Source organism: Segatella copri, assembly GCF_024330485.1.
Classification (GTDB): Bacteria; Bacteroidota; Bacteroidia; order Bacteroidales; family Bacteroidaceae; genus Prevotella; species Prevotella copri_L.
Map to the genome: position 1 here is coordinate 1 of NZ_JANDWX010000021.1, position 57,671 is coordinate 57,671.

46 protein-coding genes (1 of these 46 running past the window's edge) are annotated in these 57,671 nt (G+C 47.8%); 18 read left to right on the forward strand and 28 right to left on the reverse strand.

Going from position 1 to position 57,671, the window contains the following annotated elements:
- Positions 1-667: 667 nt before the first annotated feature.
- On the reverse strand, positions 668-940 hold the full coding sequence (locus NNC77_RS11335) for a hypothetical protein (protein WP_119229437.1): 273 nt from the start codon (positions 938-940) through the stop codon (positions 668-670).
- Positions 941-1,075: 135 nt separating this feature from the next.
- Here NNC77_RS11335 and NNC77_RS11340 point away from each other — a divergent pair, with 135 nt between their 5' ends.
- The 4 genes from NNC77_RS11340 to NNC77_RS11355 all read left to right on the forward strand — a co-directional run bounded on the left by NNC77_RS11340 (position 1,076) and on the right by NNC77_RS11355 (position 10,349).
- Positions 1,076-2,428: a DUF6055 domain-containing protein gene (locus NNC77_RS11340; protein WP_254970858.1), complete on the forward strand. Its 1,353-nt coding sequence runs from the start codon at positions 1,076-1,078 to the stop codon at positions 2,426-2,428.
- Positions 2,429-2,559: 131 nt separating this feature from the next.
- Positions 2,560-3,849, forward strand: coding sequence for a M64 family metallopeptidase (locus NNC77_RS11345; RefSeq protein ID WP_254970895.1), 1,290 nt, complete (start codon positions 2,560-2,562; stop codon positions 3,847-3,849).
- Positions 3,850-3,906: 57 nt separating this feature from the next.
- Positions 3,907-6,054: a DPP IV N-terminal domain-containing protein gene (locus NNC77_RS11350; RefSeq protein WP_437183286.1), complete on the forward strand. Its 2,148-nt coding sequence runs from the start codon at positions 3,907-3,909 to the stop codon at positions 6,052-6,054.
- 206 nt (positions 6,055-6,260) lie between these two features.
- Entirely contained in the window at positions 6,261-10,349 is a 4,089-nt protein-coding gene (locus NNC77_RS11355) for a hybrid sensor histidine kinase/response regulator transcription factor (protein ID WP_254970860.1), read from the forward strand.
- Positions 10,350-10,437: 88 nt separating this feature from the next.
- On the opposite strand, the gene NNC77_RS11360 is transcribed toward NNC77_RS11355, so the two are convergent.
- On the reverse strand, positions 10,438-12,417 hold the full coding sequence (locus NNC77_RS11360) for an OPT family oligopeptide transporter (protein WP_254970862.1): 1,980 nt from the start codon (positions 12,415-12,417) through the stop codon (positions 10,438-10,440).
- Positions 12,417-13,289, reverse strand: a complete 873-nt coding sequence (locus NNC77_RS11365; protein ID WP_254970866.1) for an aldose 1-epimerase family protein — start codon at positions 13,287-13,289, stop codon at positions 12,417-12,419. The genes NNC77_RS11360 and NNC77_RS11365 overlap by 1 nt, the downstream gene beginning before the upstream one ends.
- Positions 13,290-13,518: 229 nt before the next feature.
- On the opposite strand from NNC77_RS11365, the gene NNC77_RS11370 reads away from it, so the two are divergent.
- Complete coding sequence (locus tag NNC77_RS11370; RefSeq protein ID WP_022121585.1) at positions 13,519-14,400, forward strand: DMT family transporter; 882 nt, start codon at positions 13,519-13,521, stop codon at positions 14,398-14,400.
- 110 nt (positions 14,401-14,510) lie between these two features.
- On the opposite strand, the gene NNC77_RS11375 is transcribed toward NNC77_RS11370, so the two are convergent.
- The 3 genes from NNC77_RS11375 to NNC77_RS11385 all read right to left on the reverse strand — a co-directional run bounded on the left by NNC77_RS11375 (position 14,511) and on the right by NNC77_RS11385 (position 18,791).
- On the reverse strand, positions 14,511-15,422 hold the full coding sequence (locus tag NNC77_RS11375; RefSeq protein ID WP_153112520.1) for a LysR substrate-binding domain-containing protein: 912 nt from the start codon (positions 15,420-15,422) through the stop codon (positions 14,511-14,513).
- A gap of 222 nt (positions 15,423-15,644) precedes the next feature.
- A complete protein-coding gene (locus NNC77_RS11380) occupies positions 15,645-17,096 on the reverse strand; it encodes a threonine/serine ThrE exporter family protein (protein WP_254970867.1) in 1,452 nt (483 codons plus the stop codon).
- A 6-nt stretch (positions 17,097-17,102) separates the two neighbouring features.
- A complete protein-coding gene (locus NNC77_RS11385) occupies positions 17,103-18,791 on the reverse strand; it encodes a putative transporter (protein ID WP_117691671.1) in 1,689 nt (562 codons plus the stop codon).
- A gap of 275 nt (positions 18,792-19,066) precedes the next feature.
- On the opposite strand from NNC77_RS11385, the gene mnmA reads away from it, so the two are divergent.
- Entirely contained in the window at positions 19,067-20,146 is a 1,080-nt protein-coding gene (gene mnmA / locus NNC77_RS11390) for a tRNA 2-thiouridine(34) synthase MnmA (RefSeq protein WP_254970897.1), read from the forward strand.
- 76 nt (positions 20,147-20,222) lie between these two features.
- On the opposite strand, the gene NNC77_RS11395 is transcribed toward mnmA, so the two are convergent.
- The gene (locus tag NNC77_RS11395) at positions 20,223-20,711 is read right to left on the reverse strand and encodes a low molecular weight protein-tyrosine-phosphatase (RefSeq protein ID WP_228114929.1); all 489 of its coding nucleotides are present in this window, start codon (positions 20,709-20,711) and stop codon (positions 20,223-20,225) included.
- 130 nt (positions 20,712-20,841) lie between these two features.
- On the opposite strand from NNC77_RS11395, the gene NNC77_RS11400 reads away from it, so the two are divergent.
- Positions 20,842-22,704, forward strand: a complete 1,863-nt coding sequence (locus NNC77_RS11400; protein WP_254970868.1) for an SLC13 family permease — start codon at positions 20,842-20,844, stop codon at positions 22,702-22,704.
- Between the two features lie 146 nt (positions 22,705-22,850).
- Here the strand turns inward: NNC77_RS11400 and NNC77_RS11405 are convergent, their stop codons facing one another.
- Complete coding sequence (locus NNC77_RS11405; protein ID WP_254970869.1) at positions 22,851-23,036, reverse strand: hypothetical protein; 186 nt, start codon at positions 23,034-23,036, stop codon at positions 22,851-22,853.
- 747 nt (positions 23,037-23,783) lie between these two features.
- Here NNC77_RS11405 and NNC77_RS11410 point away from each other — a divergent pair.
- Positions 23,784-24,608 (forward strand): MBL fold metallo-hydrolase, encoded by an 825-nt coding sequence (locus NNC77_RS11410; RefSeq protein WP_254970870.1) that lies wholly within the window; start codon positions 23,784-23,786, stop codon positions 24,606-24,608.
- A gap of 183 nt (positions 24,609-24,791) precedes the next feature.
- On the opposite strand, the gene cydB is transcribed toward NNC77_RS11410, so the two are convergent.
- From cydB to NNC77_RS11425, 3 genes are all read right to left on the reverse strand, one after another.
- Positions 24,792-25,928 carry a cytochrome d ubiquinol oxidase subunit II gene (gene cydB / locus NNC77_RS11415; protein ID WP_254970871.1) on the reverse strand — a complete coding sequence of 379 codons (1,137 nt, stop codon included), beginning with the start codon at positions 25,926-25,928 and terminating at the stop codon, positions 24,792-24,794.
- A 53-nt stretch (positions 25,929-25,981) separates the two neighbouring features.
- Positions 25,982-27,517 (reverse strand): cytochrome ubiquinol oxidase subunit I, encoded by a 1,536-nt coding sequence (locus NNC77_RS11420; RefSeq protein ID WP_254970898.1) that lies wholly within the window; start codon positions 27,515-27,517, stop codon positions 25,982-25,984.
- A gap of 81 nt (positions 27,518-27,598) precedes the next feature.
- Positions 27,599-27,826 carry a DUF4492 domain-containing protein gene (locus NNC77_RS11425; protein WP_022121687.1) on the reverse strand — a complete coding sequence of 76 codons (228 nt, stop codon included), beginning with the start codon at positions 27,824-27,826 and terminating at the stop codon, positions 27,599-27,601.
- 297 nt (positions 27,827-28,123) lie between these two features.
- Between NNC77_RS11425 and NNC77_RS11430 the strand changes: the two genes are divergently transcribed.
- Complete coding sequence (locus tag NNC77_RS11430; RefSeq protein WP_118140220.1) at positions 28,124-28,495, forward strand: MmcQ/YjbR family DNA-binding protein; 372 nt, start codon at positions 28,124-28,126, stop codon at positions 28,493-28,495.
- Positions 28,496-28,794: 299 nt separating this feature from the next.
- Here NNC77_RS11430 and NNC77_RS11435 read toward each other — a convergent pair whose 3' ends face one another.
- The 5 genes from NNC77_RS11435 to NNC77_RS11455 form a co-directional block, all read right to left on the reverse strand.
- Complete coding sequence (locus tag NNC77_RS11435; RefSeq protein ID WP_118140218.1) at positions 28,795-29,676, reverse strand: radical SAM mobile pair protein B; 882 nt, start codon at positions 29,674-29,676, stop codon at positions 28,795-28,797.
- A complete protein-coding gene (locus tag NNC77_RS11440; RefSeq protein WP_262924897.1) occupies positions 29,661-30,038 on the reverse strand; it encodes a DUF5131 family protein in 378 nt (125 codons plus the stop codon). The genes NNC77_RS11435 and NNC77_RS11440 overlap by 16 nt, the downstream gene beginning before the upstream one ends.
- Positions 30,039-30,042: 4 nt before the next feature.
- Complete coding sequence (locus NNC77_RS11445; RefSeq protein WP_254970873.1) at positions 30,043-30,822, reverse strand: MBL fold metallo-hydrolase; 780 nt, start codon at positions 30,820-30,822, stop codon at positions 30,043-30,045.
- Between the two features lie 194 nt (positions 30,823-31,016).
- Positions 31,017-31,337: a hypothetical protein gene (locus NNC77_RS11450; RefSeq protein WP_254970875.1), complete on the reverse strand. Its 321-nt coding sequence runs from the start codon at positions 31,335-31,337 to the stop codon at positions 31,017-31,019.
- Entirely contained in the window at positions 31,331-31,780 is a 450-nt protein-coding gene (locus tag NNC77_RS11455; RefSeq protein WP_254970877.1) for a cupin domain-containing protein, read from the reverse strand. Before NNC77_RS11455 ends, NNC77_RS11450 begins: the two co-directional genes overlap by 7 nt.
- Before the next feature lie 299 nt (positions 31,781-32,079).
- On the opposite strand from NNC77_RS11455, the gene NNC77_RS11460 reads away from it, so the two are divergent.
- On the forward strand, positions 32,080-32,448 hold the full coding sequence (locus tag NNC77_RS11460; protein WP_118140214.1) for a winged helix-turn-helix transcriptional regulator: 369 nt from the start codon (positions 32,080-32,082) through the stop codon (positions 32,446-32,448).
- A gap of 167 nt (positions 32,449-32,615) precedes the next feature.
- Entirely contained in the window at positions 32,616-34,406 is a 1,791-nt protein-coding gene (locus NNC77_RS11465; RefSeq protein WP_254970879.1) for a 1-deoxy-D-xylulose-5-phosphate synthase, read from the forward strand.
- Positions 34,407-34,531: 125 nt separating this feature from the next.
- Here the strand turns inward: NNC77_RS11465 and NNC77_RS11470 are convergent, their stop codons facing one another.
- Entirely contained in the window at positions 34,532-35,095 is a 564-nt protein-coding gene (locus NNC77_RS11470) for a hypothetical protein (RefSeq protein ID WP_254970881.1), read from the reverse strand.
- Positions 35,096-35,382: 287 nt separating this feature from the next.
- Here NNC77_RS11470 and NNC77_RS11475 point away from each other — a divergent pair, with 287 nt between their 5' ends.
- From NNC77_RS11475 to NNC77_RS11485, 3 genes are all read left to right on the forward strand, one after another.
- Positions 35,383-36,456: a metallophosphoesterase gene (locus tag NNC77_RS11475; protein ID WP_254970882.1), complete on the forward strand. Its 1,074-nt coding sequence runs from the start codon at positions 35,383-35,385 to the stop codon at positions 36,454-36,456.
- A 67-nt stretch (positions 36,457-36,523) separates the two neighbouring features.
- The gene (locus tag NNC77_RS11480; protein WP_254970883.1) at positions 36,524-39,325 is read left to right on the forward strand and encodes a TonB-dependent receptor; all 2,802 of its coding nucleotides are present in this window, start codon (positions 36,524-36,526) and stop codon (positions 39,323-39,325) included.
- A gap of 77 nt (positions 39,326-39,402) precedes the next feature.
- The gene (locus NNC77_RS11485) at positions 39,403-40,797 is read left to right on the forward strand and encodes a hypothetical protein (protein ID WP_118078697.1); all 1,395 of its coding nucleotides are present in this window, start codon (positions 39,403-39,405) and stop codon (positions 40,795-40,797) included.
- A 480-nt stretch (positions 40,798-41,277) separates the two neighbouring features.
- Here the strand turns inward: NNC77_RS11485 and NNC77_RS11490 are convergent, their stop codons facing one another.
- The 8 genes from NNC77_RS11490 to lysS form a co-directional block, all read right to left on the reverse strand.
- Positions 41,278-42,480, reverse strand: coding sequence for a uracil-xanthine permease family protein (locus tag NNC77_RS11490; protein ID WP_117691623.1), 1,203 nt, complete (start codon positions 42,478-42,480; stop codon positions 41,278-41,280).
- A 15-nt stretch (positions 42,481-42,495) separates the two neighbouring features.
- Positions 42,496-43,704: a GDP-L-fucose synthase family protein gene (locus NNC77_RS11495; protein WP_254970884.1), complete on the reverse strand. Its 1,209-nt coding sequence runs from the start codon at positions 43,702-43,704 to the stop codon at positions 42,496-42,498.
- Between the two features lie 44 nt (positions 43,705-43,748).
- Positions 43,749-44,858, reverse strand: a complete 1,110-nt coding sequence (gene gmd / locus NNC77_RS11500) for a GDP-mannose 4,6-dehydratase (RefSeq protein WP_022121697.1) — start codon at positions 44,856-44,858, stop codon at positions 43,749-43,751.
- 65 nt (positions 44,859-44,923) lie between these two features.
- Complete coding sequence (locus tag NNC77_RS11505; RefSeq protein ID WP_254970885.1) at positions 44,924-45,649, reverse strand: HAD family hydrolase; 726 nt, start codon at positions 45,647-45,649, stop codon at positions 44,924-44,926.
- A 3-nt stretch (positions 45,650-45,652) separates the two neighbouring features.
- Complete coding sequence (locus NNC77_RS11510; protein ID WP_118140204.1) at positions 45,653-47,008, reverse strand: glucose-6-phosphate isomerase; 1,356 nt, start codon at positions 47,006-47,008, stop codon at positions 45,653-45,655.
- A gap of 84 nt (positions 47,009-47,092) precedes the next feature.
- Positions 47,093-48,091, reverse strand: a complete 999-nt coding sequence (locus tag NNC77_RS11515; protein ID WP_022121699.1) for an NAD(P)H-dependent glycerol-3-phosphate dehydrogenase — start codon at positions 48,089-48,091, stop codon at positions 47,093-47,095.
- Between the two features lie 68 nt (positions 48,092-48,159).
- Positions 48,160-48,522: a four helix bundle protein gene (locus NNC77_RS11520; protein WP_144151990.1), complete on the reverse strand. Its 363-nt coding sequence runs from the start codon at positions 48,520-48,522 to the stop codon at positions 48,160-48,162.
- 17 nt (positions 48,523-48,539) lie between these two features.
- On the reverse strand, positions 48,540-50,276 hold the full coding sequence (lysS, locus tag NNC77_RS11525) for a lysine--tRNA ligase (RefSeq protein WP_117727407.1): 1,737 nt from the start codon (positions 50,274-50,276) through the stop codon (positions 48,540-48,542).
- Positions 50,277-50,548: 272 nt separating this feature from the next.
- Between lysS and NNC77_RS11530 the strand changes: the two genes are divergently transcribed.
- The 4 genes from NNC77_RS11530 to menB all read left to right on the forward strand — a co-directional run bounded on the left by NNC77_RS11530 (position 50,549) and on the right by menB (position 54,987).
- Positions 50,549-50,995 carry a PaaI family thioesterase gene (locus NNC77_RS11530; RefSeq protein WP_006847215.1) on the forward strand — a complete coding sequence of 149 codons (447 nt, stop codon included), beginning with the start codon at positions 50,549-50,551 and terminating at the stop codon, positions 50,993-50,995.
- Positions 50,992-52,170, forward strand: a complete 1,179-nt coding sequence (locus NNC77_RS11535) for a chorismate-binding protein (RefSeq protein ID WP_254970887.1) — start codon at positions 50,992-50,994, stop codon at positions 52,168-52,170. The genes NNC77_RS11530 and NNC77_RS11535 overlap by 4 nt, the downstream gene beginning before the upstream one ends.
- Positions 52,171-52,277: 107 nt before the next feature.
- On the forward strand, positions 52,278-54,086 hold the full coding sequence (gene menD, locus NNC77_RS11540; protein WP_254970889.1) for a 2-succinyl-5-enolpyruvyl-6-hydroxy-3-cyclohexene-1-carboxylic-acid synthase: 1,809 nt from the start codon (positions 52,278-52,280) through the stop codon (positions 54,084-54,086).
- Positions 54,087-54,165: 79 nt separating this feature from the next.
- Positions 54,166-54,987, forward strand: a complete 822-nt coding sequence (menB, locus tag NNC77_RS11545) for a 1,4-dihydroxy-2-naphthoyl-CoA synthase (protein ID WP_022121706.1) — start codon at positions 54,166-54,168, stop codon at positions 54,985-54,987.
- 71 nt (positions 54,988-55,058) lie between these two features.
- On the opposite strand, the gene queF is transcribed toward menB, so the two are convergent.
- The 3 genes from queF to NNC77_RS11560 form a co-directional block, all read right to left on the reverse strand.
- Positions 55,059-55,514, reverse strand: a complete 456-nt coding sequence (gene queF / locus NNC77_RS11550) for a preQ(1) synthase (protein ID WP_006847219.1) — start codon at positions 55,512-55,514, stop codon at positions 55,059-55,061.
- A 40-nt stretch (positions 55,515-55,554) separates the two neighbouring features.
- Positions 55,555-56,247, reverse strand: coding sequence for a queuosine precursor transporter (locus tag NNC77_RS11555; RefSeq protein ID WP_118065346.1), 693 nt, complete (start codon positions 56,245-56,247; stop codon positions 55,555-55,557).
- 338 nt (positions 56,248-56,585) lie between these two features.
- On the reverse strand, positions 56,586-57,671 hold the end of the coding sequence (locus NNC77_RS11560; protein ID WP_254970890.1) for an inorganic phosphate transporter. It continues 1,161 nt past the right edge of the window; 1,086 of the gene's 2,247 nt are visible here — the last part of the coding sequence; its start codon lies off the right edge, out of view; it ends in the stop codon at positions 56,586-56,588.

Below are 57,671 nucleotides of genomic sequence, written 5' to 3' on the forward strand. Positions count from 1 at the left end.
GAATCCCAAGCCTTCTCATAACGTTCGTTTGCTGTCATAATTCATGTAATTTTAAAATTATGGTGCAAAGGTACGAACAAATGAGAAGACTACAATGGTATAAATGCGGAGCCGCTTACGAGCCGCTTACAAATCGTGATGGATAGCGTGATGGATATTTCCGTTTTCGAAGTATCTATCACGCTATTCAAGTGTCTGTATATTAGTATATTAAGATGTGTAATACATATAAATCGTGATGGATGATAGATTATTACATAAAATTTGTTCATATGAAGACTGCGCTGGGTTACTGATATGACTGCATCGGGTTACTGATATGACTGCATCGGGTTACAGATATTACTGCGTAAGCTAACGGAGCCGTATCCGTAGGCTTATCGAGACGTCTGCATCAGCTAACTGAGACGTCTGAACTCGCTTACTGAACTACTTGAGGTGCTTAGCTGAACAGCTTGAATTGCTTGACAGAAGTGTGATACAGCTACTTATTATGGACGCAAACTTGTCGCCCTGTAAGGGCAAAAGCTTTAAAAACCAAGGATTTATAAAGCTTTTGCCCTTACAGGGCGCCTTGCTGATTGCTATTATACCCAGGGCGCTGCCCTGAGCTAGGAGCTTTTGGGCCTTCAGCCCGTTCTTGAACCACATGCGAAAGTTCTGTTGTTTAAACAAGTCTCTCTATATCTTCTATTGAAAGGTCTGTACCTTTGGCAACTTGCTCTTGTGTGAGCCCCATGCCGAGAAGACGTTTTGCGGTGGCCAACTTTTCTTTGGCAATGCCTTCTACTCTGCCTTCTTCTCTGCCTTCTTCCTTCGCAGTATCGATCGAATTTTTTATATCTCGGTAAGCCTTGAGGCTGTCTTCATATTCTCGTAGCTCTTGTTTGAAACCAAAGTCGGTAAGTAAGCTGATATATCGTTCTTCTGATAATCTCATAATCTGTTCTTTTTATAGAATTCTTTTGGCAAAGATACGATATTTGTATCATTTTAGACGATATTGCGAGCGTTTTTGCAAGATTATCAGTACTTTTGTGGCGAAATAATAAATAACGCAAAAATCATAACCGAAATGAAACGAATCTTCTTATCGCTGATACTTACAGCAGCTACCTTGCCTTGGGCTACTGCAGTCCTGGCACAGCAGGACCCATCTGAGGCTCCTGCCACCAGACCCGTAAATCCCGTATCTGCACCACAGAAACTCATCTTTGTACCGGACTCTCTGAAATCCTATGATTTCAACAAGGATGATGAGAGATGGTGCTGGCGACATAGTGCACAGACCCAGAATATCGTGTATTTCTGGGAAAAGCCGTTTGGAGATAATCCGCAGAATCCTCCTTCGCTCGAAGGTAAGCCGATGAAATTCGATCTTGGTAATCTGCAGACTCAGGTTGAACGATTCTACCGTTTCTTCCGCGATACCCTGAAGTTCTCGCTGCCAGGCAGCATCTGCGACAAGTACAAGATGATGGTGATGGTGAACTATTCGCTGGAAGGAACAGCTTACGGCGGAACTTACGATGATTTTATCGGAGCGCTCTGGGTAACGCCTAACCGTATTCAGGATCAAAAACTCAATTGTCTGGCTCACGAGTTGGGACACAGTTTCCAACTTCAGATCATGGCAGACAAAACGGGCGAAGCCTGGGGAGGAAGCGGTTTCTTCGAGATGACATCCCAATGGATGCTCTGGAGAGTGAATCCAGAGTGGATAACAGATGAGAAGTATCATTTCGATGCCTTCAGACAGCTTACCCATAAGGGTTATCTGCATCTGGACAACATCTATCATTCGCCATACGTGATAGAGTGGTGGGCTGAGAAGCATGGCTTGGAAAGCATCGCCCAGCTCTATCGTGAGGGAAAAGTAGGAGAGGACCCGGTTGTTACCTACAAGCGGAAGTATAAGATGAGTCAGAAGCAGTTTAATGATGAAATGTTCGACTGCTACCGTCATCTCGTGAACTTCGATTTCGGTTATGCCCGCAAGGAGACCCGTCCTTATGCCTGCACCTTCGATACCAGGATGCTGAAGCAAAAGAATGGTTATCTCCGTCCGGATACAGCTTCGGTTCCAGAGAACTATGGTTTCAATGCCATCAAGTTGGAAATCCCGAAGGCAGGCAAGAAGGTTACAGTAGATTTCAGAGCCCTCGATGCCGAGGGCAAGGTGTTCAAGGCATCCAAGGACAAGATGGCACACACCATCGGTTACCGTTATGGATTGGTGGGAGTAACTGCCGATACCGATGAATGTATCTACAGTCCGATGAGTGAAGCGAAGAGCGGAAAGGTTTCGCTTGTGGCTCCAAAGTCCCAGCCTCTCAAGGCACTCTATCTGGTGGTGATGGGTGCTCCTTCGAATCATTCGCTCAATCCATCTTCCCGCCGTTTCCCTTATGAGGTAAGAGTGAAGTAAGAGTGAAGTACGAATCGAATAAGAATCAAGTACGAATCGAATAAAAATCATCTACATAAAAAATATCATAGCTTATGAAGAATAAGACTTTTATAAAGAATAAGACTTTATTGACTGCATCCCTCGCCTTGATGATGGTGTTGCCGATGCAGGCACAGCGCTTTGAAGATAACTTCGAAGATAAGACGCTGCGACTGGATTACATCGTGGCGGGCGATAGCGTGAACCAGGCTATCTATTTTGAACAGGCTTACAGCAACCCTACATGGGCGGGAAGAAAGACAAAACTGGATGAGAAATTCCTGAACGGCAACGGACAGGTGACCGTGTATGAGCATGGTACCAACAAGGTGCTCTATGTAAATACTTTCTCAACACTCTTCCAGGAATGGCAGCTTACACAGGAGGCAAAGCATCTGCAGAAATCATTCGAGAGCAGTTTCCTCGTGCCGTTCCCAAAGAGACCGGTGGATGTAAGCATCACCCTGAGCGATACGCATCAGAAGGTGACCGCAGAACTGCGCCATACCATCAATCCACAGGATATACTCATCCGACCATTGGGCGAGAATGGCATCCCTTACCGCTACATCGTGAAGAGCGGAGAGGCTGCCGACTGTGTTGACCTCGCCATCATTGCCGAGGGCTATCGCCAGGAACAGATGGATAAGTTCTATCAGGATGCGCAGCGGGCAGCCGATGCCATCTTCGAGCGCGAGCCTTTCGCTTCACTCAAGTCGAGATTCAACGTGGTGGCTGTTGCGGCTCCATCGCTCGATGAGGGACCAAGTATTCCGCACGAAGGGAAATGGAAGAACACGATGGCTTGCTCTCATTATGATACTTTCTATTCGAACCGTTATCTCACCACGAGCAAGATTCATCGCATCTATGATGCCTTGAGTAATGTGCCTTTCGAGCAGATCATCGTATTGGTGAATTCTCCTACGTATGGTGGCGGCGGCATCTATAACCAGGTAACGCTTTCCACCTCTGATCATCCTACGTTCAAGAAGGTGCTGGTACATGAGTTCGGTCATGGCTATGCGGGCTTGGGTGATGAGTACAGTACCGATGAGTACGACCCGATGTATCCTGGTGATACCGAGCCTTGGGAGCCGAACCTCACCACGCTGAAGGATTTCCGGAGCAAGTGGGCGGATATGATGCCGAAGGGCGTGAAGATTCCTACGCCGCTTGCCAAACTACCGGATCATAAGAATATCAAGAACGCGAAGGAGCAGAAGAAGCTCAACGAAGCCGTCTTCAAGATTGGTGTGTTCGAGGGGGCGGGCAACCAGAGCAGGGGATGTTACCGTCCGGCACAGGTCTGCCGTATGCGAATCAACGAAGTGGATGATTTCTGTCCGGTTTGCCAGCGTGCTATCCGACGCATCACAGATTTCTATACTGGGAAATAATATTTTCCTAACTGGAGAAAAAAACTTAAGAAGTTAACAAGTAAAATATCAAGCATAATGAAGAATCAGATTTTAGCTCTTTCGCTGTTGAGCGCAGCTTTGGCGATGCCGGCAGCTACAGCTTCAGCACAGGGCACATTAGAAGATTACAACAGAGCCTATGCGCTGCGTCATCAGTTTTCAGCCGATTCCGTGTTCCATTGGACACGCTCATCGGCTTGGTGCGACTCCACCCACGTACTGCATTACCAGATTTCTACTCCTCAGGGCAGGAAGTTTGTTTCCTATGATGCCGACAAGGATGAGATGAAGACTTATGATTCGCAGGATGCGATGGAAAAGGCGCTGGGCATCAAGCCTCGTCTTGCCAACAAACCTCAGTTTGGCAGACGCCATGAGCGCCATTGGATGGAGGTAGATGAGGAGAAGGAGGCTTATCCGGTACTTTCGCCCGACGGCAAGATGGAAGCCTACATCGAAGGTTACAACGTGGTGGTTCATGAGGCAGGAAAACCTTATACAGAAGCCAAGCGAATCCTCACTCAGGATGGTACCATCGGATGCTATTACAGCAACCGCATCCAATGGAGCCCAGACGGCAAGCACATCTTCGTATGCAAGCGTGTTCCGGTAGAGAAGCGCTATGCCTACTACGTAGAATCTTCGCCTGCCGACCAGCTGCAGCCTATCCTCCACAAGCAGGAGTATGCCAAGCCGGGCGATGCCCTGCCACAGCACTATCCGGTCATCATCGATGTGGCTACCGGAAAGAAGGTGGAGGCTGACAAGCATCAGATAGAAAACCAGTATGAACTGGAGTGGATGCAATGGACACCAGACAGCAAGGAGGTGACGATGGAGTACAACCAGCGTGGGCATCATCTTTATCAGATGCTGGCGATGAATGCCGAAACCGGCAAGCTTCGTACCGTGGTAGTGGAGCGTGCCAATACTTTCGTGAACTATGGTCGTCTGTGGCGTCAGTTTATCAAGGATGGCAAGCAACTGCTCTGGATGAGCGAGCGCGACAACTGGAATCATCTCTATCTCTACGATGTGCAGAAGTCGAAGGTTATCCGACAGATTACAAAGGGCGACTGGTTTGTTCGCGGCATCCAGCGTGTGGATGAAGAGAAGGGAGAAATCTATTTCTCGGCTAGTGGCGTGAACAAGAATGAGGACCCATATCTGGTGCATTATTATAAAATAGGTATCGACGGCAAGAATATGGTGGCGCTCACTCCTGAAGAGGGAAATCATAGTGCCCAATATACCTATGATTACCGTTATCTTCTGGATACCTATTCTAAGGTGGATGCTGCTCCTGTTACCGTGCTCAGAGATGCGCAGACCGGTAAGCTCGTCAAGACTCTGGAGACGGCTGATATTGCAACGCTGAAGAAGCACGGATGGGTTGCTCCTGAGGTATTTGTGGCTAAGGGACGTGATGGTAAGACTGATATGTGGGGCATCATCCAGCGCCCTACCAATTTCGATCCGAACAAGAAATATCCGGTTATCGAGTATATCTATTCGGGTCCGGGCGATGCCTATACTCCGAAGAGTTTCATGCCATACAACTGGTACACCACTTCGCTTGCCGAACTCGGTTTCATCGTAGTTCAGCTCGATGCGATGGGAACTTCCTATCGCGGCAAGAAGTTTGAGGAGGTTTGCTACAAGAATCTGAAGGATGCCGGATTCCCAGACCGTGAACTCTGGATCAAGGCTGCAGCCAAGAGGTATCCTTATATGGATGCTGATAATGTGGCAATCTATGGCTGTTCGGCAGGTGGACAGGAGAGTACCACAGCCGTATTGCTGCATGGCGATTTTTACAAGGCAGCCTATAGTGCCTGCGGCTGTCATGACAACCGGATGGATAAAATCTGGTGGAACGAGCAATGGATGAGCTGGCCTATCGATTCCAGTTACGTGGAGTGCAGCAACGTGGAGAATGCCCACAAGCTGGAGCGCCCATTGATGCTGGTGGTAGGCGAGATAGATGACAACGTAGATCCTTCGAGCACCTATCAGGTGGTGAATGCGCTGGAAAAGGCGAACAAGGATTTCGAACTCGTGGTGATTCCTGGAGCCCATCATACCATGGGCGAACTCTATGGCGAGCACAAGCGTTACGATTTCTTCGTGAAGAATCTGCTGGGTGTGAAACCGCCTAAATGGAGTGATGTAAAGAGCAAGTAATTCAGGTTTCAATCTGTTGATAGTGAAACTTCTCACTTGAATCATTATTTAAGTTTTGCCCTGAAGCAAACGGATAGTCTTACTATTAAAAAGTAGCTATTTGCTTGTTTCGGGGCTTTTTTTGTTCTTTTTGTTGTATTTCTCGTTATATTTTTGTAATTTTGCGGCATTAAATTATCTAACAACAGAAAATAAAGACCCATATAATGAGAAAGATATCTACTCTAATGGTTTCTGTGCTCTGCATGATGATGCCTGTAGGGGCTGAGGCGCAGGTGCCGACCGCTTTTGTCTCGAAAGGGGCTACGGATATTCAGGCGCAGCCACATACGGTAACGCAAACCAACTCGGGTGCACAATGGGCTCCTATCGACCCTATGGTGCGCTCTATCACGATGGATGATGGTTTGCCGAGTAATGCTGTGCGTAGCGTGGTTCAGGGCTCCAAGGGATACATGTGGTTTGGTACAGACAACGGATTGTGCCGTTTTGACGGATACGATGTCAAAACCTATTATAATCCCTTTACGACTGTAGACCAGTTTGTGAGCGCCCTTACTGCTTGCGAAGAAGGCCTGCTGGTAGGTTGCAATAATGGAGCCTATCTGTTCTGTAATGCAACCGACCGATTCCAGAAACTGAGTGATAAGATTACGGCGCCTGTCTTTAATTTTTCGCTTGACGGCGATCAGAATATTTGGATTTCTACCAACGGACAGGGTGTGTTCAGATACAATCGGACAACTCACGAACTGCACCAGTATCCAATGAAGAATATTCAGGGTAAAGTGCAAAGTACGCTGGTTGATGCCAACAACCAGGTATGGATGCTTTGTAACCATGGTGAAGCCAGCATCTATCATCTCAACAAGTCGACAGACCAGTTTGAAGCATTCCCTCTGAAGGGCGATGCAACCATGTTTCACGGCATGGCGATGCTGGCTGCTCCCGATGGCAATCTTTATGTCGGAACCTGGGAAAACGGACTTTACAAGCTCAACGCAGATGGTAGTGCCGAACAGCTCATCAGCGGAACCTTGAGTAATGCTGTTCATCATATCCACCAGCTTTACAACAACGGCAACAAGTATATTCTCATAGCCAGCGATGATGGATTGGTGCAGTATGACATCCAGAACCGCTCTTGGAGTATGCTGTCGGAAGTAAACAATCCGAGCCGGAGCACGAGCGAGCGTTTTGTTTATGGTATTGCGGGCGATAATGAAGGCGGCATCTGGGTTACTACTTTCTATGGAGGTGTGAGTTATCTTCCTTCTACGAGTATTGAACAACGTTTCCGTGCTTACTCAGCCCGCCAGGGGGGATTGCGCGGTAATGTGGTAGGAAGATTCTTCGAAGACCAGCAGCATCGCATCTGGATAGCTACCGATGATGCCGGACTTGACTGCTTCAATCCCCAGACCAACAGTTTTGTTTCTTATCCGGACAAGGCGGCTATGGGCAAGTATAATGTTCATGCGCTCTTTGCTGATGAAAACGATCTGTGGGTGGGAACCTATGGTAATGGTGTCATCAGAATGAATATGGCTACCGGAGCGCAGCAGATTTTCCAAACCGATGGAATGGTTTCGGGAAGTAATGCCTATTGTATTTATCGCGACAGGAAGAACCGGCTGTGGGCGGCTTCGATGGATGGAGCCAGTCTTTTCGACGAAGGTCAGCAGAAGTTCAGAAGAATCAAGTCGTTCAAGTCGCTTACCATCGATATCAAGGAAGATCCTCAGGGCAACGTATGGTTTGCTACCCAGGGAGGTGGCTTGTGGCGCTTGGGTAAGAATAATGCCTGGAAACAATATAAACATGTAGAGAATGATTCTACTTCGCTGGTGAGTGATCAGGTGAACTGTCTGACTATTGGCGAAAAGGGGCAGCTCTATGCTGCAACCGGCGACGGACTCTGCGAATTCCTGCCTTCTAAAGGTATCTTCCGCCGTATCTCCATCGATGCGCCTAGTCAGGATTTCACGAGCCTTGTAATTTCGCAGGGAGTAATGTGGATTTCTACAAGCAAGGGAATTGTGAAATATACGCCGGGTGAACCTGTCCAGCTATTCAATAAATATGACGGACTCACCTGCGACCAGTTTATGCCAAACGCCGGACTCCTGGCCTCTGATGGCAGAATCTATTTCGGTTCTACAAGAGGTTTCAACTGCTTTTATCCATATCTCGTCAAGATTAACCAGGTAGCTCCTCCTGTGGCAATCACCTCGGTAGAACTCTTCGGACAGCCGATAGAGGCGGGGAGCGACCAGCTGGAGAAATCTCTGAGTCATGCAGCAGAACTCAATCTGTCTCATAACGAGAATACCATCAATATCTCGTTTGCCGCCCTGAGTTATGTATCGCCTGAGAAGAACCAGTATGCTTACAAACTTGAGGGAGTAGACAAGGATTGGATTTATACCCACGAGCATCGTGCCAACTATACCAATCTTCCTGCCGGAACCTATACCTTCTTGGTTAAGGCAACCAATAATGATGGTGTATGGTCGAAGAATGAGGCAAGACTCCAGATTGTGGTTCATCCGCCGTTCTGGTGGTCTCTGCCAGCCAAGATTCTGTATCTTCTGCTCATCGGTTACGCAATCTACTGGTTCATGCAGAGCCGGTTGAAACGTGAGAAACTCCGTCATCAGGAAGAACTCGACCAGTTGGAACTCAAGCAGGATCAGGAGATGAGAGATGCCCGCCTGCAGTTCTTCACGATGATAGCCCATGAAATCCGTACGCCGGTAACGCTTATCATCGGACCTTTGGAGAGTCTGAAAGAGCATTGGAAACAGGTTTCCGAAAAACTTACCGATGGTGAGACTATCACGCAGACGCTTTCTGTTATCGACCGTAACGCCCAGCGTTTGCTCTTGCTCGTCAATCAGCTGCTCGATTTCAACAAAGTGCAGCAGAAGGGCATGCAGGTTCATTTCCGTTTGAATAACATTTCGAAGCTGATGCATGCTGTGGCAGAGCGCTTCGCTCCTACCTTCGAGCAGAAAAGCATCCGTTTTGATGTTGATTATCCTGCTGATGATCTCGTGGCGATGATAGATCAGGAGGCCATTACCAAGGTTATCAGCAATCTGATGACCAACGCCTTGAAATATACCGAGGATTATGTACGCTTGTCCTGCCGCCTGCTGGAGAATGGAACCCATTTCCGCATAGAGGTGGAAGACAACGGATTGGGAATCAGTCCTGACGAAAAGGAGAAAATCTTCGGAGCCTTCTATCAGGCACGTGACAACAAACCGGGAACCGGAATCGGTCTCAACATCGTGAAGAATCTCGTTGAGGCTCATCATGGTATGGTTGAAGTAGAATCTGCAGTAGGTAAGGGATCTACCTTTATCGTAACCTTGCCGCTCAACCAGTTGGATGCTGTGGTTGAGAAGGCGGATGAAATGGTGAAGGAAGAAGAAACTGTTGCTGAGGAAAATCTGCTGACAGATGAAACTCCAGTTGAGCAAGGTTCTCAAAAGGCAGGCGATGCTGTTGCCAGTCCACTTCGTGAACCGGCAAAACCGGTGATGCTGATTGTGGATGATGATGAAGACATGCGCCAGTTTGTGAAGGCTCATTTCGAAAAGATGTATACGGTTTATACTGCCGACAACGGAAAGAATGCGCTACGTAGACTGGAGAAGCATCCGGTTTCACTCATCATAAGCGACTGGATGATGCCGGAGATGGACGGTCCGGAGTTCTGCCGTAGGGTGCGTGAGAATTCAGAATATTCTCATCTCCCGTTCGTGATGCTCACGGCAAAGACCGATGATGCGGCGAAGACGGAGAGTATGAACTGTGGAGCCGATGTCTACATAGAAAAGCCGTTCTCGATGAAGTATCTTGAGGCAAGCGTAAGACAGCTTCTTGAGATGCGCCGTCTGTTGAGGAGTAAGTTCTCTCATACTCCGCTTGAGCCGATAGCAGAGATAGCTCAAACTCAGGTTGATAATGCGTTCCTGGAACGAATGTCTCGCATCATCGAAGAGAATGTGGCGAATCCGGAACTCAACGTGGCGTTCCTTGCCGAAAAGATGGGCATAAGCCGCTCTTCGCTCTTTAATAAGATTCGCGGTCTTGCCGATGTTACGCCAAACGAGATGATCCAGCTCGTGAAACTGAAGAAGGGCGCAAAGCTCCTGAAAGAAGGAAACTACCGCATCAGCGAAATCAGCTATATGGTAGGTTTCAGCAGTCCTAGCTATTTTGCCAAGTGCTTCCAGAAGCAGTTTGGCGTCAAGCCGATGGATTTCGTAGCTGCGGAATCGTAGGATAGAAAAACTATTCGGATAGAATAAAAAATCGCCTGGGTGCTCAGATGCATCCAGGCGATTGTCTTATTTGTAAAAAGCCTATTCTTTATTTCTTTGTGGCTCTGATAAAGAAACCGATGAGGCAGATGTAAGCCAGGAGCGAACAAACCTCAGACATCGGATTAACCCACCAGCTGTCGGCGATACTTACCTCGATGCCGCCAAACTTCAGAAGGGCGCTAACCACACCCATCAGGGCTCCACCAGCGATGAAGCCGCTGGCGATGAGCGTTCCCTTCTCACCACGTTCGCTGTTCACCTTGGCATCCTTGCTGCGCGAAGTAACATACCAGTTGATGGCTCCACCCACGAGCAGAGGAACGTTCAGTTCCAGCGGAATAAACATACCCAGAGCGAAAGCCAGGGCAGGAATCTTGAAATAAGTCAGCACGATGGCTATCACGGCTCCGATGCCATAGAGCACCCAAGGAGCTCCCACGCCATTCATCAAAGGGTCGATAACCGCAGCCATCGCATTAGCCTGAGGAGCTGCAAGCGAACCCGATGCGAACCCGTAAGTCTCGTTGAGCAGCATCATCACGCCGCCCACGGTAGCCGCACTCACCAAGGTACCGAGGAATTTCCATCCCTCCTGTTTCTTAGGAGTTGTTCCCAGCCAGTAACCAATCTTCAGGTCGGTAATAAACGAACCTGCTACCGAGAGGGCTGTACAAACCACACCACCCATAATCAGGGCAGCCAGCATGCCGCCAGGACCTTTCAGGCCGACAGTCACCATCACTACAGAGGCGAAGATGAGCGTCATCAGGGTCATTCCCGAAACAGGGTTTGAACCCACGATAGCGATGGCATTAGCCGCTACGGTAGTAAAGAGGAAGGCGATGGCAGCCACGAGCAGAATGGCGATAATGGCGAAGAGAAGGTTGCCCTCCATCACGCCAAACCAGAAGAAGAGGAAGGTTACGAGGATGGTAACAAGCGAACCGATAGCGATAATCTTGAAAGAGATGTCGCGCTGGGTGCGCTTCACGTTCTCATCCACATCGCTCTTGCCCTTCAGCTCCTTGGCAGCCAGACCTACGGCACTCTTGATGATGCCCCAGCTCTTGATGATGCCGATGATACCTGCCATGGCGATACCGCCGATACCGATGCTGCGGGCATAGGCACGGAAGATTTCCTCCGGACTCATGGCCCCCACGGTCTTCACGATGCTAGGATCCCAGGCGCTCAGCACGCTATCATGGAAGATAACGCTCATGCCCGGAACAATCAGCCACCATACTACGAGCGAACCCAGACAGGTGAAGAAGGCATACTTCAGACCGATGATGTAACCCAGACCCAATACGGCTGCACCTGTGTTTACCTTAAATACGAGTTTAGCCTTGTCAGCCAGGTCGCATCCCAGACTTACCACACGCGATGTGAAATTCTCGTTCCACCATCCCAGGCTGGCTACGATAAAGTCGTAAAGACCACCCACCAGTCCGGCTATGAGCAGCGGCTTAGCCTGGTCGCCTCCCTTGGCTCCGCTCACCAATACCTGCGTGGTAGCCGTAGCCTCAGGGAACGGATACTTGCCGTGCATATCGCTTACGAAGTACTTGCGGAAAGGAATGAGGAAAAGAATTCCCAAGACTCCTCCCAAGGCCGAAGCCATGAAAATCTTCATAAACGAAGTAGTCATCTCCGGATATTTAGCCTGCAGGATGTAGATGGCTGGCAGGGTAAAGATGGCTCCTGCCACCACAGCACCCGAACAGGCTCCGATGCTCTGGATGATGACATTCTCGCCCAGCGCCTTGCTACGCTTGGTAGCGGTACTTACGCCCACGGCGATGATGGCGATAGGGATGGCTGCTTCGAACACCTGACCCACCTTCAAACCCAGATAGGCTGCGGCGGCAGAGAAGATGACTGCCATCAAGATTCCCCATGTAACCGACCAGCCGTTCACCTCAGGATAAACCTTGTCAGGCGACATCAGCGGCTTATATTCCTCCCCGTCTTTCAGTTCGCGGAATGCGTTCTCGGGGAGTTGCAAATTGTCTTTTTCTTCCATTATTTCTCTATTCTGATGATATACTCACTCATGAAACTTGCACCTGGCTGCAGACGGTTCATCAGATACTTGTCCTTGAACTCGCCATCATATTCAGCCCAGTCGTTCAAACCATACCATGGCTCAATGCAGAGGAATGGAGCGTGCTTGCCTGTTGGGTTCCAGATACCTACGGCTGGAGTCTTGAACTCGAGGGTTACATGAGGTTCGCCCTGCTCGTTGAGAATGCTCACCTGCTTAACCTGACTCTTGTCGAAGATAACAGCATCTTCTGCGAAAGTCTCCTCGTTTACTTCCCAGATACCCTTGTCGGTTTCTACGGTTTCCTTAGCCTGACGGTCGATGCATCCGCCTACGTTACCATAGAGACGAACAGGAGCCTCGTTGTCGAGTTTCAGGGTAGCCTTCATTTCTTCGCCCTTCTTGCAGCCAGGAACCATGAATGCTGGGTGACCGCCAATCTGGAAGAAGATTTCCTTGTCGTCGGTATTCTCTACGTGCCAGATGACATGAATCTCGTTGCCCTGCAGGCGGTAAGAGATGGCAAGGTTGAAGTGGTAAGGATAGTTCTTCTGAGTCTCTTCGTTGTCGATGAGCGCGAAGGTGAGGCGGTCGGCAGTCTTGCCAACGAGTTTGAACTCTGTATCGCGTGCGAAACCATGGCGAGGAAGGTGATACTCCTTGCCCTCTGTGCGATAAGTGTCTTTCCACAATCCGCATACGATAGGGAAGAGGATAGGAGAGTGGCGGTTCCAGTATTTCTCGTCGCCATCCCAGAGATATTCATTACCATTAGCATCCTTGATGCTCTGAAGTTCTGCTCCGAGAGATGAAATCTCAAGTGTGAGCTGATCATTCTTAATCTGTTCCATTGTTATTAATTCTTTTGTTTAGTTTTTAATGTTTCATCTGATTATCTTTTTTCAAAGATATTGCAAAGGTACAATTTATTTTCGTAAAGCACAAGAAAAGAGCGTTTTTTCTCAGATATTACTATATATTTATACGATTTTGTTAGCTTATCTCGAATATTTGCTGTAACTTTGCAGCCCGAAATAGATAGATAACAAGAAGTATAAGAAAAAAATAGTATTTAATCTAATGACAAGCAGTAATAAAGTTAAAGGCTTTGCGGCGGGCATTGTTGCCGCAGTATGTTATGGTACCAATCCTTTGGGCACGCTCGAACTCTATGGCGACGGATTCAATTCCAGTTCTGTACTCATCTATCGTTATCTCTTGGCGGTACTGATGTTTGCCGTGGTGATGCTGTTCCGCAAGGAGAGTTTCAAGGTGAAGTGGGGACATCTGATTCGTCTTGGCGTGCTGGGCTGCATGTTTTCGCTCTCATCAGCTACGCTTTATGTCAGTTTCCATTATATGGCGGCAGGTATTGCCAGCACCATCCTCTTCGTTTATCCTATTATGACGGCCATCCTGATGACGGTCTTCTTCCACGAGAAGGTAACGTGGTCTACCTCGCTTGCCATTCTTCTGGCGGTATCGGGAGTAGGATTGCTCTATCAGGGCGATGGAAACGATAAGTTGAGCACGGCGGGTTTTGCCCTCGTCATGTGTTCATCCCTGCTCTATGCCCTTTACATCATCTCCATCAACCAATGGAAGAATCCGGGCATGTCGAACATCAAGTTTACCTTTTATATATTAGTCTTCGGACTGCTTACGATGTTTGTCTATTCGTTTATTGCAGGCGAGCCGATACAGATGCTTCAAACGCCTAAACAATGGCTCTGTGCTGCCCAGCTGGCTTTGTTGCCAACGGTATTGTCGCTTTTCTTCATGACCATCTCCATCAATCTCATCGGCAGCACGCCAGCCGCCATCATGGGAGCCTTGGAGCCGGTAACGGCCGTCATCATCGGCGTATGCGTCTTCGGCGAGAGTTTCTCTCTGCAGCTGGCGATAGGCATCCTCGCTATCCTGGCTGGCGTAACGATTATCATCGCAAGAAAGAAAGGGTAAAAGGGTAAAAAGAAGAAAAAATCCTCGCTCGAAAAAGAACTCGAACGAGGATTTTTTTCTGTTCTAGCCGCAAGCAAATAGGCTCGCAAGCCCGCATGACGTTAAGATGATTATCTCAGGATATCCTTTAGGGCAAAATTGGCGAGGATGCTGGTGCTCTGGCTCAGCATGCGGATGAACTCCTGGGCTGAGTTTTTCATGTAGGCATCTTTCAGAATGTGGATGCAGCCATCCATTTCGTTGTCGGCAGCATCGATAGGAATCGCCTTCAGGCCGTTCTGCAGAATGGTGGTCGATTCGGAGAGAATGGTCACCAGATTACTGCGGCTCAGAAGATCAAAGATGATGTTTACATTATTCACCTCTACCATAATCTTGTAGTTCAAATCCTTGCCCTCTACCATGTGATCAAAGGCGTTGCGTGCCTGCAGACCCTTGCAAGGAAGGATGAGGTCGTAACGCTCCAGATCGGAAAGCTTGACCGATGAAAGGCGCGCCAGCGGATGATTCACGTTCACGATGGCGGCAAGACGGTTGCTGAAAATAGCTCGGCTGTCTACCGCCTTATCGTTCTTCAGAGGCTTGAAAGCCAGAACGAGGTCGAGTTCGCGCTTCTTCAGTCCGTCCATCAGTTCCTGCATGGTGCGGTATTGGATGTTGAGCTTTACATGAGGATAGGCGTGGAGAAAGGCGATGAGCGTCTCGGACATGATGTTGCTGAAGGAGAACGTTACGCCGATGTTCAGTTCGCCTGTAAGCATTTCCTTCAGATCGTTCATGTGGTCTACACAGGCTTCGGCAGAATTGACAGCATTTTGGGCATAAGGTCTCAATTCCTTGCCCGCCTCTGTGAGGTAAACCTCATGGGAATTGCGCTCGAAGAGAGGCAGACCTATCTCCTGTTCCAGATGCGAAATCTGCTGTGAGAGGGTGCTCTGGGTGATGTATAACTTGCGCGAAGCTTCTGAGAAGTTGAGCGTCTCGGCTACCTTCAAGAAATATTTCAGTTGTCGTATTTCCATATTGTTCCTTTATTGAAGCTATCGGCTATAGAAATAACCGATAGCTAAATTTGGGTGCAAAGATAAAACATTTATTTTAATATCCTCCTTTTTTGAAGAATAAAATGATGTTTTATCGCATCTCTACTTCTTTTTATCCGGTTATCATCCGATGAAAAACCGGTTAACATCGGATGAATTTCTGATTATCATCCGATGAAAATCAGATTTCCAACCAGATGATTATTTGATTTCTACTTCGTGCAAATCTACGAATTCGCCATTCTTCTTCTTTCTTTCTACCAGCATGGCAAGCAGCTTGCGCTTGCGGTTGTCGGCGATGAAGCGGCGGAAGAATACGTTTGGAATTGCCACACCCAGGGCGATGCAGATGATGGCGAGCGAAGCCTTGATGAGGTTGTTCATACCTACGGTTACTTCGCCTACCACGCCATGCATGTCGATGAAGGCGAACAGGGCGCGATACATCAGAACTCCCGGTACCATTGGGATAACGCTAGGAATGGTGATGCATTGGTGAGGGGTATGGAACCAATGGCGCGCCTTGATCACGATGATGCTGATGAGCGCAGAACCGGCAAGCGAACCGATGCTCAGACCCATGTCAAGACCGATGTTGCCGTTAGATGGACCCAGATTGACGAAATTGCGGAAGCATACGGCGATGATACCGCCCACAGCTACAACCGGCAACAGACGGCGAGGTATGCTGAAGATGGTAGAGAAGCCCATGGCCGATACGGCAGCTGCGATGGCAAACTCCCAGTATTCGTGATGAGGAGTCATCGTAAGATCCTTCACAAAGTTGTCGATGTGGCAAACCTGGATGGCGAAGGCGATACCGAACGCCATCGCAAAGAGCATCAGCAGGGTGTTCAGGGCACGAACCATTCCCACCTCAATATATCCGTCGAGCATATCGCTTACAAAGTTGATGAGTGGAACTCCCGGCACGATGAAGAGGGCACACGCCATCAGCGGATGCCAAGGGGTATCTGAATGCATGAAGGCTGGAAGCGCTTCGGCAATAGATGGGTTGAGCGAAAGGAATGAGGTCAACCAGGCTATCAGAGTGGCTACGAAGGCCGAAATGCCGATGGCTACATAGTTGTTGCAGCCCTTGGTTGGCAAGAACATTCTCAGGCGGAAACCCAGAATGGCTGCAAGCGAACAGAAGAAGAAGGCTGGCCAGTCGCAACCGAACTGGATGCAGAATCCGCCGCAGGCAAAACCGCCGCCGATGGCTACCTGCCAAGGGGTGAAGCTGCGTGGGGTGGCCTTGATGTCGTTCAGAGCCTGCTCATACTGTTCGAGCGAATAGTTATCCTTGATGGCCTTCCAGGTGAGCTTACTTACCTGGGAAATAGAGGTGAGGTTGATACCGTGCTTCTCGCATCTCTGGAACTTGGAGAAGGAATGCTCCTCGTCGCTATAGTTTACCATCAGCACGTTCCAGTTGATGTAAAGATGCATGTATCGCTCGTCGAGACCGAGGAAAGCTGCTGCACGCTTCATGGTTCGCATGATGCGGGATGTGTCGGCAGCACTCTCCATGAGAATGCTACCGGTACGTAATAATAAGTCGAGTTTTCTTCTGAGTTCTGATTCTGCTATTTCCTTGCAGTTGCAGTTATCCTCTCCGCAAGCGCAGGTTTTCAATTCTTTTTCTGTCATATATGTTTATCCGAATACAAAAATAATAATCTGAATGGTTACAATTCTGAGGAACATGGCGAATGGATATACATTCGCATAGCCTACTGTTGGCGCATCAGCCGAAGTCTGCTCACGTACGTAAGCCAGGGCAGATGGGTTGGTGTTGGCACCTGCCAATACGCCGAGTAATGTATAATAATTGATGTGGAACACGAGCTTGCCGATGATGCCGCCCAGAATGATTGGTATCATGGTGATGGCGATGCCGTAGAGTATCCAGGTCAGTCCGCTTTCTGATGCTACGGTCTGGATAAACTGTTCGCCTGTGCCGAGACCCACGCAAGCCAGGAAGATGCAGATGCCGATTTCGCGCAGCATCAGGTTGGCTGAAATGGTATTGTAGGTAACGAGGTTGTATTTCGGTCCGAAATAACCTATCAGGATGGCTACTACCAATGGGCCGCCGGTAAGTCCGAGACGCAGATTCTCGTTGATGCCTGGGATGAAGAACGGAATGTTGGCTACGATACAACCCAGCATGATGCCCAGGAAGATTGGGATGAGGTTAGGGTAGTTCAGACGCTTCATCTGGTTACCCAGCACCTTCTCGGTATGAGCGATGGCGAGTTCCTTGCCCACTACGGTTACGCGGTCGCCCAACTGGAGTTTCAGGTCTGGGGTTGCGATGAGGTCTACACCATTTCTGTTCACGCGGGTAATGTTGGCGCCAAGGTTGCTTCTAATCTGCAACTGGCTGATGCTCTTGCCGTTGATGCCCGGCTTGGTAATCAGAATTCGGCGGTTGATGAGCTCGCTGCTGAATTCCTCGTCCTTTACGTCAACCTTCTCGCCGAGCAGGGCGATGATAGGTTCTTCTACGGTAGGATGAGCCACAATCTGCAGAATGTCGCCCTCTTCTATCACGGTCTGTCCGTTAACCACCTCGTCCTGGCGTTCGCCGTTGTTACGGATAATCTTGGAAACCATGAAGTCGCGCTTCAGCAGATAGCGGATCTGCTTGACGGTATCTTTGAAAACCATCTGGTTAGAAACCTTTACGGCGAAGGTGTTCAGGGTCATCGCTTCAAGATGTCCCTTTCCTCGCTTAGCTTCATCCTCTTCCTTCTGCTTGTCTACGCGTAGCGCGAACCTTAATATAATGAAGCTGAGGATAACGCCGAGCACACCCATAGGATAGGCGATGGCATAGCCGGCTGCGATGGATGGGGCATCGATGTGGCGCAGATCGCTGAATGCCTGCTGGGCTGCACCCAGACCCGGAGTGTTGGTTACGGCACCCGAAAGGATACCTGCCATAGAGGTGATGGATGTTCCCGAAAATGAGAAGATGACTAAGGTAGTAATGATACTCAGGGCCACAACAATCATGCTGAGCAGGTTGAGACTCTTGCCGCCGTTCTTGAACGAAGCGAAGAAGCCCGGACCTACCTCCAGACCGATAGAGTAGACAAAGAGAATCAAGCCAAATTCCTTGAGAAAGTGGAGCAGATGCTCGTCAAGGTTGAGAGAGAAATGTCCAAAGATAAGACCGATGAACAGAATCCAAGCCAAGCCCAGGGAAACACCTTTTACTCTGAGCTTACCTAAACACAAACCCAAGGCGATGACCAGCGAAAGAATCATCACAGAGTGGGCTACTCCGCCTCCCCAAAGGTCTGGGAAGCCATAAAATAGATTTTTTAAAATCTCCATTTTTCTTTATCTATTAATGTAAATACTGAATTTTCAAAAACATTCTTTCTTATCGATTTCTGAAATCGATTGCAAAGGTATAGATAAAAACGAAAGCAAAACTCGTTTTATATTTAAAAGCTACGAATGCTGCTATAAGTGTTTTCTATAGCAAAAATAGGCTTTGCGGGCTTTTCTTTTCTCTTTCTCATGCATTTCTAGCCCTTTCTATGCTCATTATATCAGTTTTTTTTCGTAATTTTGCAACCGGATTATTATAAACAGGAAAGAATATGCTGAATATTGACGAAATAAAGGATAAGAGAATTGCCGTGCTCCTTTCGGGAGGCGTCGACAGTTCGGTTGTGGTTTGGGAGTTTGCCCAGCTGGGCCTGCATCCTGATTGCTTCTACATCAAGATTGGTCCTGAGGAGAAAGAGGAGTGGGACTGCTCTTCGGAGGAGGACCTGGAGATGGCTACGGCTGTGGCTAGAAAGTATGGGTGCAAGCTGCAAGTGGTTGACTGCCATCATGAATATTGGAACGAGGTAACCCGTTATACGATGGAGAAGGTGATGGCTGGTTTTACGCCTAATCCGGACGTGATGTGCAACCGCCTGATTAAGTTTGGCGCCTTCGATGAGAAGATGGGTCACAACTACGACCTCATCGCCACGGGGCATTATGCGCAGACCGAAACGGATGAAAATGGCGACAAATGGCTTGTCACGAGTCCTGATCCTGTGAAAGACCAGACCGATTTCCTGGCTCAGATAGAGAGCTGGCAATTGAAAAAAGCGATTTTCCCTATCGGCCATCATATCAAGAATGAGGTTCGCGAGATAGCCGAAGAGGAGCATCTGATAAATGCCAAACGCAAGGACAGCCAGGGAATCTGTTTCCTGGGACAGATAAATTATAATGATTATATTCGCCGTTATCTGGGCGAAAAACCGGGCGATGTCATAGAGATGGAAACGGGCAAGCGCATAGGCGAGCACAAGGGTTTGTGGTTTCATACCATCGGCCAGCGCAAGGGCTTGGGCTTTGGCGGCGGTCCCTGGTTCGTGATTAAGAAGGATGTAGAGAACAATATCCTGTATGTGAGTCATGGTTACGATCCGCAGTCGGCATACAAGAAGGATTTTCCTCTCCATGATTTCCATTTCCTCACACGCGAGGTTGCTATGCAGAAGGTAACTTTCAAGATTCGTCATACGCCGGAGTATCATCCTGCTACGATAGAAAAGCTGGAAGACGGCCGCTGGATGATTCATTCAGAAGAGGCGATTCATGGTGTGGCTCCCGGCCAGTTCTGTGTAGTTTATGATGAGCATCATCATCGTTGCTATGGCTCGGGCGAGATTACGGTATAAATATTTTAAATTGAAAAAAGGGATGAGTCATCAATCTGATATTTTGATGATTCATCCCTTTTTGTTTTATCTGTTTTTACCCTTCCCCGATAATGCTGTCCAGCAATTCCTGGCAGGCATCTTCGAGAAGCGTGATAACGAGCTCGAAGTCGCTATAGTCGCCATAATACGGATCGGGAACGGTGGTGTATTCACGATGGTGGGTCAGGAAATCGGCCATGCGCACTACTTTCTTCCTATCAGACTCTGAAGAAGCCATGGAGGTAATGGCACGGTAGTTTTCGTTGTCCATTACCACGATGGTTTCGAAACGGGCGAAGTCTGACTTCTGAAACTGGCGGGCATGGCTGTTGAAATTGTAGCCATGCTCGGCGCCACATTTGCGCATGCGGCTGTCGGGCAACTGACCTATGTGCCAGCCCCCGATGCCCGCAGAATCGATTTCAAACTCATCCTGAAGCCCTGCTTTTTCTACAAGACTCTTCATGATTCCCTCGGCTGCCGGAGAGCGGCAGATGTTGCCCAGGCAGATGAATAATACGGTATGTTTACCTTTCTTTGTCATGTTGCTAACTTTTTTTTTGTTTGCAAAGTTAGCATAAATCTCTGTATTATGCAAGATTTTTCTTCATTTTTCTTCCCACAAATTCTTAATTCTCACTTTATTTCCGTATATTTGCAGCCAAAAAAAGCACATGACAACAACACTTATCATATTGGTTATTACGGTAGCCCTGTTCATCTGGGGCAGGGTGAGGGCCGACATCGTGGCGCTTACCGCCCTGGCAGCACTCCTGGTTCTGGGTATCCTGACGCCTGCCGAGGCGCTGGCGGGCTTTTCTTCGCCCATCGTCATCATGATGATAGGACTCTTCGTGGTGGGTGGAGCTATCATGCAGACCGGACTTGCCAAGCTTACGGGCAATAAGCTCATGGCGCTCTCGCGCGGCAACGAAACCATTACCTTCCTGCTCGTAATGCTCGTAACCTCCTTTATCGGCGCCTTCGTGAGCAATACCGGAACGGTGGCCCTCATGATGCCTATCATCATGAGCATAGCTGCGGGCTCGGGCATGCAGTCGTCGCGTTTCCTCATGCCGCTCGCCTTTGCCGGAAGTCTGGGCGGAATGCTCACCCTCATCGGTACGCCACCCAACCTGGTTATCGATGAAGTATTGACCGAGGGCGGTTATCAGCCGCTTGCCTTCTTTAGCTTCTTCCCTGTGGGCATCATCGTCATCGCCATCGGCATCATCGTGCTCATGCCGCTCAGCAAAATCTTCCTCAGCAAAAAGCAGAACGGTAAGAAAAAGAAGCAGGGCAAATCGCTTGATGACCTGGTAGACGAATATCAGCTGCTCGATAATCTGCATCGCTACATCGTGCCTAGCCGCCGCCCTTCTGCTGCCCTCGACGAGAATGGCGAGCAGATGGATATCGTGGGCAAAACCCTGAAGGATCTGAGTATCCAGAAGAAATATGGCGTGAGTATCATCGAGATAAGAAACGAGAAGAAATCACGACTGGGACTGGTGAAGGATGTGAGCCAGAACATGGCGAAGAGCAGCAGCACCATTCAGGTTCACGATACCTTATATATAATAGGTGAGGAGGAGAAGATGAAACGCTTTGCCAGCGATTACGGCCTCAGGAAGATGAAGGATGTGAAGATTGATTTCTACGATCTGGGACTGACCGAAATCGTGGTGATGCCTACGTCTAATTTTGCCGGTCTGCGCATAGGCGATGCCAACCTGCGCAAGCGTTTCGGCATCAACGTGCTGGGCGTAAAGCGTGGCGATGAATATATTACCGACAATCTGATAGCCGCCAAACTGCATGTGGGCGATATGCTCCTGGTGCAGGGCGAATGGACCAATCTGGCTCATCTGGCTACCGATACGAGCAACTGGGTGGTTATCGACCAGCCAGAGAAGACTGCAGACAAGGTGCTCTTGGATTATAAGGCGCCTGTGGCGGCTGCCATCATGCTGCTGATGATTGCGATGATGGTATTCGATTTCATTCCTGTGGCTCCGGTCACGGCGGTCATCATCGCCGGACTGCTGACCGTCTTTGCCGGATGTTTCCGGAATGTGGAGGCGGCTTACAAGACCATCAACTGGGAGAGCATCGTGCTGATAGCCGCCATGATGCCGATGTCTACGGCGCTTGAGAAGACGGGTGCTTCTGCCTTGGTTTCTCAGGGGCTGGTAGAGAGTTTGGGTTCGATGGGACCTACAGCTCTCTTGGCAGGTATCTACTTCACCACTTCTCTGATGACGATGTTTATCAGCAATACAGCTACGGCTGTGCTGATGGCTCCTATTGCCCTGGTGGCGGCCCAGCAGGTAGGTGTGAGTCCTTATTCCTTCCTCTTTGCGGTTACGTTGGGCGCCAGCATGTGCTTTGCCTCTCCGTTCTCCACGCCTCCTAATGCGCTGGTGATGAAGGCGGGTGGCTATACGTTTATGGATTACGTGAAGGTAGGTTTGCCTCTGCAGATTATCATCGGCGTTGTGATGACCTTCGTTCTTCCGCTCCTTTTTCCTTACTAAGGATTTTTGATATCAAAATAAAAGCCCCCGATGTTTTTCCCGCATTGGGGGCTCTTTTTTTATCGGGTTAAATCAGGCTTTTTTATTTTCCCAATTAGAGAGATTTTTTTCTCCAACTGGGCAAGTGATTTTGCGCGCTTTCTGAATCACGATGCAAAGATACGAAATTCCGATTTATCAGTTGTGCGATAGCGTGCGATACCATGCGATTGCGGAACATTTTTCTCCAATCTCGTTTCTTCGTATTCACGGAAGTTGGGACAGATAGTTTCAGCGATGTTGGACAGTTGTTCCTTATTATAGCCCGAATCGGCAACAAGATAGGTCTTCATACGGTATGATTTCCCCTAATTGAGGGCGGAATACTGAAAAATAGCCCCATTTATCTCCACTTCGAGTATCGGGAAGAGCATCGGAAATAAGGGTTCCTGCATGTCTTTTGATGCCTGAGAGAGCAAAAGTTGCACCTATTCGATGCCTTTTCCCAGCTTTTTCATCGTCGGAGCGGTTGAAATGGGGATATTGTACTTCAAATTCTTAGTCTCTATTTCTACATAATTTATTGATTATGAGCCTTATAGAGAGAAGTGGGGTTGGGCGGAGCGTTCCAGTTCCAGTTGTTCCAATTAATTTTTTGAGCGTTCCATTCTACCTTCTTATATATATAACTATCTATATATTAAGTAGTTATAGAGTCTCTATAAAGGGGCATTGTCCTATGAAAACCTATTTGGAACAATTGGAACAACTGGAACAACTGGAACGCTTGCCCGAAAATCATTTCTGTTTTGATCCTGTTACCAGCCTCCCCGAAGTCCCCATTTTCTCTAGAAAGCCTCGACTCCGTTTTATCAGTTTTTACCCCTGCCGCTGAATGATTTCCTATCTTTGCTGCGTGTTTGAAAAATAACCTTTTCTTATGCCTTTGCAAAGTGCCCGGCAAGCATGGACCTACCTTTTATGCCGCAAAGTCAAGATTATTATTTGGAATAAGCAAAGATTTTGGGGCTTTTTCTTGGTGGTTTATCAGAAAATGAGTAGTTTTGCGGGCGTGAATCAAATAGATAACGAATAAAATAATGAATAAGACAACGACTCAAATTACGATGCTCGGAACGGGAAATGCTACGGTTTCCCAGATTTATAACACCTGTTTTGTGCTCAAGACTCCCAGCACCCTGATGCTGGTGGATGCGGGAGGAGGAAACGGAATACTGGCGCAGCTGAAGAAGGTGAATGTTCAGATTTCTGACATTCATCACCTCTTCGTTACCCATGCCCATACCGACCATGTGTTGGGTGTGATCTGGGTAATCCGAATGGTGGCACAATGTAAGGGTTACGAGGGATTGCTGCATGTGTATGGAAACGATAAGGTGATGAAGGTGATCAAGACCATCATCGACATGATTCTTGCCAAGAAGCAACTGGCTAAGGTGGCTGAAAGGGTGGTGTTCCATCAGCTGGAAGATGACGATTGTTTCGAAGTGGGGGATATGAAGCTGGAATGCTTTGATATTCAGTCTACTAAGGAAAAACAGTTCGGATTCCGAGCTGAGCTGCCTTCTTCTGATGAATCGGATAAGCCTTTGGTCTTGGCGTGCCTGGGTGATGAACCTTATAACGAACAGAACCGACGCTACATAGTGGGGGCTGACTGGATGATGTGTGAGGCGTTCTGTCTCTATGCCGACCGCGATACGTTCAAGCCTTATGAGAAATGCCACAGTACGGCGCTTGATGCCGGAAAACTGGCGGAGGAACTGGGCGTGAAGAATCTTATCCTGTATCATACGGAGGAGAAAACGCTCGCTAATCGTAAAGAAAATTATACCCGTGAAGCTGCCGAGAACTTCAAGGGTAGAATCTTCGTTCCGGATGATTTGGAGGTGATAGAACTGTAGAATTTTATTTGTCCCACAGATTTCACAGATTTACACAGATTTTTGACCTGTACGGTCGGGGATTTCGCAGATTTTTTTGTTTGGATATTTGGGGAATTTTCCTCCCGATTATGACAAGAATGAATCTGTGTAAATCTGTGGTATCTGTGGGACTTTTGAAGTGGCTCACTTTTTCAGTCTTTTTTAATACGCTTCTCCCTGCTCTATTTCTTCCTGCGTAATGCGCTTGCGGTCGATGGCACGCCAGGCAAAGACGATGTAGGCGAGCACGAACGGGATGAGGAGGGAGACTATCGCCATGGTGCGGAGCGTGAACTCGCTGCTGCAACTGTTGGCGAGAGTGAGCGAACTCTGAAGGTCGATATTGGATGGATAGTAGGCGGTATTGTTCCAGCCGGCTATCAGCAGCAGAACCAGCACGGTAAGCACGGTTCCGATGCCCGTAAACCAGATTCCCTTTCTATACTGCACGCTCCTCGATGACTTGAAAATGCCGAAAAGAACGAGTACTACACCTGTTAATAATATTACAATCAAGATTGGCATCTCCAGAAGATTGTGAAGATACTTCATGCTCTCTATCGTAATGTCGGAAGAAGAAGTGCTGAATCCGTCCTTTACCAGCAATCTGATGAGGAATGGCAGGAAGAACAATAGGAAGAGGAGGGCATTCCATGGCAACTGGCGGGTGCAGCGCTCCTGAATCTGCTGGTGCTCGATGTTGTTCTTGATGTAGAGCATGCCCAGGATGCGGGCTAGCATCAGTACGGCAAGTCCCAGCACCACATTCCATGGGTCGAGCAGGGCATCAAGACCATGACTGGCGTTTGCCCAGCGGCTGATGACGGGTTGCAGACTGTTGGTAATATTGCCCTTGTCTATCAGGAAATTGCTGCCGTTGAAGAAGGTGGCTACGGCTCCGCCAAGAAGCAGCGGACCCACGATGCCGTTGACAATGAGGCAGATCTGAAAGGTCTTTGGTCCAAGAAAATTACCTATCTTGTTCTGGAATTCATAGCTCACGGCTTGAATCACAAACGAGAACAGGATGATCATCCACAGCCAGTAGGCTCCGCCGAAACTGGTGCTGTAGAACAGCGGGAACGAGGCGAAGAAGGCTCCGCCGAAGGTGACGAGCGTGGTGAAGGTGAGCTCCCATTTTCGTCCCGTAGAGTTGATGATGAGGCGACGCTCTTCTTCTGTTTTTCCCAAACAGAATATCAAGGTGTTGGCTCCCTGTACAAACATGAGAAACACCAGCAGGGCTCCTAATAATGATACGAGGAACCACCAGTATGATTGCAAAAATTCGTATGTCATAATGCTAATGTCATAAAGTTAATTCATAATCTTAAGTTTATCATCTTAAGTTTTTATTCATATTCCGGTCCTTTCTTAATCTGCTTCACCAGGATGCTGATTTCCACGGCAAGCATGGTGGTGAAGAGTGCCAGGAAGATGAAGAAGGTGGTGGCCACGCTGCCTGCCTCGATGTCGGAGATGGCGGCACTTACTGGCAGCAGGTCTTGGATGGTCCAAGGCTGGCGACCGATTTCTGCTACTATCCAGCCCGATTCTGAGGCGATGTAAGCCAGCGGAATCATGATGATGGCGAAAATGAGGAACCATCGGTATTGGGCGATTTCCTTCTTATAGACCAGGAATAGGCTGAGGGCGAAGAAGAGGATGAGCAGGCAGCCTACTCCCACCATCAGGCGGAAGGCGTAGAAGCAGATCGGGATGCTCGGTACCAGTTCCTTGGCGTCCTTGATGTAACCATATCCGAAGTATTTCATGTTCTCCTTTAAGATAGGGAGCTGGTCTTTCGCCTTCGTTTCGCGATAGGTTTTCAGGGCAACAATCGCCTTCTTGCCCCGGGCTATCTTTTCCTGCACGGATGGTTCCCGGGTGCCATCTTCATGGGTGTAACCCTTGATAATATCGTTTACGCCTGGCACGTAGCCATCGGCTGTGCGGGTGGCTAAGAACGAGAGCATGTTAGGGATGGCGATGCGCATGGCTGGCTCCTGTTCGTTTTCGTAATCGGGCTGCTGGAAGGGGTGAACGGCTGCTATCGCCGTGAGGCTTTCGCCGTTTCCACCATTATATAATGCTTCCATCGCAGCCAGTTTCATCGGCTGCACTTGTGCCACCCGATAGGCGGAATTGTCGCCGGTCATCGCAGCCAGCAGGGTGGCGATGAGTCCTACTCCGGCACCCATCTTGATGCTCGCCTTCGCCAGCTGGGTTTCTCTCTTTTTCAGTAGATACCAGCAGCTTACGGCTACCACGAAGGTGGCGCCGATGATCCAGGAGGAAGTAACGGTATGGGTGAACTTGTTGATGGCGAATGGCGAGAGTGCCACATCCATAAACGAAGTCATCTCGAAGCGCATGGTGTCGGGATTAAATTCCTGTCCTACAGGATATTGCATCCAGGCGTTGGCTACGAGAATCCACCAGGCAGAAATGGTGGCGCCAAGTCCCGTGAGCCAGGTGGAGGCAAGGTGGAAGCCCCGGCTCACCTTATCCCAGCCGAAGAACATTACGGCCACGAAGGTGCTCTCCATGAAGAATGCCAGGATGCCTTCGATGGCTAGGGGAGCGCCGAATACGTCACCCACGAACCAGGAGTAATTGCTCCAGTTGGTGCCGAATTCAAACTCCAGGATGATGCCTGTGGCAACGCCCATGGCGAAGTTGACGCCAAAGAGTTTTTGCCAGAAACGGGTTACGTGCTTCCAGAACGGCTTGTTGGTGCGGTAGTAGCATGTTTCGGCGATGCCCATGATAACTGCCAGTCCCAGGGTGAGCGGCACGAACAGCCAATGGTAGATGGCCGTGAGTGCGAATTGCGCCCTCGACCAGTCGATGGTGGCTGATGTAATGTCTAACAATAGATTTGTCATCATAGTTGAATGGTTTTAAAATTGTTATTATATAATGTTTTTGTATTTCTTTCGATGTGAAGGTTGCGGGGATTCTGAGTCTTATCTGTTCAGAATTTCCTTTGAAACGAAGCCAGCTTTGTCTCCGTTCTTGGCATTCGTATTGATAAAATCTGGAAAGAAAAAGAGCTTGAGCACCAGGAAGATGATAGCAAGCTTGATGAGGATGACAGCCCACAACGTCTTGCCCAGGGTCATCGTCCTAAAACCATCGTAATAGAGATGGAATATCCGGGACAGCAGTCCTTGCTTCATTTCTTCCTTCTTCATAATCACTCCTTCTTTTTGATTTCTGCTGCAAATCTACAATAAAATTATGTAACTACCAAATATTTTGTTGAAAAAGTTACAAAAAGATTATTTTTAGGTATCCCATAAGGGAGTTATTTTAAAGTTTTTCTTTTTTTTTTATGGAATAAGTCTTGCCGTTTCATCAGAATTCATTATCTTTGCAGAAAAAATGCTGCACTCGGCAATTTGAAAGCAAGCTTTCATTGCGCTCGTTTGCAATTTCTTTGTCCCCTAAAACATAGAAAACATTTTAATCAGAAATAATCAGAAGAAATAATGAATATAGAATCTGTTAGAGAGTATTGCCTCTCGCTTCCCCTCGTAACCGAGGCTTTTCCTTTTGATGAGCGGACCTTGGCGTTTCGCATCTTGGGCAAGATCTTTGCCTGTGTTGACCTGGAGCGCCCCGAGTGGGTTACGATGAAATGTAATGCCGATTACGCCCTCGAACTCCGGGAAGTGCATCCCGAAATAGAAGGCGCATGGCATTGGAATAAGAAATACTGGAATCAGGTAAACCTCTATGGCACGCTGGAAGATGATTTCATCCAGTCCCTGATTCGCCACAGCTATTCCGAAGTGGTGAAGAAGCTCAAGAAAAAGGAAAAGCTTGAGCATCCCTTAATTCCGCAATACTATAGTTTATAATATTTTTTAAGTACCTGAGCAACAAAAAGTTGCTCAGGATTTTGTCATGTCAAAGAATTCACTTATATTAGTGTTGCAAAAAAAACAAGAGAATTCGATAAATGACATGGCAAAAGTACAAATAAAATCTGAGAAACTTACTCCTTTTGGAGAATAATCCCCGATAAACCACTGTCATTGTTGGCGACAATGTCAATCGGCGTGGGTTGTCCTTATCGCGGATTTTTGTTCATATCTGATGTGAGATATCATCAGGTCCGGGCTCATCTTTGACCATATCCATTATCCTTTTACGGCATTCACCCTTTGTTTTTGAGCCTGATTTTCTCATGATAGAAATAGTTCACGATGACAGGCTTACCTTTTTCGGAGCGTCCGTAAGGCAAATCGTTCACCCGATAGGGAAAGCCGTGTGTTTGTGCATACTGGGATATGTCCTGTTCCAAAGCCTGCCAGTAATCAAGTTTTTTCTTGTTGTATATCTCTTCGTACAACGGAAAGAGCTCGGGATATTTCTCACGAATATACGTCATTATTCCTCCTTTGAATTGTCCACGCAGGTTCAGATTTTCAAGCCATATCAAATCGGCATAATTTTTCACCTCCCCAATAATCGCCTTCACATCGGTTATTCCCGGAAATATGGGTGAAACGAAACATACGGTACGGATGCCTGCCTCATAGACTTGACGCATCGCTTTCAGGCGACGTTCTATGCTCACGGCATTGTCCATATCCGTGCGGAACCGCTCATCAAGCGTATTGACCGACCACGATACCGTTACTTTAGGAAAACCTTTCAATAGATCGAGGTCACGCAGGACGAGGTCGGATTTCGTACAAACCATAATCTCGGCATTACTTCCATGTAGTTCTTCGAGCAATTTACGCGTACGACGGAAAGATTCTTCATACGGATTGTAACCATCCGTCACAGAACCTATCACAATACGCTCGCCATCATATTTGTGTGGATTCTTTATCGGTTTCCAATTCTTCACGTCCAGGAATGCTCCCCACGGTTCGGTATGTCCAGTGAAACGTTTCATGAACGAGGCGTAGCAATATTTGCAGGCGTGTGGACAGCCTACATAGGGATTGACCGAATACCCGCCGACCGGCAGCGAAGATTTGGTCATGACACTCTGTACATCTATTTCTCTGATTATTTCCTTTTCCATATTTTTTCTATAAATTGTTCTGGTAGCTCTTGAATCATTCGGTCTTCTCCCATGATAGGCAAAAGGTCTTCTTTCATAAATACCGGAATGTGATTTCTTTTCGCCTGTTCTACTATATGAAGTACCCATTCAGGATTGGCATCTACTTTTCCTTTCCTTTTGCCTGTTTCCGTCCCTATAACAATCCATTCGTAACCCTCCAAATCTATCTCACCCACATCCTCAAAGAGAGGTTCAAAAGTGGCATAATCATGTTTAGAGCGAATGTGACCTTTTAATTCCTTCAGCCGTTTCTTCTCGGAAGCCCTAGTCACAGTAACTCCCATCCATACGTTTTCATCGTTATAAGTGATTTGATACAGACGCTCATAATATTATTGTTTCTCCATCTTCAGGAATAATCAGGCGACTCATTTCTATTTCGTGATGCATGGCCTCGTTACGCAGAATTGCGCGTGTGGTCTGCCCATGATCGGTAGCTTCCATGTGGACTGCTATTAGTTTGATGTGAGCGGGAAGTTCATCAAGCATGGTCATAACTTCCTGTTCGTCGGGAATAATAGAACCTTCTGTTCGAGAAAATTCAGGGAATATTGCACCTCCACTGTTCACTATGATGTAATCGGGAGAAAACTGTTCTATGGTCTGACGGATACACTCCTCCCACTTGCAGTCACTCATTATATATACGGTAGGGAAACCAGACGCGGTAAGCACATAGCCGGATACCGGCCCCATCATATCTCCAATCTGGCCGAAGCCATGGTGCCCTTGGATGCGATGAATGGTTAAATCTCCAATGGTTTTGTCTTTTTCAATGCTTTCTACATTGGTAAAACCATCCTGCTTAATACCCTCTTTATCCTGCGGTTGTGTCAGGAACAGGATGTTCTTCGCTAAATGCTGTTTCACTGTCGGGTCGTAATGGTCAATATGGTTGTGTGTCAGCAATACCATATCCAGACCATCCGTAATTTCATTCATCGGCATCGTAAGATGTACTCTTGGTGTCTTATATACTCCGAGGGCCGACTGCAAAGTGCCTTTTTCGGCAAGCATGGGGTCAACAAGTATCTCTTTTCCAGCATAATGAATTCGCAAAGTTGCATTGCGAATCAGTCGAATTGTAACATTATTTTTCTTCATAATTTGTTGTATGAGTCCACTTGAAAAAGTGGATTCTATTTAAATTAAACAATAGCCTTGGGTAGTTATATTCTGCCCTTGGCGTTAACTAACTCTGGCGAATAGTTAGTGTTCGTTAGTTGGTCAAACAACTTTAGTACGCAACTACAGCCTTAAAAATGCCTCAAAATGGGGCTATTCGCTCTTTGAACTACTTATTTTGCAATTTGGAGACTTAATTGGCAGTCAAACCAGAAAAGACGGCGCATGTTCATCCAAGCGCATCTTGCAATTGCTTGCAAGCCGTGCTTAAAGAGTGTACGATATCTGGTCTTGTTGTTTCTTGTATGGAAGCCATACTGGAACATTGCTGCTTCTACGTTGTTGCGTTTCTTCCGTTCTTCAAACGGTATGGACTCAACTTTGCGTCTGACCTCAGCCTTGTCCACATGCTCCTTCTTGAAATACCTATATGACTTCTTGCCATCGGCGTTCTCAAGGACAATCCATGGAGGTGACGGAGTAGTTTCTACCACTCCACCTTATCATTCAGAATCACGCCGTCGGTTGCATCTTCGGCTGTAAAGGTTTCGGCCTTATACTGCACGCAGAGCATCACGAGTGGTTCTGTACCGTTGTTGCGAACGGAGCGCTTGCCGTCTGGTGCTACTCTCACCACGCTTCCCTCCTGAACTGGGAATACCTTGCCATCCACCTGGAACTCGCCCTTGCCGCTGAGGAAGAAATATAATTCCTCGTGTTTCTTGTGAGTATGGAGGAAACCTGTCTCTGTGCCAGGAGCAAAGTTCTGGAATGAGAACTCGCCACCAGTAGCGTTTACGCTCTGACCTCCGAATACCTTTCCGGGAATCTTAATCTCAGGACCCAACTCTAAGGTGTAATCCTTGATTTCACTCATCTTACCAAAATCTGTGGCTGTGAAGTTCTCAGCCTTTGCAATAAGCTTTGTTTCTTTCATCTTTTCTGTTATTTTTAAATGTTTATATTTCTCTTTTTATTTCTGAATTGCGCTGCAAAGATACTGCGAAAAACTGGTTCCTGCAAGAGGGCACTTGGGGGTAAGATGGTTACCGGGAGGTAACTATTGTGTGGGAATGGGAGAAAGAAAAATGAAGCGTTAACTTAGATTAACTTCGTATGTTTTGTGTCTTTTCGGATATTAGTTACTTTTGTAGCCTATTGCAGAATATTACAGAGTTTTGCAGAATATTATAGATTATTGCAGAATATTATAGTAGAATATAAAGAAGATAGATTATGGCAAGAATGATAAAAGAAATGGTAGTGCAGGACTGTCCCATCCGTAACGTCCTGGCGCGTGTTTGCGACAAGTGGTCTCTACTGGTAATCTACACCCTGAAATATCATCAGGATGGTCCCCTCCGGTTTAATGCCCTGCGTAAGCTGATTCCGGATATTTCGCAGAAAATGCTTACCAGCACGTTAAAATCGCTGGAGGCTGATGGCTACGTTACCCGCAAGGCTTATGCCGAAGTGCCGCCAAGAGTGGAGTATTCTCTCACACCTCGTGCTGAAACCCTTATTCCTATTATGGATCATCTGATAAAATGGGCGCTGGATAACATGGCTGTGATTCTGAAGGATAGGGATAAGGCTGTAGGCTGATTTCCAGGATGAGATTTCCGGAAAATCATTCATTTTTTCTGTAGTTGGGGTAATGCGTGTTTTCGGGAATCTTCGTATCTTTGCACCCGGAAATCATGATCCTCATATAATCATGATTATAATCATCATATAATCATAATAGAATTATAACTATAAGTATAAAAAATATGTATATTGAAAAAATAAAGTCGCCAGCCGACTTGAAGAAGCTGGATTTGAAGGAGCTGCAGGTGGTGGCTGATGAAACCAGACAGGCTGTGCTGAACCGTGTAAGCAAGCATGGCGGTCATGTGGGGCCGAACCTGGGATTCGTAGAGGCTACCGTGGCGCTTCACTATGTGTTTGATGCGCCAAAGGATAAGCTCGTGTTTGACGTAAGCCACCAATGCTATCCGCATAAGGTGCTCACCGGACGAGCTGCGGGATTCCTCGGCGATGTGAATGACATGAATGCCATTTCGGGCTATTCTTCTCCTGCCGAATGTCCGGAATATGACAACTTCGAGGTGGGGCATACTTCTACTTCCGTGAGTCTTGCCACCGGTTTGCAGAAGGCGCGCGACGTCAAGGGAACCGATGAGAACATCATCGCCATTATCGGCGACGGATCTCTTTCGGGAGGCGAGGCTTTCGAGGGACTTGATGAGGCTTCGGAACTCGGTACGGGCATCATCATCGTGGTGAACGACAACGAAATGTCTATCGCCGAAAATCATGGCGGAATCTATAAGAACCTGCGTGCCTTGCGCCAGAGCAACGGCACCTGCGAGCACAACTGGTTCAAGGCGTGGGGCTTTGAATACAAGTACCTGGAAGAGGGTAACGACATCGAAAAACTCATCCAGGTTTTCAAGAGCGTGAAGGATACGGATAAGCCTACCGTAGTTCACATTCATACAGAGAAAGGTCATGGATTTGCACCAGCCGTAGCCAACAAGGAGGCTTGGCATTGGGGAATGCCTTTCAATCTGGAAGACGGTTCGCGACCAAGAAGGAATGCCGATGGAACCCTCCCGGAAGTTGCTCCAACAGAGGATTACGGTACATTATTCTCTGACTGGATGCTCAGCGAGATGAAGCAGGATAAGACCCTCATCGCTGTAACCGCCGGTACTCCTACCGCAGGCGGCTTTACTGCCGATAAGCGAAAGTTGGCTGGCAAGCAGCACATCGATATGGGAATCGCCGAAGAGCAGGCAGTAGCGATGATTTCGGGAATGGCGAAGGGTGGATTGCATCCGGTATGGACGGTTTACAGTACCTTCATCCAACGCACCTACGACCAGGTAGCGCAAGACCTCTGCATCAATTCCAACCCAGCCGTAATCAACGTGGTAGGAGGCGGAGTGAACTCGATGAACGACATCACCCACATCTGCCTTTTCGATATTCCGATGCTCTGCAGCATTCCGGGGCTCATCTATCTGGCTCCAACCACCTGCGAGGAGTATTTCTCCATGCTCCGCTGGAGCATTCTGCAGGATAAGAAACCTATCGCCATCCGTGTGCCAAGCAATGGCGTGGTTCATACGTCAGAAGCCGTTGATGCTGAGTATGGCTACGAGGCAAAGTACAAGGTGATGCACCAGGGCGAGAAGGTGGCAGTCATCGCCGCCGGTTCGTTCTATCAGAAGGGCGAGAATGTAGTCCGCCTGTTGGCTGATAAGGGCATCGATGCTACGCTCATCAACCCCCGTTATCTGAATGAGGTGGATGCCGAAGTGCTGGATAGCCTGAAGGCAAATCATCAGCTGGTGGTAACCCTGGAGGATGGCTCGAAGGATGGCGGATTCGGAGAGCGCATCGCCTCTTACTATGGCACTTCAGAAATGAAGGTGATGGTGGGCGGCATCAGGAAGGGACTCTACGACAGATACGATGTGAAGGAGTTGCTTTCGGATAATCGCCTGCTCGATGAGCAGATTGTGGAAGACGTTTTGTCAGTAATTAATGATTAGTTAGTCGGCATAGTTAGTTTTTATTTAACGAGAAATCCAAGCCGGAGAATCATCTCTAGCTTGGATTTCTTCTGTTTTATCATCGAATGTTTGTCTTAATCTCAGTCATCATCCCAGTCATTATCTCAATCATCATCATCATCATCGTCATCATCATCATCCCAATCTCTATCGTGCTTCCACTTCTTCTTGTCGTGCTTCCACTTCTTATCGTGCTTGTGATGCTTGCACGGCTTTCCTGGTCCATAAGTTACATGGGTTCCGCCTGGCCATCCCGGTCTTCCGTAGCTGCACTCAGGGCGAGGGCGGCGCTTGTCGTGTCCCCAGTTATGCTTTGGATACTTGGTGTAAATATGGTGAACATACACATGATTCTGCCAGCCGATAGGGCGATAGAAATAGTATGAGTTCTTAAATTTCTTCCATTGTCTGGCGGTCATCATGCGCTTGAGCTGCTTGTTGCGGTAATGCCAGCCGTAGGCATCAATGTCGCGATAGCTGCGGATGCCATTGAGATAATTGAGATTGATGTTCAGGATGCTGTTGCGCTGAACGCTGCTCAATCCCAGTTCCACCACCATCTTATCTGTGATAAAACGGGCTTCTGCCTGAATATTTGTCAGTCTCTGAGCATTCATAGATGTAATCATCATCCATACTGCTACCAATGTCATCATGATTCTTTTCATAACTATCTTCTCTTTAAAGGGTTATTACTGCATTTATTTAATTCTGGTGCAAAGATAGAGAGAATAGCTGAAAACAACAAGGGGAAAACCATAATCTGATGTATGATTTTCCCTAAAAGCATCGGGGGAAACTCCCGTAATAAAATTGTAGCATCTTTTATCTGCTAATTAAAATCCTTGTAACCTCTTTGACACATAATACCCCTACCTTTGCACCCGAAATTTAACAGGTATTACCTCGAAAGGGGGAAATCTTTAATAAAAGTATTATAGTCAGATAAAGAAAAATGGAAAAGAAAGTATCGGGTAAGCATAGCAGCATGAATGGCTTTGCTATGATGAAAGGTAGAGTAGTTACAGTAGTTTTGGCTTCGGCTTTATTGTTGGGTGGAGGCTTGACTGCACAGGCTCAAAACGCAGCATTAACAACCTGTTCTCAGAGTGCAGCAACCGCTATTCCGCAGAATCCTAACTGGAAGGCGAATGCTGCCGAATGGCAGAAACTGAAGGGTGAAATCACCCTCTACATGACCAATGATATGGGTCGCAACGGCTACTACGACCAGAAGCCTATCGCCGAACTGATGGGCGAGATGGCGGGCACAGTAGATCCGGAATGTGTACTTGCCGTGGGCGACATCCACCATTTCAATGGCGTGGCTTCTACCCAGGACCCTCTGTGGCTTACCAATTACGAATGGGTTTATTCTCATCCCGACCTGATGCTCAACTGGTTCCCGGTTTGCGGCAACCATGAGTATCGTGGTAATACTCAGGCTTTTATGGAATACGGCAAGGTGAGCCGCCGCTGGATGATGCCAGCCAAATATTACACCAAGGTGTTCGACCACAAGGGAACCACCATCCGTGTCATCTTCCTCGACACCACACCTCTTATCGATTCTTATCGCAAGAATGTGGAAATCTATCCTGATGCCTGCAAGCAGGATGCAGAGGCTCAGCTCTCCTGGCTCGACGAAACCCTGAAGAATGCCAAGGAAGACTGGGTCATCGTGGTAGGTCATCATCCTATCTACGCCTACACCACGAAGAAGGAGAATGAGCGTCTCGACATGCAGAAGCGCCTCCTGCCTATCCTCCATAAATATAATAATGTGGCGATTTATGCCTGCGGTCACATCCACAACTTCCAGCACATCCAGAAGAAGGGCGACAACATCGACTACGTAGTCAATTCCTCTTCATCTCTGGCTCGTCCTGTGAAGCCTATCGATGGCACCGTGTTCTGCAGTCCTGCTGATGGCTTCTCTGTATTTACAGCAGATAAGAAGCAGCTCAGAATGTCGATGATTGACAAGGATGGAAAAATCATCCACACGGTTTTAAAGGTAAAAAAGTAAAAAGGTAAAAAAGTAAAAGAAGCTTTTTTGCGAAAAGAAACGAATGAAGATTTCAATAGCGATATAGATGAAAAGATTTTTACTGAGTGCGGCGCTTCTTGCCGCAGCGACTACCACCATCCAGGCACATACGCTGGATGGTATAGTCAAGGATAACAAAACGGGCGAACCCCTCATCGGAACCGTAATCCGGGTAAAGGAGCTGCCCAACGTGAGTACCACCACCGGACTTGATGGTACTTTCACCCTGCATGAATTGCCAGATAAAGGCAAGTTTACCATCATCGTTTCCTACATGTCTTACAAGACCAGGGAGATGGTAGTGGATGTGGCTAAGAAAGACAAGGTGGATATTCCGATGGATGAAGACTTGAAGCAGCTGGGCGAAGTGGTGGTTACCGGCCATCGTGAATACCGCAGCGACCGTAGCGCCATAGAATCCGTGAAGAATGCCGGCAACGTGCTCAACGTGATGAGCCAGCAGAGCATCCAGCTTTCGCCTGATGTCAACGTGGCGAGCGTTTTGCAGCGAGTATCGGGTGTAACCATGGAGCGTGATGCATCGGGCGAGGCTTCCTACGCCATCCTCCGAGGCATGGACAAGCGCTACAACTACACCCTGGTGAACGGCGTAAAGATTCCTAGTCCGGATGATAAAAACCGTTATATCCCTTTGAATATCTTCCCTTCAGATCTGATGGACCGCCTCGTGGTTTCCAAGTCTCTGACTGCTGATATGGAAGGCGATGCTGCCGGCGGCGTGGTGGACATGGTGATGAAGGATGCCCCATCCTGCTTCCAGATTCAGGCGAATGCAGCCATCGGAGCAAGTGATTATTTCTGGAAGGATGGCAGAGATTATCTTACCAGCAACCGCTCTGATTATACAAAGAAATCTCCTTACGAGGCTTTCGGCTCTGAATACAAGGCACAGATGAGCGATTTCAAGAACGGTCCTGTTCAGTTGAAGAGCCATTCTCTTCCTGCTCCTAACTTCATAGGAGGTCTGAGCATCGGCAACCGCTTCTGGAACGACCGCCTGGGCGTGATGCTTGCCGGAAGCGTTCAGAATGTTTTCCGTGGTACAGAGCGCACCTACAATTCCGTAAAGATGGCTTCGGGCGAGCAGGCCATGTACATTTCCAATCTGCAGCATCGCTATTATAGCATCCACGACCTTACTGCGGGTGCTCATGCCAAGTTCGACTTAACCCTGCCTGGTCACAAGCTGGAATGGTACAACATGTATGTGCGCACCAATTCCAAGGGCACCAGATACAACAATAGCGTCAACACCGAATACATCGGAGCCGACAGCTACACCCAGGATGATGAGGTGCGCTCTCTTTCAACCACCCAGAGCATCTTCGCCACCAACCTGAAGGGCACGCATCAGCTTACCAAGGATTTTATCATAGATTGGTCGGGCGTATTCTCGCAGGCTAAGGAGGAAGATCCGGACAGAACTTACGTTACCCTGACGAATACCGTGAGCAGAAAAGCCGAGAATGGCGGCGATGCCGTTTCGGGTTCCATCTGGGAAGGCGACAAGAACATCACCAAGACCCTGCCTAAGAGTGCCGAACGCCGGTTCCAGCACAATAAGGATACCGACTGGGCGGGTTACATCAACCTCTCTTACGATACCCATTTCGCCAACGATGTGGAAGCACTCTGGAAGGCGGGCGCGCAGTATCGCAGAAAGGAACGCAGCAACAGATATTATTCTTACATCTTCAATCCTGCCGACATCTCGCAGCGATTGGATGGCAACGGAATAGACCAGTTTGCTCACATCGATTGGGTTTGCAAGACTCCTTATTCTCAGGCTTCGCAGCTCAACTACGATTCCAAGGAGCACATCGGCGGAGCCTATGCCATGGTAACCCTGAAGAGCGAGGTGGGCGAACTGAATGCCGGTTTCCGTGCCGAGCATACCAACCAGATTTACACCATGCTCCAGCACTTCCGCAATATGGGACAGGTGGGCGAGCAGAGCTACTGGGATTATCTGCCATCGGCATCCATTAAGTGGACGCCAACCAAGAAGATGAACGTGCGTCTCTCTTACTATCGCTCCATCAACCGTCCGGGCTTCTACGAGATAGTGCCTTATCAGATTCAGGGCGAGGAGTATCAGGAAAAGGGTAATCCAAACCTGAAGCGTGCCCGCATCGACAACATCGACCTGCGCTGGGAGTGGTTCCCAAGCAAGACCGAACAGATTCTTGCCGGCGTATTCTATAAGTATCTGAAAGACCCTATAGAACAGGTGTTCGTAACATCGGATGGCAAGATTGGAGCCGGAACCGATGCCTATTACATGCCTGATAACCTGGGTAATGCCAAGAACATGGGCTTCGAAATCGATGTGATCAAGTACATCCGCCACTTCGGAGTAAAGGCGAATTATACTTACACCCATTCTGAAATCACCACCTCGAAGCGTGAGTACCAGGAGGGTAGTGCCGAGTATAAGACGGGTGTAACCCAGACCCGTCCGCTGGTTAACCAGGCTCCTCATACCGCCAACATCTCCTTATTATATAAGGATACGGAGAATGGCTGGAATGCGCAGCTGGCCTCTTCCTTCACGGGCACCAAGCTTACCCTGGTTTCTCCCTTCAAGGATGCCGACCAGTGGGATAAGGCGATGTTCGGTCTCGACCTGAGTGCCGAGAAGCAATTCAAGAACGGCATCTCCATCTTCTTCAAGGCAAACAATCTGCTTGATGCCAAGCGTGAGAGATACTTGAAGACCATGAACAAAAGCAACCTGGAGTATGAGGGCCAGAAGAGCGATAAGACCATCGTGGGAACTTATCAGTATGGCAGAACCTTCCTGCTGGGAGTAAGATACAAACTTTAAAAGGTAAAAAGGCTTTTAAAGGTAAAAAAGGTAAAAAAGTAAAAAGGTAAAAAAGTAAAAAGGTAAAAAAAGAAGAAATGAAAAAGATAAATACTTTTGCTGCTTTGCTGTTGATGGCAGCAGCTGCAATGTTCTCCACATCTTGCGAGAACGATAATATCAATCCATACGATTACGTGAATAATGGCGGTAATGGAAGTGATGGCAATGAGAACCAGGGTTCTAAGGATATCATCACAACGAAGGTGGCAGAATATCCTAAAGGCTCTCTGGTTTGGAGCAAGGATACTACCCTCAGCGAGAGCGTGGAGATTCCTGTAGGAACATCGCTCTACATCGAGCCGGGCGTAACTGTTACCTGCAAATCAGAGGTTCAGGTACCGGTAGAAATCGTGGTATTGGGCAATCTCTATTGTCTGGGAACCGCCGAGAAGCCAGTTACCATCACTTCTGATACCAAGAAACCAGCCGATTGGGGCGGCATCATCTGCGGCTACAATTCAGAAGAGGTGGTGCTCAACCACGTAGATGTGGCCTATGCCGGTGCTACTCCTACCGAGAGTTCTGCTTCTTTCCAGAACAAGCTTTTCAAGACCACTATCGATGGCGGTGTGCCAGCCTTCCACTTCTGTAATGTAAACGGCAAGTTTGTGATGGCAAACAGTTTCTTCCATGACAACTACAACGACCAGACTTATTTTACAGGTGGTAACGGCGTGATTATCAACAATATCTTTGCCGATAGCGGAAATGCAGCCGATGGTGGCGAGGCCATCAACGTAAAGGCAGGTTGCAAGATTGATGTAGCCAACAACATCATCTACAATGCCTGCACCAACGCCTTCAAACTTTCTAATGCCGGCAATAGCGAGGTGATTCCTCTCACCGAGATGACCGCCTATAACAATACCATCATCAACTGCGGCTGGCGCCGTTCCAAAAACAAAAAGGGTGGTTCTGTCTGGGTAGAGAAGGCAGCGAAGCCAGTCTTCGTGAACAACCTCATCTACGATTCCCGTTTCGGACTGAAGCAGCCAAAGAAGGATGGTGCTGATATGGAGCACAGTCGTCTTACACCAAACTACTACTTTGCATCTACAGAGACAGGCGTAGCGCAGATGGCGAAGGATGCAGAGCTCGGCATCTGGTTTGATACCGATATCAAGAGCAGCGTGGCTGGTCAGCTCAACCCTCTCTTCAAGAGTTTCAAGCAGAGCGAGAAGATGAACATCAATTGCGAAATTGATGATGTAGCCCAGGGTGCTCCATTGGCATTCGACAAGAGTTGGAATTTCGATTATCAGGCAGGCAGTCCTGCTCTCTCAGGAGGTGTAACCGATTTTGTCCGTCTCTTCCCACAAGGTCTGCCATTCTTCGGCATGAAGCAGGTGAATTTCCTGGATAAGAATAACGACCAGAACTATTACTTCGCCGCCCCATTGCCAAGCGCAAGATTCGGAGCGAGATTGTAAAAAGCGATTATAATATCATAGCGCGATTAAATAAAAGAGGATGCGTGCAGGCGACATGATGTAGCTTGCACGCTTTTCTTGTACAATCGGTTTAGTTCGAGATAGAAACAACGTCTTTTCTTCATCTCTCTTACCTTCTTTCTTCTTGTATTAATAATGTGTTAATCTCGGGAAAAGTCTTGGTTGATTATAGGATAAAATGTTCTTTAACCCTATTGAAATCTCCGTTCATAGACGTTGAACCGCGGTTCAGCGTCTTTGAACGGCGGTTCAACGTCTTTGAACGGACATTCAACGTCTATGAACGGAGATTTTATCTAAGTATAAATGTTTCTTTTCTTAGTTGAAAGAACAGTTTTAGTAGGGTAAATTCCTTGTTTTACCTCTCTTTTTGTTCTAATTCATCCGCTTACTCCGAATGATGCAAGAAAAAAAGAAAAAGCTTTGAAAACAATCTCGTTTTCAAAGCTTTTTCCTTATTTATGCCTCTTTCTTCTTCGTCTTAGGAAGAACGAGGTTGAGAACTACGCCGATGACGGCGGAAAGACCGATGCCGGAAATGGCGAAGGAACCGGATGAGAGAACGGCGCCACCCAAGCCCATCGTCAGCATCACAGAGATGATGATAACATTGCGGGTTTCATTCATGTCTACCTTGTTCTGCATCAGATTCTGAACGCCCACACTTGCGATGGTTCCGAAAAGCAGCAGCATGATGCCACCTAAAACTGCCTGAGGAATGCTCTGCAACAAAGCACTCAACTTGCCCACGATAGAGAAACAGATGGCGGTGGCTGCGGATATGCGAATTACGGCAGGACTCGTTACCTTGGTGATAGACATCGCACCTGTTACCTCTGAATAAGTGGTCTCAGGAGGTCCGCCCAGAAAGGCTGAACAGAGACATGCCAGTCCATCGCCCAACATCGTGCGATGCAATCCCGGATCTGCCACGAAATCCTTCTTGGCTACGGCACTCACCACATACACATCGCCGATATGCTCCAGTACCGGAGCTATTGCCACGGGCAACATATAGAGGAATGGAGCCCAGGAAAAATGGGTGATGGTATCGAAGGATACAGGACAGGAAAACCATGATGCCGCTGCCACGCCCGAGAAATCTACCTCGCCCATGCAGATGGCGATGACGTAGCCCACGATAACCCCCGAAATGATAGGAACCAGCTTCATCAAGCCCTTGCAGAAGGTAAGCACCAGGATAGCGGTGATGAGCGATGCAAAGGCGAGAATCCAGTTGGTCTTTGCCATATCCACAGCGCTGCCCGAAAGGGAGAGACCGATGAGGATGATGGCGGGACCGATGACTACCGGAGGAAAAATCCTGTCCAGCAGTTTCTTGCCCTGCCATTTCACTAGGGCGCTCATGACGAAATACACCAGAGAAACGCTGGTTAGTCCGGCGATTGTTCCCGGCAGTCCCCATTGCTTGGTTGCAGCGATGATAGGGGCGATAAAGGCGAAGGAACTGCCCAGGAAAATAGGCACCTTACCCTTGGTGATGAAGTGAAAAAGAAAGGTTCCTACACCAGCGGTGAAGAGAGCCGTTGCCGGATCGATGCCTATCAGAAGAGGCACCAGAACCGTTGCTCCGAAAGCCACAAACAGGAACTGTACTCCCACAAGGGTTTTCTTGGTCATAGAAAGTTGTTCTGTATCCATAGTCAATATTCTTTATTAGTCTTTCAGACTCTCCTGATACCAGTCGAAGAGTTTCTTCACACCATCCTCAATCTCTACCTTATGCGTCCAGCCGAGGCTGTGGAGCTTATCTACAGAGATGAGCTTGCGCATGGTTCCATCTGGCTTGCTGGCGTCAAACTCTACCTCGCCTTCGAAACCTACTGCCTTTACTACAAGCTCAGAAAGTTCACGGATGGTGAGCTCCTTGCCGGTACCCACGTTGATGTGGCAGTTGCGAATCTCACCGAGAGAAGGGATAGCGCCGCCACGGCCCTCAGAGTTGTTTCTATCCACAGCACCATCTACCTTGGCACCATAGAATACAGAACTGTACTTCTCGATACCGATGATGTCCTTGAAATCTACATTCAGGAGCATGTGAACGCTGGCATCTGCCATATCCTCGCTCCAGAGGAATTCACGCAATGGCTTGCCGGTTCCCCAAAGCACTACCTTGTTGTCGTAGATGCCATAGAACTCCAGCGCCTTCAGAATGCGCTCGTGAGAGTTGTTGCCGTCTACGTTACCCTCGCCGATGATTTCGCGGAGCTTATCAGTAGGGTTGATAGGGCGCTTGTTCATATCCACCTCGATGCTGTGCCAGTCGCCATCGTGGATGAGTTTGGCAAGATAAATCTTGCGCATCATCGCAGGCATTACGTGGCTGTTTTCCAGATGGAAGTTATCGTTAGGGCCATAGAGATTGGTTGGCATCACAGCGATATAGTTGGTACCATACTGAAGGTTGTAGCTCTCGCACATCTTCAGTCCGGCAATCTTAGCAATGGCATATTCCTCGTTGGTATATTCCAGCGGAGAAGTAAGGAGCACATCTTCGCTCATAGGCTGCGGTGCATTCTTAGGATAGATGCAGGTAGAGCCCAGGAAGAGGAGTTTCTTCACGCCATGAGAATAAGCGTTGCTGATTACGTTGCATTGCATCTTCATGTTCTGCATGATGAAGTCTGCACGATACAATGAATTCGCCATGATACCGCCCACGAAGGCAGCAGCCAATACTACTGCATCAGGCTTTTCCTCGTCAAAGAACTTCTCTACTGCATACTGGTCGGTCAAGTCGAGTTCTTTGTGAGAACGACCTACCAGGTTGTTATAACCTCTCTTCTTGAGGTTATTCCAGATAGCAGAACCCACGAGTCCGTGGTGTCCTGCAATATAAATCTTACTATCTTTTGATAACATTGATTATTGCTATAAACTATCTATCAACTGTTAACTATAAACTATTACTTAACAATACCCTTCTCAAGATATTCTGCAAGATTGCAGCGAACCTTCTGACCGGCATCCTCGGCAGCTACCTTCGCCATATCGCTCTCTACCATGATCTTGACGAGATCCTCGAAAGAGGTGGTGTTAGGATTCCAGTTGAGCTTAGCCTTTGCCTTTGTTGGGTCACCCCAGAGGTTCACCACGTCGGTAGGACGGTAGAAATCAGGAGAAACCTCAACGAGTGTCTTGCCGATGAGTTCCTCAGGACCCTCAACGCAGATACCCTTCTCGTTCTCATCCTTGCCTTCCCATTTCAGTTCGATTCCTACATAGTGGAACGCCAGCTGGGCGAACTCACGGACAGAGTGCTGCTTACCTGTTGCAATCACGAAGTCCTCTGGCTTCTCAGCCTGGAGAATCAGCCACATACACTCTACATAATCCTTGGCATAACCCCAGTCGCGGAGCGAATCCAGGTTACCGAGATAGAGCTTGTCTTGCTTGCCCTGCTTGATGCGGGCTGCAGCCAAAGTAATCTTGCGGGTAACGAAAGTCTCACCACGGCGCTCACTTTCATGATTGAAGAGGATACCCGAGCAGCAGAACATATCATAAGCCTCACGATACTCCTTGACAATCCAGAAACCATACTGCTTGGCAACAGCGTATGGAGAATAAGGGTGGAATGGAGTGTTCTCGTTCTGAGGAACCTCTTCTACCTTACCGTAGAGCTCAGATGTTGAAGCCTGATACATGCGGCAGGTCTTCTCCAGACCGCATTGGCGGATAGCCTCCAGGATACGGAGCACACCGGTAGCATCTACATCTGCTGTAAACTCAGGGGAGTCGAAGCTCACCTGTACGTGGCTCTGTGCTGCCAGATTATATACTTCAGTAGGTTTCACCTTGTTCATTACCTGGATGATACTCATAGAGTCACCGAGGTCAGCATAGTGAAGATGGAAATTAGGCGTACCCTCCAAATGGGCAATTCTTTCGCGGTAGTCGGTAGATGACCGGCGGATAGTTCCGTGAACATCATACCCTTTTTCCAACAATAATTCAGCCAAGTATGAACCATCCTGGCCTGTAATACCTGTAATTAAAGCTACTTTTCTATTCATGTCATTATATGTTTTTAATGATGTCTTTTTATTGAATAAGTCAGAATATCTGTGGGTGAACCGGATTAAGCCTTAGCAATCAGGTTTTCAAAGTCATCACAGAATTCAGTCATCTGGTGATAGAGTAGATTGCAACCCTTATTGGATAATTCTTCATCTGGTAGCGGACCGCTGTTAATTGCTACCGTAAAAATGTTGGCTGCCACGCCGGCACGGACGCCCAAAGGAGCATTCTCTACCACGATGCCTTCCCAGGGTTTCAGGTTTCCTGCCTTCTGCAATCCCATGAGATATGGGTCAGGATTTGGTTTGCCGCGCTTTACATCATAGGCGGTTACGATATGTGCTTCATCCAGAAAATCGCCGAAGTCGTTGAGCAGTCGCATGATGAGCGGGCGCTGTCCGCTTCCTGTTACCACTCCTACCTGCATGTCGGCATCTTTAATCTTCTGCATGATTTCCTTTACGCCAGGAAATATTTCGGCAGTAGGCATCGAGTGGAATATTTCGGTCTTCACATCATACATCTTCTGTGCTTCGTCCAGCGTGATGTCGATGCCCTTCTGCTTCTTCACCATCATCTGGATGGTGTCAATGCCTCGGGCTCCTTCGGTGGCATAAGCATCGGCTGCTGTCATGTGGATATCAAACTGTTTCATCGATTCCTGCCATGCCACAGCATGATTTGGCATACTGTTGTACAGCACGCCGTCCATATCAAAAAGCACGGCTTTAGGGTTGAATTCCCCAAAGCCGTGTTCTTTCATATATTTAAAAATAATTTCCTTCATCAATTATTCATTCTTCAAGCGCTCCTGGATAGCTTTGCTCTCTGCCTCATAACCTGGCTTGTTGAGCAATGCGAACATATTCTTCTTGTATGCCTCAACACCAGGCTGGTTGAATGGGTTCACCTCTTCCAAGAGACCGCTGATACCGCAAGCCTTCTCGAAGAAGTAGATCAGCTGACCGAGGTAGTAAGCGTTCAACTCTGGTACGTTAACCAGGATGTTAGGAACACCACCGTCAACGTGAGCCAGACGTGTACCGAGCTCTGCCATCTTGTTCACCTCGTCAACACGCTTGCCCTCGAGGAAGTTCAAACCGTCGAGGTTCTCATCATCGTGAGGGAAGAGCAACTTCTCGTTAGGAGTCTCTACGCTGATAACAGTCTCGAAGATAGAGCGCTCGCCCTGCTGAATCCACTGGCCCATAGAGTGAAGGTCGGTAGTGAAGTCGCAAGCTGCTGGGAAGATACCCTTCTGGTCCTTACCCTCGCTCTCACCATAAAGCTGCTTCCACCACTCAGCGAAGTAGTGAAGTTTAGGCTGGAAGTTGCATACGATCTCAATCTTCTTGCCAGCCTGAGTATAGAGAGCCTGACGTGTAGCTGCATAGATAGCTGCAGGATTCTCCTCGAAAGCTACGTCCTTGCCGCAAGCCTTCTCCATGTCAGCCGCACCAGCTACGAGCTGCTTTACATCGAAACCAGCTACTGCGATAGGCAACAAACCTACTGGGGTCAAAACAGAGAAGCGGCCACCTACATTATCAGGGATGATGAAGCTCTTGTAACCCTCCTTGTCAGCACAAGTACGTGCAGCACCCTTCTTGGCGTCGGTTACAGCTACGATAACATCCTTAGCCTCTTCCTTACCGCGCTGATCCTCGCATTGCTTCTTCAAAAGACGGAAAGCGAGAGCAGTCTCAGTAGTGGTACCAGACTTAGAGATATTGATGACACCAAACTTCTTGTCCTTCAAGAAAGAAGTCAACTCGAAGAGGTAGTCCTCACCGATATTGTTACCTGCGAAGAGGATAGTAGGGTTCTTCTTGTCGTTTACGAGCCAAGCGAAAGAGTTGCCGAGGCCTTCGATAACGGCGCGTGCACCGAGGTAGCTACCACCGATACCTGCTACAACAACCACCTCACACTTTTCGCGCAAAGTATTGGCAACAGCCTGAATCTCATCGAGGAACTCAGGAGTGATAGAAGATGGCAAATGCAACCATCCCAAGAAATCGTTACCTTCACAAGTGCCGTTCTCAAGAGCTTCCTGAGCGGCCTTAACCTTAGGCTCGTAAGCCTTTACTGCACCTTCTGCAAGGAATGATGCAGCCTTTGTAATGTTTAAGCTGATACTTTTCATTTTTTCTTTTAATATCTAAATGAATGTGTTAATGTTACTACTTGAAGCCAAACTCTTCTGCCGAAACCGAAGGATAGGATGTGCCTATCTGAACGAGTCGGTCAAGAGTTTGATTTCGATTTGCGGACTGATGCGCTCGTACAATATATTATATACAGCATCGAGAATCGGCATGTTGACGTGCATGTGGCGATTGATTTCCTTCATACACTTGGTGCCGAAATATCCTTCTGCAATCATCTCCATCTCTATCTGCGCACTCTTCACGCTGTAGCCCTTGCCTATCATGGTTCCGAAGGTGCGGTTGCGGGAAAAGTTGCTGTAACCTGTTACGAGCAAGTCGCCCAGATAAACTGAGTCGTACATGCTTCGGTCGATAGGGTGGACGGCTGTCAGGAAGCGGTGCATCTCCTGAACGGCATTTGACATGAGTACCGCCTGGAAGTTGTCACCATACTTCAGACCGCCACAGATACCTGCTGCGATGGCGTATACGTTCTTCAGAACCGAAGAGTATTCGATACCGATGACATCGCTCGAAGTCTTGGTCTTGATGAATTCACTCGCCAGACAATCGTTGGCGAAGGCACGCGCCTTTTCGGTATCGCTACAGCCCACGGTGAGATAGCTCAGTCGCTCCAGTGCCACTTCCTCGGCATGAGAAGGACCTCCGATGCAGGCGAGGTTCTCGTAAGGCACATCGTAAACCTGATGGAAATACTCTGAGCAAACGAGGTTTTCATCTGGCACAATACCTTTGATGGCTGTGATGATGAACTTGTCGCTGAGTCGCGTCTTGAGCTTCTTGAGATGATTCTTCAGATAAGGCGACGGGGTGACGAACACGAGTGTATCGTAATTCTGCACTATCTTGTTGATGTCGGAAGAGAAGAAAATCTCATCTACATTGAATCGTGCCGACATCAGATAGGCAGGGTTGTGCCCCATGCGCTTGAAGTCCTCGATGCGGTCATCGCGACGCATATACCAGCCTATGTGATGAGTATGACCCACCACAATCTTGGCTATTGCCGTAGCCCAGCTACCGCCGCCAATTATCGCTATTTTACCGCAGTTATACATGTTAATGTTGAATGTTGAATGTTGAATGTTGAGTTGGCATACGCCTTGCATGCTGGATGTTGTGAGACTTAATGGCTGTCTGGTTGTAATTTCTTAGTAACAGAAGCAAGAAGACTTACCATTTCATTGGCATCCTTATATATAGATAGGTATAGCTTTTCGTCTAAGTATTTAGTTCGATACAAAAGCTCTATCCAATATAATGTCTCTTTACTTTCTTTGAGAGAAATGTAAACCTTTGCAGCAAAGTCTGCTTTGCTGATTGCTGACTGAGCTTCGGAAAGATTAGCTCCGATACTAGTACCAGAACGAAGGAGTTGTTTGCTTAAAACAAACTCCTTCTTCTCGTTACATAACCATTTGTATAGATTAACGATGCGTACAGCAAAATCCATACTCTTGGTCATAAGTAAATCTTTTGCGCTGCTCATAATTCAACATTCAACAATCAACATTCAACATTACTACGATCAATCCAGCCCTGGATGTCGTCAACAGAAGGCTTCTCGTAGCCGAGCTTGTACTTCTTGTTGATTTCTCCAATCTTCTGCTGCAAGCCTTGTGCTTTTTCTTCACGGATATCAGAGATGAGGTTGAAGCCTGCCTTGCGGAGCACGTATGCCCAATCCTCTGGCACGCCAATCTCTTCCCATTCCTTGATGGTGCTCTGTGGCATCTTCTTCTCTGGCTTCATCTGTGGGAAGAACAGTACCTCCTGGATGAAGGTCTTGCCTGTCATCAACATGACCAAGCGGTCGATACCGATACCGATACCTGATGTTGGAGGCATACCGTACTGGAGGGCACGGAGGAAGTCCTGATCGATGATCATCGCCTCATCATCACCCTTGTCGGCAAGCTTCATCTGGTCGATGAAACGCTCTTCCTGGTCAATTGGGTCGTTGAGCTCAGAGTATGCATTGGCAAGCTCCTTACCGTTTACCATCAACTCGAAACGCTCGGTCAAGCCTGGCTTAGAACGGTGCATCTTGGTCAATGGAGACATCTCTACAGGATAGTCGGTGATGAAGGTTGGCTGGAGGAAGGTTCCCTCGCAGAACTCGCCGAAGAGCTCATCAATCAACTTACCCTTACCCATGGTCTCATCTACGTCCATGCCCTTCTCCTTGCAGAATGCGCGGATCTCTTCCTCGGTCTTGCCGTTGCAGTCGAAACCGGTCTTTTCCTTGATGGCATCGAGGATAGGCAGACGGCGATATGGAGCCTTGAAGCTGATGATGTTGCCATCAATCTCGCGCTCTGGCTTGCCGTTAACGGCGATACAGATCGTTTCGAGCAACTTCTCTGTGAAAGCCATCATCCAGTTGTAATCCTTGTACTGAACATAAAGCTCCATACAGGTAAACTCAGGGTTGTGGTTGCGGTCCATACCCTCGTTGCGGAAGTTCTTGCCGATTTCATAAACACCCTCGAAACCACCTACGATGAGGCGCTTCAGGTAGAGCTCGGTAGCGATACGCATGTACATATCCTGGTCGAGCGCATTGAAGTGGGTGATGAATGGGCGGGCAGAAGCACCACCGGCAATGCTCTGAAGGGTAGGAGTCTCTACCTCAGTATAACCTGCGTTGTCGAGTACGCTGCGGAGTGTGCGGAGTACGGTAGCACGCTGCAGGAAAGTATCCTTTACGCCATCATTAACGATGAGGTCAACGTAGCGCTGGCGGTAACGCAACTCAGGATCATCGAACTTGTCGTAAGCCACGCCATCCTTGTACTTCACGATAGGGAGTGGCTTCAAGCTCTTAGAGAGCAGGCACAGTTCCTTGGCGTGAACGGAAATCTCGCCAGTCTGTGTGCGGAATACGAAACCCTTTACACCGATGAAGTCACCGATATCGAGAAGTTTCTTAAATACTGTATTATAAAGGTCCTTGTTCTCGTCTGGACAAATCTCGTCGCGGGCGATATAAACCTGGATTCTTCCCTTTGAGTCCTGCAACTCAGCGAAGCTAGCTTTACCCATTACGCGGCGCCCCATCATACGTCCGGCGATAACTACCTGGCGTGGCTCGTCCTCGTCCTTGAATTCAGCTTTGATATCTGTGCTGAATGCATTGGTTGGAAACTCTGCTGCTGGGTATGGGTCGATGCCCATCTCGCGCAATGTCTGAAGACTCTGTCTGCGAACGATTTCCTGTTCGCTTAGCTCTAAAATGTTCATATTCTATTCAGATATATCTTTTATTTTCTTATTTTTGGTGCAAAAATACAAAATAAATCTGAACTATATGCCGTTTTTTATGTTTTTTATTATTAAAGAAAGGAAAAGGTATGTAAAGTTTGCCCTTCATCAAATAAAAAGTGCGATAAATTTTGTTTTCTCTAAAGAAAGTCTTACCTTTGCGTTGAGTTTATCAGAAACATACTTTGGAGCGAAGAGAAAACGAATAGCTCTGAATCAATAACAAAATACGAAAAATAGGAGATCATAAGATGAACATAGATGAATTAGTAAAAAGAATCAGCAAGACTGATGGATTATCCAAGACCCTCGGAATGCATTTCATTTCTACCCCTGAGCCTGATACGCTTCAGGCAACGATGATGGTAGATGAGCGTAATCGCCAACCTTTCGGCTTCTTGAGTGGAGGTGCTTCCCTGGCTCTTGCCGAGAATGTGGCAGGTATCGGTTCCCTGGCGCTCTGTCCGGGACAGATTGCCGTGGGTATCAACGTGAGCGGTACTCATGTTCAGGCGGTCAGCGAGGGCGATATAGTTACTGCCTTTGCCAAGATTGTGCACAAGGGCAGAACCTTGCATACCTGGCAGGTGGATATCAAGAATACGGCTGGTGAGGTAATCTGTACCGTACAGGTAACCAACTATGTGTTCACTCCAAAGAAAGATAATCAGAAAAAGGGGGCAGAAACAAAGGTATGATAGCTTTTGCGTATTATCGTCTGCCTTATCTGCACCATGCTACCTATGTGGCTCAGCATGAGGGAGAACCAGAGGTACTCTCTTCTGTGGCAGAACTGAATGGCAAGGAAGGTTTCGTGATAGCTCCTTTCGCGCCATCCAGCGAATGTCCCGTGGTGTTAATGCATCCGGATGAAAGTAAACTTCTCTCTGCCGAGGGGGCTGAAAATGCATCGCGATGCGGCACTTCCTGCGTCGTGACGCAGCAGGAATTACGTCGTGACGTAGCAGAATCTACGTCGGGACGTAATTTTGAAGCCTATGCAAGGGAGTTTGAATGCTTTCACCGGCAGCTCTCTGAAGGTAAATTCAGCAAGATTGTTCTGGCAAGAAAACTGCGTATTCAGAGCAATCGGCAGCCTTTAGAATCAGTCCAGACTTTAGCAATGCAAGATGTCGGCAAGACTTCAGCTGTGCAGAATACAGCCAATGCTTCAGTTGTGCAGGATTCAGACTCTTTAAAGGCTCTGTTTCTGAAAACCTGCCGGATGTATCCCCGTCTTTTTGTAGCCTTGGTTTATACACCCCAATCGGGTTTATGGCTGATGGCTACACCTGAAATTCTGCTCAAAGGTGAACAGAATCAGATGGCAACCATGTCGCTGGCAGGCACTCAAAAGGCTGAACCTTCCAAGACCGTAGCCGATTATCCGGTAGAAGGGATAGAATGGTCGGAGAAAAACAGAGAGGAACAGCAGTATGTAACCGATTATATTGAGGATTGCATCAAGGTCTTTTCGGATGAATATCAGAAGAAGGGACCTTATACCACGATGGCTGCCAATCTCTATCATCTCCGTACCGACATCGCTTTCCGTCTGCATGATACGGGGCATCTGGGCGATGTGCTCGATGCCTTATATCCTACGCCTGCCGTCTGCGGAATACCGAAGGATGAAGCTCGCCGGTTTATCCTGCTGCATGAACATCAGTCGCGCAAATACTATAGTGGTTTTGTGGGACCGATTTCGCCGAAAGGAAAGACGCATCTCTATGTTTCCCTGCGCTGCATGAACATCCTGGATGACGGCTCCTGCGAACTCTATGCCGGAGGCGGATTGCTGAAGGAAAGCGAGATGGAGAAGGAGTGGAAGGAAACTGAAGCTAAGATGCAGACCATCCTGTCGGTCCTGTAAAGGTCTTGCAGAGAAATGATAGGGATTCATTCTGATTTTATAATGCTAAAAGACAAAGGCTCTTCAAGAATCTGAAAACATAAAAACAACCTGAAAAATAAGGTGAAATGTATAGCAATAAAGAAAACGTCAATATTTTGACAAGTTTACTGGTAGCGCATGGTGTTCGCCATGCAGTGGTGTGTCCGGGCAGCAGAAATGCAGCCATAGTTCACAATCTCAACGAGTGTGAAAACATCACTTGCTATCCTGTAACCGACGAACGTAGCGCCGGCTTCCAAGCTCTTGGACTTTCTATGGCTGAAGGTTATCAGCCTGTCGTAGTTTGTGTGACTTCGGGTTCTGCATTGCTCAATCTTTATCCGGCAGTAGCTGAGGCTTATTATCAGCAAATCCCACTCATCGTGATTTCTGCCGACAGACCGGCACAGTGGATCAACCAGCTGGATGGTCAGACGCTTCCTCAGCCTGATGCTTTGGGGCAGATGGTAAGAAAAGCAGTATCTCTGCCAGAAGTGTTCGCAGGTGAGCAGCAGGAAGAGATGCATTGGTATTGCAACCGGCTGGTCAACGAAGCGCTGTTGGAAAGCATGGGGCGGGTAAAGGGTCCTGTACACATCAATGTACCTATCTCTGAGCCTTTCTATTCGTTTACGAAAGAAGCTTTGCCCGTTGAGCGCAAGATAGAGGTTGCTTACTGCAGGGCAAATATTGACACATTTGATGGGACCCCTTTTGAATGTGTGTTAAAAGCCAAACGTCCATTGTTGGTAATAGGACAGTTGGACAATACCGAAAAATATACAGACTTGTTGGCTTATATTGACCGGATGCCTATATTATGGGAATCTCTGGCAATGCCACCTTATTTATATAAGGTTCAGGAAGAACTGGGAGAAGATTGGAATAAAACCACCCTGTATGGCGCTTTCGAGAATTTGCTGGATGAAATAAAGGACGATGAAAGATTCCGTCCTGACCTGGTTTTTTATATAGGTGGACATATTGTGAGCAAGAAGTTGAAATCTTATCTGCGTTCGCTTAAAGGAGTTGAGCAGATAAGAATTTCGCAAGAGGCTGATATCGAAGATACGTTCATGCATCTTACTAAAGTGATGGATTTGCCAAACAGTGATGCTATGTCATGGTTGGGTAATTTTGGCTGGCACAACCACTGGGAGGATTATCGCAAATTGTGGATGGATGCGTTGGCTAAAAGTTATGAACGCAAAGAGAACTTCAAGCTTGAGTTCAGCAGTCTGGCTACCGTAAAGGAATTCTTCAGCCAGCTTCAGAAGGTTGAGCCTCAGAATTTCAAAGCGTTCACCTTAGGTGGTAAAGATGTTCAGGACGATGGTATCTATGACCGCGAATTCGATACTTTCCTTCCTGGTCTGATGAGCAGCGTCATCTCCGGTAACAGTTCTGCCATCCGGTTGATGAATCTGTATGCCGACCGCCATGTTTACTGCAATCGTGGTGTGAATGGCATAGAAGGTTCTCTTTCTGCGGCTGTTGGCTTCTCGATGTGCAAGAACAAGTCTGATAAGCATGTATACTGCGTTCTCGGCGACCTGAGTTTCTTCTATGACCAAAATGCGCTCTGGAATAGAAATCTGAACGGTAAGCTCCGTATCATCGTGCTCAATAATGGTGGCGGTGCCATCTTTGGCAAGTTCCAGGGATTAAAGGAGAGTCAGGCTCGCGAAGAAATAATAATGGCAAAGCATCATGCAACGGCTGAAGGAATCTGTAGTCAGAATGAGGTAAAATATCTCGCAGCTCATACGATGGAAGAGATGGAACAGGGCATCAGCCAATTGATTCATGCCGAGAGCGAGCGCCCGATGCTCCTGGAGGTTTTCACAGATATGGATGTAGATAATGAGATGCTGGAAGCCGTTCAGAAGTGCTGATAGAGGACCTGTAAGGAACTATAACTGATAGTTCTGTCAAAAGAATAAGATAAATAGTAATCATAAAGTTAAAAGTAAAATGAGAGAATGGAAGAAGATAGAAGGTTTTGATTTCAAGGAAATCATCTTCGAGGAGTATAATCATATCGCTAAGATTACCATCAACCGTGAGCGCTACCGTAATGCTTTCACACCGTTGACCACTTGGGAGATGGCGCAGGCATTCAACTATTGCCGCGACTGTCTGGATATCCGTGTGGTCATTCTGACGGGTGCCGGCGATAAGGCGTTCTGTGCAGGTGGCGACATGCATGTGAAGGGCCGAGGCGGTTATGTAGGTAATGACGGTGTACCTCGCCTGAATGTGCTCGATGTGCAGATGCAGATTCGCCGTCTGCCAAAGCCGGTTATCGCTATGGTGAATGGTTATGCCATCGGTGGCGGTCATGTGCTTCATGTGATGTGCGACCTGACCATTGCGTCAGAGAATGCTATTTTCGGACAGACTGGTCCTAAGGTAGGAAGCTTCGATGCCGGTTTCGGCTCTTCTTATCTGGCAAGAATGGTGGGTCAGAAGAAGGCTCGTGAAATCTGGTTCCTCTGCAAGCAGTATTCTGCCAAGGAGGCTGAAGAGATGGGAATGGTGAACAAGGTGGTGCCTCTCGAAAAGTTGGAAGATACCTGTGTAGAGTGGGCTGAAATCATGATGGAACGTTCACCTCTGGCACTCCGTATGATCAAGGCTGGCTTGAATGCCGAACTGGATGGTCAGGCTGGTATTCAGGAGTTGGCTGGCGATGCCACGATGCTCTATTATACGATGGATGAGGCTCAGGAGGGTGGCAAGGCGTTCCTTGAGAAGCGCAAGCCTCGCTTCGAGGATTATCCTCAGTTCCCATAAATTCATCATCTATAAACAATAAAAACCTCGGAAGAAAAGCAATCTGCCAATCTTCCGAGGTTTCTTGTTTCTTATTCGTGAGTAGCGAATCTCTGTTCTGCCAGTTTCTCGTATTTGGTGCCTGGCTTGCCATAGTTGGCATACGGCCAGATGCTGATGCCGCCACGAGGAGTAAAGATGCCTGTTACCTCTATATATTTAGGGTCCATCAGTTTGATGAGATCCTTCATGATGATGTTCACGCAGTCTTCATGGAAGTCGCCATGATTGCGGAAACTGAAGAGATAAAGTTTCAGACTCTTGCTCTCTACCATCTTTACGTCAGGAATATAGCTGATGCGAATCTCTGCGAAATCTGGCTGACCCGTAATAGGGCAGAGCGATGTAAACTCAGGGCAGTTGAATCGTACCCAGTAATCATTGCCAGGATGCTTGTTCACGAAAGTTTCGAGCACTTCTGGCGCATAATCCATTCTATATGTAGTCTTGGCACCTAATGCCTGAAGACCGTCTTCTTTTCTATCCACGCTTGGTAATGTTTTAATGTTTGATATTTACTGATGTCTTTTAGCCGAGGCTGAAGATCTTGAATACATTGTAGGAGATGTTATTGTCGTATGCATCTTCGCCTTCATGCTTCTTCACGTATTTTACTACACGGATGGTCAGAGGCAATACCACAATCTCGTAGGCTGTCTTCAGTATCACCTGCCAGAGCATGAGCCAAGGCAATTCTGATGCAGGCACCACACCGCCCAGGGCAAGTGGGAAGAAGATAAGACTGTCGCAACTCTCACCGGCAATGGTACTGAGGATGGCACGGGCAGAGAAATGCTTGCCACCATCGCGGATTTTCATCACGCTCATTACATAAGCATTGGCAAACGAACCGATGATGAAGGCTACGAAAGAGGCTGCTGCAATGCGGGGTGCCAGACCGAAGATGGCATGAAAACCGGCATCGTTGGTCCAATAAGGCGCTGCAGGAATGGCATCGCAGATAGCACCCAGTGCCACGAAGAAGAAGTTCATCGCAAAGCCGGTCCAGATCAACAGACGCGCTTTCTGATAGCCCCATACTTCACATACCACATCGTTGATGATGTAGCTTACAGGGAATACGATAAGTCCACCGGTAAGGGAAACTGGCCCGAAGGCGATTTGCTTTGTTTCGAGTACGTTTGCTGCAATCAGGCAAACGCAGAAGAGGATGCTGAAAAGCATAAACAGCACGCTCACTTGAGTTTTTTTCTTGTCCATTTTCTTGTTTTTTACGAGGTTTACCAAGCACTCGGGTTATTGAATATGATGATTCTTTTCAGAAATCGGCTGCAAAATTACAACTTTTCTTCCTAATAGCCAAATATTTGGGCAAAAAAATGGCTCCAAATACTAATCACTAGCACTTGGAGCCCTTATCTAACTAAAAACCTAAAACTTTTTTCTAAAAACTAAACCTAACAATCTTAACCTATGAGAAACTAACCTTTTCAGATTATATTTTGATAGCGAAATAACACTCTTGTTATCCGCTGTCATCTGTCATCATGCAACAGATATACCAAAAAGTAGTTTCATGACAAGATGTCAGAGAAAATTTACTTTTCCATAAACTTCTTTGCAGCTCTTAACTGATGCCTCATCACACTCAGGAATTCCTGACTCTCCTGCAGTACGTTGAGATAAACCAGAGAAATCTGCATCAGCGTATTGTCAGTCATGTGCTGGATGCGGTCGATATGCTTCTTGCGGAGAACTGAAAGCTCGTCTTTGCAGGCATCTGCCTCGGCAAGAATCTCGCGATAGCTGTCATATCTGCCAGTTTCAATCAGTTCGCAGCTCATGCGCATCAGGTCGTTGATCTTCTGGCGTACAGGAGCAAACTCCTTGATGTATTCAGCAGGAAGCGGATTGAAGTTGTTGTCAACATGTTCCTTGATTGGGTCGAGCATACGGCGCAGAGAGTAGATAAACTGTTGGTTGCTGTTGGCACCCAGATGGAACCAGGTGTTGCGCTCGATGGCAATCTCGATAGGTGATTTCTTCAAACCGAGCATCTCCTGACGGCGGAACTTCTTCAGCATATCCTGTTCCTTCTTCAGATCCTTGTTGGCATGACGAAGGTCGCGGGTATTCTCGTTAGCAAGACCATCCATAATCTGGTTGAACTCGTTCAGGGCGAAGTGGCAGACGTAAGACTGGGTGCGTGAAACCTGACGGCGAAGCAAATCCCATACAATCTCCGGGTCGCGAGAACGCATCATCAGCTGGAAGGTACTGCTCTTGCCCTCTTCCTTTGCCTTCTTGTTATACTGGATGTTGCTGCGGATGAGCAGGTAGATAACCAAGCCCATGAAGCAAGCCTGGATGCCCACACCACCGAAGTGCATGATGATACAAACAATGGCGCAGGCTGCGAAAGCTACACCGGCTGTGATGAACCAACCACCGATTACACTCAATACACCTGTTACACGGAATACGGCACTCTCGCGGCTCCATGCTCTATCAGCAAGTGAAGAACCCATAGCTACCATGAAGGTAACGTAGGTGGTAGAGAGAGGCAACTTCAGGTTGGTACCGATGGTGATCAGCATGGAAGCAAGTACCAGGTTTACGGCTGCACGAACCACGTCGAAAGCAGCACTCTCCTCGAGTTCAACATTATTCTTGTCGAAACGGCT

Bases quoted from the DNA above. Each gene is read 5' to 3' on its own strand.
- NNC77_RS11335 (WP_119229437.1), bottom strand. From the start codon at position 940: ATGAGATTATCAGAAGAACGATATATCAGCTTACTTACCGACTTTGGT.
- NNC77_RS11340 (WP_254970858.1), top strand. From the start codon at position 1,076: ATGAAACGAATCTTCTTATCGCTGATACTTACAGCAGCTACCTTGCCT.
- NNC77_RS11345 (WP_254970895.1), top strand. From the start codon at position 2,560: ATGATGGTGTTGCCGATGCAGGCACAGCGCTTTGAAGATAACTTCGAA.
- NNC77_RS11350 (WP_437183286.1), top strand. From the start codon at position 3,907: ATGAAGAATCAGATTTTAGCTCTTTCGCTGTTGAGCGCAGCTTTGGCG.
- NNC77_RS11355 (WP_254970860.1), top strand. From the start codon at position 6,261: ATGAGAAAGATATCTACTCTAATGGTTTCTGTGCTCTGCATGATGATG.
- NNC77_RS11360 (WP_254970862.1), bottom strand. From the start codon at position 12,417: ATGGAAGAAAAAGACAATTTGCAACTCCCCGAGAACGCATTCCGCGAA.
- NNC77_RS11365 (WP_254970866.1), bottom strand. From the start codon at position 13,289: ATGGAACAGATTAAGAATGATCAGCTCACACTTGAGATTTCATCTCTC.
- NNC77_RS11370 (WP_022121585.1), top strand. From the start codon at position 13,519: ATGACAAGCAGTAATAAAGTTAAAGGCTTTGCGGCGGGCATTGTTGCC.
- NNC77_RS11375 (WP_153112520.1), bottom strand. From the start codon at position 15,422: ATGGAAATACGACAACTGAAATATTTCTTGAAGGTAGCCGAGACGCTC.
- NNC77_RS11380 (WP_254970867.1), bottom strand. From the start codon at position 17,096: ATGACAGAAAAAGAATTGAAAACCTGCGCTTGCGGAGAGGATAACTGC.
- NNC77_RS11385 (WP_117691671.1), bottom strand. From the start codon at position 18,791: ATGGAGATTTTAAAAAATCTATTTTATGGCTTCCCAGACCTTTGGGGA.
- NNC77_RS11395 (WP_228114929.1), bottom strand. From the start codon at position 20,711: ATGACAAAGAAAGGTAAACATACCGTATTATTCATCTGCCTGGGCAAC.
- NNC77_RS11400 (WP_254970868.1), top strand. From the start codon at position 20,842: ATGACAACAACACTTATCATATTGGTTATTACGGTAGCCCTGTTCATC.
- NNC77_RS11405 (WP_254970869.1), bottom strand. From the start codon at position 23,036: ATGAAGACCTATCTTGTTGCCGATTCGGGCTATAATAAGGAACAACTG.
- NNC77_RS11410 (WP_254970870.1), top strand. From the start codon at position 23,784: ATGAATAAGACAACGACTCAAATTACGATGCTCGGAACGGGAAATGCT.
- cydB (WP_254970871.1), bottom strand. From the start codon at position 25,928: ATGACATACGAATTTTTGCAATCATACTGGTGGTTCCTCGTATCATTA.
- NNC77_RS11420 (WP_254970898.1), bottom strand. From the start codon at position 27,517: ATGACAAATCTATTGTTAGACATTACATCAGCCACCATCGACTGGTCG.
- NNC77_RS11425 (WP_022121687.1), bottom strand. From the start codon at position 27,826: ATGAAGAAGGAAGAAATGAAGCAAGGACTGCTGTCCCGGATATTCCAT.
- NNC77_RS11430 (WP_118140220.1), top strand. From the start codon at position 28,124: ATGAATATAGAATCTGTTAGAGAGTATTGCCTCTCGCTTCCCCTCGTA.
- NNC77_RS11435 (WP_118140218.1), bottom strand. From the start codon at position 29,676: ATGGAAAAGGAAATAATCAGAGAAATAGATGTACAGAGTGTCATGACC.
- NNC77_RS11445 (WP_254970873.1), bottom strand. From the start codon at position 30,822: ATGAAGAAAAATAATGTTACAATTCGACTGATTCGCAATGCAACTTTG.
- NNC77_RS11455 (WP_254970877.1), bottom strand. From the start codon at position 31,780: ATGAAAGAAACAAAGCTTATTGCAAAGGCTGAGAACTTCACAGCCACA.
- NNC77_RS11460 (WP_118140214.1), top strand. From the start codon at position 32,080: ATGGCAAGAATGATAAAAGAAATGGTAGTGCAGGACTGTCCCATCCGT.
- NNC77_RS11465 (WP_254970879.1), top strand. From the start codon at position 32,616: ATGTATATTGAAAAAATAAAGTCGCCAGCCGACTTGAAGAAGCTGGAT.
- NNC77_RS11470 (WP_254970881.1), bottom strand. From the start codon at position 35,095: ATGAAAAGAATCATGATGACATTGGTAGCAGTATGGATGATGATTACA.
- NNC77_RS11475 (WP_254970882.1), top strand. From the start codon at position 35,383: ATGGAAAAGAAAGTATCGGGTAAGCATAGCAGCATGAATGGCTTTGCT.
- NNC77_RS11480 (WP_254970883.1), top strand. From the start codon at position 36,524: ATGAAAAGATTTTTACTGAGTGCGGCGCTTCTTGCCGCAGCGACTACC.
- NNC77_RS11485 (WP_118078697.1), top strand. From the start codon at position 39,403: ATGAAAAAGATAAATACTTTTGCTGCTTTGCTGTTGATGGCAGCAGCT.
- NNC77_RS11490 (WP_117691623.1), bottom strand. From the start codon at position 42,480: ATGGATACAGAACAACTTTCTATGACCAAGAAAACCCTTGTGGGAGTA.
- NNC77_RS11495 (WP_254970884.1), bottom strand. From the start codon at position 43,704: ATGTTATCAAAAGATAGTAAGATTTATATTGCAGGACACCACGGACTC.
- gmd (WP_022121697.1), bottom strand. From the start codon at position 44,858: ATGAATAGAAAAGTAGCTTTAATTACAGGTATTACAGGCCAGGATGGT.
- NNC77_RS11505 (WP_254970885.1), bottom strand. From the start codon at position 45,649: ATGAAGGAAATTATTTTTAAATATATGAAAGAACACGGCTTTGGGGAA.
- NNC77_RS11510 (WP_118140204.1), bottom strand. From the start codon at position 47,008: ATGAAAAGTATCAGCTTAAACATTACAAAGGCTGCATCATTCCTTGCA.
- NNC77_RS11515 (WP_022121699.1), bottom strand. From the start codon at position 48,091: ATGTATAACTGCGGTAAAATAGCGATAATTGGCGGCGGTAGCTGGGCT.
- NNC77_RS11520 (WP_144151990.1), bottom strand. From the start codon at position 48,522: ATGAGCAGCGCAAAAGATTTACTTATGACCAAGAGTATGGATTTTGCT.
- lysS (WP_117727407.1), bottom strand. From the start codon at position 50,276: ATGAACATTTTAGAGCTAAGCGAACAGGAAATCGTTCGCAGACAGAGT.
- NNC77_RS11530 (WP_006847215.1), top strand. From the start codon at position 50,549: ATGAACATAGATGAATTAGTAAAAAGAATCAGCAAGACTGATGGATTA.
- NNC77_RS11535 (WP_254970887.1), top strand. From the start codon at position 50,992: ATGATAGCTTTTGCGTATTATCGTCTGCCTTATCTGCACCATGCTACC.
- menD (WP_254970889.1), top strand. From the start codon at position 52,278: ATGTATAGCAATAAAGAAAACGTCAATATTTTGACAAGTTTACTGGTA.
- menB (WP_022121706.1), top strand. From the start codon at position 54,166: ATGAGAGAATGGAAGAAGATAGAAGGTTTTGATTTCAAGGAAATCATC.
- NNC77_RS11555 (WP_118065346.1), bottom strand. From the start codon at position 56,247: ATGGACAAGAAAAAAACTCAAGTGAGCGTGCTGTTTATGCTTTTCAGC.